This is a genomic window from Acidovorax sp. SUPP950 (genome assembly GCF_030158935.1).
Taxonomy (GTDB): Bacteria; Pseudomonadota; Gammaproteobacteria; order Burkholderiales; family Burkholderiaceae_C; genus Paracidovorax.
The window spans coordinates 56,569-113,560 of the sequence record NZ_BQXE01000002.1 but is presented as its reverse complement, the minus strand read 5'-3'; the positions used below and the strand labels follow the sequence as shown (position 1 = coordinate 113,560).

Annotated in this window: 47 protein-coding genes and 1 other RNA gene (2 of these 48 running past the window's edge); 24 read left to right on the top strand and 24 right to left on the bottom strand. The window is 69.2% G+C overall.

Going from position 1 to position 56,992, the window contains the following annotated elements:
- From AVME950_RS09770 to AVME950_RS09760, 3 genes are all read left to right on the top strand, one after another.
- Positions 1–684, top strand: the 3' portion of a protein-coding gene (locus AVME950_RS09770; protein ID WP_284413923.1) for an RNA pseudouridine synthase. 138 nt of this gene lie to the left of the window's left edge; 684 of the gene's 822 nt are visible here — the last part of the coding sequence; the start codon falls outside the window, past its left edge; it ends in the stop codon at positions 682–684.
- A gap of 159 nt (positions 685–843) precedes the next feature.
- The gene (locus AVME950_RS09765) at positions 844–2,076 is read left to right on the top strand and encodes a YjgN family protein (protein WP_372588280.1); all 1,233 of its coding nucleotides are present in this window, start codon (positions 844–846) and stop codon (positions 2,074–2,076) included.
- Positions 2,077–2,104: 28 nt separating this feature from the next.
- Entirely contained in the window at positions 2,105–3,328 is a 1,224-nt protein-coding gene (locus AVME950_RS09760) for a M48 family metallopeptidase (RefSeq protein WP_284429673.1), read from the top strand.
- A gap of 24 nt (positions 3,329–3,352) precedes the next feature.
- Here AVME950_RS09760 and AVME950_RS09755 read toward each other — a convergent pair whose 3' ends face one another.
- The 10 genes from AVME950_RS09755 to rtcR form a co-directional block, all read right to left on the bottom strand.
- Positions 3,353–5,911 (bottom strand): hypothetical protein, encoded by a 2,559-nt coding sequence (locus AVME950_RS09755; protein WP_284429672.1) that lies wholly within the window; start codon positions 5,909–5,911, stop codon positions 3,353–3,355.
- A gap of 4 nt (positions 5,912–5,915) precedes the next feature.
- The gene (locus AVME950_RS09750; protein ID WP_284429671.1) at positions 5,916–7,808 is read right to left on the bottom strand and encodes a hypothetical protein; all 1,893 of its coding nucleotides are present in this window, start codon (positions 7,806–7,808) and stop codon (positions 5,916–5,918) included.
- A gap of 32 nt (positions 7,809–7,840) precedes the next feature.
- Positions 7,841–8,863, bottom strand: coding sequence for a polyprenyl synthetase family protein (locus AVME950_RS09745; RefSeq protein WP_284429670.1), 1,023 nt, complete (start codon positions 8,861–8,863; stop codon positions 7,841–7,843).
- Positions 8,860–10,260, bottom strand: coding sequence for a hypothetical protein (locus tag AVME950_RS09740; RefSeq protein WP_284429669.1), 1,401 nt, complete (start codon positions 10,258–10,260; stop codon positions 8,860–8,862). The genes AVME950_RS09745 and AVME950_RS09740 overlap by 4 nt, the downstream gene beginning before the upstream one ends.
- Positions 10,261–10,323: 63 nt before the next feature.
- Positions 10,324–10,722, bottom strand: a complete 399-nt coding sequence (locus AVME950_RS09735; protein WP_272565253.1) for a hypothetical protein — start codon at positions 10,720–10,722, stop codon at positions 10,324–10,326.
- Positions 10,723–10,735: 13 nt separating this feature from the next.
- The gene (locus AVME950_RS09730) at positions 10,736–11,659 is read right to left on the bottom strand and encodes a hypothetical protein (protein WP_284429668.1); all 924 of its coding nucleotides are present in this window, start codon (positions 11,657–11,659) and stop codon (positions 10,736–10,738) included.
- A complete protein-coding gene (locus AVME950_RS09725) occupies positions 11,652–12,281 on the bottom strand; it encodes a C39 family peptidase (protein ID WP_284429667.1) in 630 nt (209 codons plus the stop codon). Before AVME950_RS09725 ends, AVME950_RS09730 begins: the two co-directional genes overlap by 8 nt.
- Positions 12,278–12,916, bottom strand: coding sequence for a hypothetical protein (locus AVME950_RS09720; RefSeq protein WP_284429666.1), 639 nt, complete (start codon positions 12,914–12,916; stop codon positions 12,278–12,280). Before AVME950_RS09720 ends, AVME950_RS09725 begins: the two co-directional genes overlap by 4 nt.
- A 560-nt stretch (positions 12,917–13,476) precedes the next feature.
- An RNA gene (gene rnpB, locus AVME950_RS09715) (RNase P RNA component class A) lies at positions 13,477–13,918 on the bottom strand.
- Between the two features lie 13 nt (positions 13,919–13,931).
- On the bottom strand, positions 13,932–15,548 hold the full coding sequence (gene rtcR, locus AVME950_RS09710; protein ID WP_284429665.1) for an RNA repair transcriptional activator RtcR: 1,617 nt from the start codon (positions 15,546–15,548) through the stop codon (positions 13,932–13,934).
- Between the two features lie 218 nt (positions 15,549–15,766).
- Between rtcR and AVME950_RS09705 the strand changes: the two genes are divergently transcribed.
- The 11 genes from AVME950_RS09705 (at position 15,767) to AVME950_RS09655 (ending at position 29,551) form a co-directional block, all read left to right on the top strand.
- Positions 15,767–17,320: a vWA domain-containing protein gene (locus AVME950_RS09705; RefSeq protein WP_284429664.1), complete on the top strand. Its 1,554-nt coding sequence runs from the start codon at positions 15,767–15,769 to the stop codon at positions 17,318–17,320.
- A 568-nt stretch (positions 17,321–17,888) separates the two neighbouring features.
- Positions 17,889–18,698 carry a hypothetical protein gene (locus AVME950_RS09700; protein ID WP_284429663.1) on the top strand — a complete coding sequence of 270 codons (810 nt, stop codon included), beginning with the start codon at positions 17,889–17,891 and terminating at the stop codon, positions 18,696–18,698.
- A gap of 48 nt (positions 18,699–18,746) precedes the next feature.
- A complete protein-coding gene (locus AVME950_RS09695; RefSeq protein ID WP_284429662.1) occupies positions 18,747–19,964 on the top strand; it encodes an RtcB family protein in 1,218 nt (405 codons plus the stop codon).
- 67 nt (positions 19,965–20,031) lie between these two features.
- Positions 20,032–20,895: a nucleotidyltransferase domain-containing protein gene (locus AVME950_RS09690; protein ID WP_284429661.1), complete on the top strand. Its 864-nt coding sequence runs from the start codon at positions 20,032–20,034 to the stop codon at positions 20,893–20,895.
- Positions 20,889–21,944 (top strand): RNA 3'-terminal phosphate cyclase, encoded by a 1,056-nt coding sequence (rtcA, locus tag AVME950_RS09685; RefSeq protein WP_284429660.1) that lies wholly within the window; start codon positions 20,889–20,891, stop codon positions 21,942–21,944. The genes AVME950_RS09690 and rtcA overlap by 7 nt, the downstream gene beginning before the upstream one ends.
- A 77-nt stretch (positions 21,945–22,021) precedes the next feature.
- Positions 22,022–22,939, top strand: coding sequence for a cysteine synthase A (gene cysK / locus AVME950_RS09680; protein WP_272550931.1), 918 nt, complete (start codon positions 22,022–22,024; stop codon positions 22,937–22,939).
- Between the two features lie 270 nt (positions 22,940–23,209).
- Positions 23,210–23,974, top strand: coding sequence for an endonuclease/exonuclease/phosphatase family protein (locus AVME950_RS09675; protein WP_272565266.1), 765 nt, complete (start codon positions 23,210–23,212; stop codon positions 23,972–23,974).
- Entirely contained in the window at positions 23,974–25,206 is a 1,233-nt protein-coding gene (gene clsB, locus AVME950_RS09670; RefSeq protein WP_284429659.1) for a cardiolipin synthase ClsB, read from the top strand. The genes AVME950_RS09675 and clsB overlap by 1 nt, the downstream gene beginning before the upstream one ends.
- A gap of 3 nt (positions 25,207–25,209) precedes the next feature.
- Positions 25,210–26,340 carry a lysylphosphatidylglycerol synthase transmembrane domain-containing protein gene (locus AVME950_RS09665; RefSeq protein ID WP_284429658.1) on the top strand — a complete coding sequence of 377 codons (1,131 nt, stop codon included), beginning with the start codon at positions 25,210–25,212 and terminating at the stop codon, positions 26,338–26,340.
- 274 nt (positions 26,341–26,614) lie between these two features.
- Complete coding sequence (locus AVME950_RS09660; RefSeq protein ID WP_284429657.1) at positions 26,615–27,517, top strand: hypothetical protein; 903 nt, start codon at positions 26,615–26,617, stop codon at positions 27,515–27,517.
- A 318-nt stretch (positions 27,518–27,835) separates the two neighbouring features.
- Entirely contained in the window at positions 27,836–29,551 is a 1,716-nt protein-coding gene (locus AVME950_RS09655; protein ID WP_284429656.1) for an NAD(P)/FAD-dependent oxidoreductase, read from the top strand.
- 53 nt (positions 29,552–29,604) lie between these two features.
- Here the strand turns inward: AVME950_RS09655 and AVME950_RS09650 are convergent, their stop codons facing one another.
- The 9 genes from AVME950_RS09650 to AVME950_RS09610 form a co-directional block, all read right to left on the bottom strand.
- Positions 29,605–30,015 carry a hypothetical protein gene (locus tag AVME950_RS09650; RefSeq protein WP_502869405.1) on the bottom strand — a complete coding sequence of 137 codons (411 nt, stop codon included), beginning with the start codon at positions 30,013–30,015 and terminating at the stop codon, positions 29,605–29,607.
- Positions 30,016–30,158: 143 nt separating this feature from the next.
- Complete coding sequence (locus AVME950_RS09645) at positions 30,159–31,733, bottom strand: methyl-accepting chemotaxis protein (protein ID WP_284429654.1); 1,575 nt, start codon at positions 31,731–31,733, stop codon at positions 30,159–30,161.
- A gap of 202 nt (positions 31,734–31,935) precedes the next feature.
- Positions 31,936–32,808: a protease HtpX gene (gene htpX, locus AVME950_RS09640; RefSeq protein ID WP_272565273.1), complete on the bottom strand. Its 873-nt coding sequence runs from the start codon at positions 32,806–32,808 to the stop codon at positions 31,936–31,938.
- 133 nt (positions 32,809–32,941) lie between these two features.
- Positions 32,942–33,679 (bottom strand): DUF3025 domain-containing protein, encoded by a 738-nt coding sequence (locus AVME950_RS09635; protein WP_502869389.1) that lies wholly within the window; start codon positions 33,677–33,679, stop codon positions 32,942–32,944.
- A 4-nt stretch (positions 33,680–33,683) separates the two neighbouring features.
- Positions 33,684–34,577 (bottom strand): NYN domain-containing protein, encoded by an 894-nt coding sequence (locus AVME950_RS09630; RefSeq protein WP_284429653.1) that lies wholly within the window; start codon positions 34,575–34,577, stop codon positions 33,684–33,686.
- A gap of 70 nt (positions 34,578–34,647) precedes the next feature.
- Complete coding sequence (pyrC, locus tag AVME950_RS09625; RefSeq protein ID WP_284429652.1) at positions 34,648–35,697, bottom strand: dihydroorotase; 1,050 nt, start codon at positions 35,695–35,697, stop codon at positions 34,648–34,650.
- A gap of 112 nt (positions 35,698–35,809) precedes the next feature.
- Positions 35,810–36,310: a hypothetical protein gene (locus AVME950_RS09620; protein ID WP_284397861.1), complete on the bottom strand. Its 501-nt coding sequence runs from the start codon at positions 36,308–36,310 to the stop codon at positions 35,810–35,812.
- 186 nt (positions 36,311–36,496) lie between these two features.
- Positions 36,497–37,666 carry a sensor histidine kinase gene (locus AVME950_RS09615; protein ID WP_284429651.1) on the bottom strand — a complete coding sequence of 390 codons (1,170 nt, stop codon included), beginning with the start codon at positions 37,664–37,666 and terminating at the stop codon, positions 36,497–36,499.
- A 16-nt stretch (positions 37,667–37,682) separates the two neighbouring features.
- A complete protein-coding gene (locus tag AVME950_RS09610; RefSeq protein ID WP_272565278.1) occupies positions 37,683–38,414 on the bottom strand; it encodes a response regulator in 732 nt (243 codons plus the stop codon).
- Positions 38,415–38,627: 213 nt separating this feature from the next.
- Here AVME950_RS09610 and AVME950_RS09605 point away from each other — a divergent pair, with 213 nt between their 5' ends.
- From AVME950_RS09605 to AVME950_RS09565, 9 genes are all read left to right on the top strand, one after another.
- Positions 38,628–40,076 carry an efflux transporter outer membrane subunit gene (locus AVME950_RS09605; RefSeq protein WP_284429650.1) on the top strand — a complete coding sequence of 483 codons (1,449 nt, stop codon included), beginning with the start codon at positions 38,628–38,630 and terminating at the stop codon, positions 40,074–40,076.
- Entirely contained in the window at positions 40,073–41,209 is a 1,137-nt protein-coding gene (locus tag AVME950_RS09600) for an ABC transporter permease (RefSeq protein WP_284429649.1), read from the top strand. The genes AVME950_RS09605 and AVME950_RS09600 overlap by 4 nt, the downstream gene beginning before the upstream one ends.
- Positions 41,206–41,955, top strand: a complete 750-nt coding sequence (locus AVME950_RS09595) for an ABC transporter ATP-binding protein (RefSeq protein WP_272565281.1) — start codon at positions 41,206–41,208, stop codon at positions 41,953–41,955. The genes AVME950_RS09600 and AVME950_RS09595 overlap by 4 nt, the downstream gene beginning before the upstream one ends.
- Positions 41,952–42,875 (top strand): HlyD family secretion protein, encoded by a 924-nt coding sequence (locus tag AVME950_RS09590; protein WP_284429648.1) that lies wholly within the window; start codon positions 41,952–41,954, stop codon positions 42,873–42,875. Before AVME950_RS09595 ends, AVME950_RS09590 begins: the two co-directional genes overlap by 4 nt.
- A 70-nt stretch (positions 42,876–42,945) precedes the next feature.
- Positions 42,946–43,599, top strand: coding sequence for an MtnX-like HAD-IB family phosphatase (locus AVME950_RS09585; protein WP_284430228.1), 654 nt, complete (start codon positions 42,946–42,948; stop codon positions 43,597–43,599).
- An 11-nt stretch (positions 43,600–43,610) separates the two neighbouring features.
- Positions 43,611–44,504, top strand: coding sequence for an alpha/beta hydrolase (locus tag AVME950_RS09580; RefSeq protein ID WP_284430227.1), 894 nt, complete (start codon positions 43,611–43,613; stop codon positions 44,502–44,504).
- Entirely contained in the window at positions 44,501–44,890 is a 390-nt protein-coding gene (locus tag AVME950_RS09575; protein ID WP_284429647.1) for a DMT family transporter, read from the top strand. The genes AVME950_RS09580 and AVME950_RS09575 overlap by 4 nt, the downstream gene beginning before the upstream one ends.
- On the top strand, positions 44,887–45,303 hold the full coding sequence (locus tag AVME950_RS09570; RefSeq protein ID WP_284429646.1) for a DMT family transporter: 417 nt from the start codon (positions 44,887–44,889) through the stop codon (positions 45,301–45,303). Before AVME950_RS09575 ends, AVME950_RS09570 begins: the two co-directional genes overlap by 4 nt.
- The gene (locus AVME950_RS09565; protein WP_284429645.1) at positions 45,293–46,576 is read left to right on the top strand and encodes a DegT/DnrJ/EryC1/StrS family aminotransferase; all 1,284 of its coding nucleotides are present in this window, start codon (positions 45,293–45,295) and stop codon (positions 46,574–46,576) included. The genes AVME950_RS09570 and AVME950_RS09565 overlap by 11 nt, the downstream gene beginning before the upstream one ends.
- On the opposite strand, the gene AVME950_RS09560 is transcribed toward AVME950_RS09565, so the two are convergent.
- The 4 genes from AVME950_RS09560 to AVME950_RS09545 all read right to left on the bottom strand — a co-directional run bounded on the left by AVME950_RS09560 (position 46,533) and on the right by AVME950_RS09545 (position 50,976).
- Positions 46,533–47,444 (bottom strand): arginase family protein, encoded by a 912-nt coding sequence (locus tag AVME950_RS09560; protein WP_284429644.1) that lies wholly within the window; start codon positions 47,442–47,444, stop codon positions 46,533–46,535. The genes AVME950_RS09565 and AVME950_RS09560 overlap by 44 nt on opposite strands.
- Positions 47,441–48,508, bottom strand: coding sequence for a GNAT family N-acetyltransferase (locus tag AVME950_RS09555; protein ID WP_284429643.1), 1,068 nt, complete (start codon positions 48,506–48,508; stop codon positions 47,441–47,443). Before AVME950_RS09555 ends, AVME950_RS09560 begins: the two co-directional genes overlap by 4 nt.
- Complete coding sequence (locus AVME950_RS09550; protein WP_284429642.1) at positions 48,508–49,884, bottom strand: aspartate aminotransferase family protein; 1,377 nt, start codon at positions 49,882–49,884, stop codon at positions 48,508–48,510. The genes AVME950_RS09555 and AVME950_RS09550 overlap by 1 nt, the downstream gene beginning before the upstream one ends.
- Before the next feature lie 111 nt (positions 49,885–49,995).
- Complete coding sequence (locus AVME950_RS09545; protein ID WP_284429641.1) at positions 49,996–50,976, bottom strand: LysR family transcriptional regulator; 981 nt, start codon at positions 50,974–50,976, stop codon at positions 49,996–49,998.
- A 172-nt stretch (positions 50,977–51,148) separates the two neighbouring features.
- Between AVME950_RS09545 and AVME950_RS09540 the strand changes: the two genes are divergently transcribed.
- Complete coding sequence (locus AVME950_RS09540) at positions 51,149–52,327, top strand: MFS transporter (RefSeq protein WP_284429640.1); 1,179 nt, start codon at positions 51,149–51,151, stop codon at positions 52,325–52,327.
- Positions 52,328–52,347: 20 nt separating this feature from the next.
- Here the strand turns inward: AVME950_RS09540 and uvrA are convergent, their stop codons facing one another.
- Positions 52,348–56,992 carry the 3' portion of an excinuclease ABC subunit UvrA gene (gene uvrA, locus AVME950_RS09535; protein ID WP_284429639.1) on the bottom strand. 1,202 nt of this gene lie beyond the right edge of the window, so 4,645 of the gene's 5,847 nt are visible here — the last part of the coding sequence; the start codon falls outside the window, past its right edge; the stop codon is at positions 52,348–52,350.

The window sequence follows — 56,992 nt, the reverse complement described above, 5'->3', positions numbered from 1 at the left end:
GCCCGCGTCTCGCCGCACCAGGCGGTGGCCATGGACCAGGACGCCAACCTGATGGAGCTGACCCCGGTGACCCTGCTGCTGCACAAGCCCGTGGGCTACGAAGCGGGACTGGGCGGCCCGGGCACACCGCAGGGCCCGGTCGGCGCGGCGCCGGCAGGCCCAGGCCGCCATGGAAGCCACGGCAGCCGCAGCCAGGGCGAGCCCTCGGCGCTCACCCTGCTCGGCGCGGCCTCGCACGCGGCCGACGACGCCAGCGGCACGCGCGTGCTGCAGCGGCACTTCCGGGCGCTCGAATGCTTCACCCCGCTGCCCACGCCCGCGAGCGGCCTGGTCGTCTACACGCAGGATGCGCGCATCGCCCGCAAGCTGGCCGAGGACATCGAATCGCTGGAGCAGGAATGCATCGTCGAGGTGCAGGGCACGCTGTCCGACAGCGGCCTGAAAAAGCTCTGCCACGGCCTGAGCTTCAACGGCCGACCGCTGCCGCCCATCAAGGTGAGCTGGCAGAACGAGACGCGCCTGCGCTTTGCGCTCAAGGGCATCCGCCCCGGGCAGATCCCGGCCATGTGCGAGGCCGTGGGCCTGTCGGTCGTGGCCATCAAGCGCATCCGCCTGGGCCGCGTGCCGCTGGCCAAGGTGCCCGAGGGCCAGTGGCGCTACCTGCAGCCGTGGGAAAAGTTCTGACGCCGGCGGGCGCCCCGCCGCGCGCAGCGCCACCGCAAACGCTACAAAATCAGTAGCTGCCACCGCAATTTGGTATTGCGCTACAGGCCGATGGACAGGCCACCGATGCCCCAGGGGCTGCGCTACACTCCGCGGCACCGAGGAGAGCAGCCCATGGACATGACCCCACCACCCGCAGACAGGGTGTCTTCCACCTTCACATCGCACGGCATCGAACCGCATGCCTTGGTCTTCACCGGCAGCGGGGGCGAATACTTCCGGGTGTGGATCGTGAACGTGCTGCTGGGCATCCTCACGCTCGGCCTGTACACGCCCTGGGCCCGCCGGCGCACCGCGCAGTACTTCTACGGCCACACCCTGGTCGCCGGCAGCCCCCTCGAATTCACCGCGCAGCAGCGCCGCATGGTCTTCGGCTTCGTCGTGCTGCTGGGCCTCACCGCCGCCTACCAGATCGCCGTGCGCACGGGGCAGGACGCCACCGTGGGCCTGTTCCTGATCGGCGGCGCCCTCCTCGCCCCGCTGATCTGGGGCAGCGCCATGCGCTTTCGCCTGGCCAACACGCGCTGGAAGGGGCTGCGCCTGCAGTTCAACGCCAACTGGCGCGAGGTCTACCAGGCCAGCTGGCCGGTGTTCGCCATCGCCCTGGTGGGCCTGGCGGTGTTCTTCGGTCTGCAGGCCCTGGCGCCCGAGGCGCAGTTGCCGGCCGGCGGGCGCAAGCTGCCGAAGGTGACGGGGCCCATGTGGGGGCTGCTGGCCGTGGGCCTGGTGCTCATCGTGCTGTGCTTCATCCGCCTCGAATACAACTACCGCAGCCTGCTCGTGCTGCGCTCGCAGATCGGCGCCGAGCCCGGCCGCTGGAAGCCGGAGTACGTGGACTTCGTCAAGGTCTGGGTCGCCACCGTGCTGGTGTTCCTCCTGTCGTCGGCCGTGCTGGGCGCCGTCATCGCCGCGGCGCTGAAGGGCTCGTGGGCGCTGCTGGCCAACTCCACGCAGCGCATGGGGATGTGGCTGTTCGTGTTCATCGTGCTGGGCTTCATTCTGTTCTTCGTGGTGTTCCTGCTCGCATCGGCCCCCGCGCGCGCCTTCCGCGAAGCGCGCATGTTCCAGCTCATGTGGAACAACATCGGCGTGAGCCACATGGCCCGCTTCAAGTGCGACCTGCGCGCGGGCCGCTACGTGGGGCTGCGGCTCAAGAACATCCTGCTCACCGTGGTCACGCTCGGGTTCTACCGCCCGTTTGCCCGCGTGAGCGAATACCGCATGAAGCTCGAATCGGTCACCCTGCACATCAAGGGCGGCGTGGACCAGGTGGCCGGGCAGCTCGTGCGCCAGCAGCAGGGCGGCGTGGGCGATGCGCTGGCCGACGCGGCCGGCCTCGACCTGATCGGCTGACGCTTCGCCGTTGCCGCACCGCGACCGCATGGCCGCCCCTTCCGTGCCCCCGGCCGCTTCGCCCCCCCACCCTGGGGCGCCGGCGCTGGTGCCCGCGCGCTGGTACGACGGGCGCAGCAGCAAGGCGCAGCCAGCGCTCGTGGGCCTGTCGGCCGGCGCGCGCGGGCCCACGCTCACGCTGCACCCCCTCGCCCCCGGCGCCCCGCCCCGCGTGTTCGGCTTTCGCGAGGTCGATTGGCCCGAGGCCTGGAGCGAGAACCGCCCCACACCGCGCATCGTGGTGGACCTGCGCGACCACGGCAGCCTGGAGATCGAGGCGGTCAGCGCCTGGCAGGCCGCCATGCACTCGGCCGGCCACCGCCCCGGCATCGCGCAGCGCATGCAGACCCGATGGACCGTGCTGGCCGCCACCGTGCTGGCCTCGGTGCTCGCGCTGGTGCTGTTCTACCGCTACGGCACGCCCTGGGCCGCCACGCAGCTCACGCGCCACGTGCCGATCGCCTGGGAGGCCGCATTGGCGGACCGCGCCATGCAGCAGATGGACCACGGCACGCTCAAGGCCAGCACCCTGCCCGCGGCGCGCCAGACCCAGTTGCGCGAGCGCTTCGATGCGCTGGCGGCGCAGGCGCGCACCCTGCCGCCGCGCTACGGCGGCTACACCCCGCGCCTGCAGCTGGAGTTCCGCCAGGGCATGGGCGCCAACGCCTTCGCCTTGCCCGGCGGGCGCGTGGTGATGACCGACGGGCTGGCCCAGGCGGCCGCGAAGAACGGCCTGAGCGACGACGCGCTGGTCGGCGTGCTCGCGCACGAAATCGGCCATGTCGTGCACCGCCACACCACGCGCACCGTGGTCGAGCAAGGCGTGCTCAACATCGGCCTGGGACTGGCCTTGGGGGATGTGTCGGGCCTGCTGTCCACCGGCGGCGCGCTGCTCACCGGCCTGGCCTACAGCCGCGACCACGAGCGCGAGGCCGACTGCTACGCCATCGCGCTCATGGGCCAGGCCCGCCTGCCCACCGCGCCCATGGCCGACCTGCTGCTGGCCATTGCGCACGACGAGGAAAAGAAGCACCCCGGCGCCCCGGCGGGCAAGCCCCAGGAAAGCAAGGGCCAGAGCGATCCGCCCAAACAACGCTCACCGGGCGTCGAGCCCGGCGGCGAGGGCCTGCTGTCGCTGCTGAGCAGCCACCCGGGCACCGTGCAGCGCGCGACCGAGCTGCGCGAGGGCCGGGCACCGCACTGCGCCCGCTGAGCCGGGCGGCGGCCTCAGCCGTCCTCAAGGCAGCGCATTGGACCCGTGGCTGATCGGGCAACCGAACAGGTCGCCCAGCCAGTCCGCCACCTTCTCCAGCTCATAGCCCAGCGCGACCATGGCCTGCTGCACTTCGGCCGCCAGGGCGCCGAGGCTTTGCAGCACCGAGGCGAGGTCCTTGCCCAGTTGCTTGAACTGGTCCTGCAGGATCTGGCCGACGAGCTGCAGGCCGTTGACGAAGTTGCGCCACTGGTCCTTGACCCAGGCCACGAAGCTGCTCAGGCCGGACAGCACCGCCTGGATCAGGGCCGAGGCCTCCTGCTTCAACGCGGTGAGCAGGTGGCCCGCCACGTCCTTGAGCTGGGCGATGACGCCGGCCACGTTCACGTTCAGCAGGGTGTAGGGGCTGGCCTCGTCGCCCAGGTGCAGGTCGAGCCCGAACAGGCTGAAGTCGAAATACCCGGTCACCACCAGCGCCTGCATCGAGGCCGAGAAGCCCAGGCCGGCCGCCACGCTGAAATCGGGCAGCTGGATTTTGGGCACCAGCGTCACGCCCCAGAGGGTGATGCCGTCCCACTCGATGTCGTGCCAGCCGAAGTTGAAGCCGAACGAAGCGCTGAGCTGCTTGGCCTTCGGATTGAGCATGAACGTGATGCGGTCGCCGGCCCACGCGCCGCAGCCCCCCGTCGGCTGGCCGTTCTGCACCGCATAGTCCAGCTGGAACTGGTTGTCGGTGGTGGCGAGTGCGTAGAGGTGGTCTTCCACCACGTCCAGGAACTTCAGGTACAGCGACGAATAGAAGCGCACCGGATTGCCGCCATTGATCTGCGGCACCACGATGCCATCCGGCGTGGCGGCGATCGCCAGCATCGGACCCTGGCCGTTCGGCTTGCTGGTGGTGGGGTCCCAGCCGGACAGCGCAAACACACTGCCCCAGGCAATCGCTTTCTGCACCAGGATGTAGCCGGAAAAGCCGGCCTTGGCATCGGCCGACTCAGCCAGCGTGGCCGTCACCTGCACATCGTCCTGGTCCAGCAGGCTGAACTCGGCCTGCAGCCCGAAGCCGGCCGGGAACGGGCCTCGGTCGCCGATCTTCTGCAGCTGCGCCCCTTCCACGAACCAGAAGGTGAACTGCTTGATGCTGATGATCTCGTCGAGAAAGCGCACCACGTCGGCGATCTCGGGCTCGTGGTCGTTGTCCAGCGTCTGCGGGGAGAAGTCGAGCGCGAAGGCGGCGTTGAACACATTGGACAGCTGCATCGGCTGCTGGTCGGCCTGCGTCCAGACCGCGATGCCGTTGGGCACCTCGAAATCCACCACCTCCACTTCGAAACCCACGTCGAACTCGTACTGCGGCGCTTTGGGGTTCTGCAGCTTGAGGTCACCGCCCGCGCTCAGCGTCACGCCGGCGGCCTCGGCACCCACCGTCACCGTGCCCTGCAGCTCGACGATGTCCACGGTCTGCAGGCCAAAGGGCTGATTCCAGTTCTGCAACGTGAGGGTGATGCTCAGATCTCCCTGCGACGGAACGATGCTGCCCGTCAGGCCCAGCGCGATCTCGGTGCTGGCATCGGGCCGGAAGACACCGGACGCACTGGCGCTCGCGCTGCTGCTGCCCTGGCCCGGGTCTTCCCATTCGAGCTTGAAGCCGTCGAACTCGAACACCCCGTTGCCCTGGGCACTGAACGTGTTCTTCAGCACCGCCTTGAGCGTCTTGTCGCCGCCGTCCTTGGCATAGGTGGCGAACAAGGCCAGCTGCGACACGTCGCCCATGAAGTTGGCGATCGCCTTCAGGGAGTCGGTGAGTTGCAACGACGAAAACAGCACGAAGCCGGGGGCGATATCGAAATCGGCCGCGATCGCGGGCACATCGTCCGCGCTCAGCAGGCCGAGCGAGGCCAGGCTGCCGGACTGGCCCGTGATGGTGGACACCACCACCCCGCTGTCGTTAAAGGTCAGTGCCGACAGGGGCGTCCACAGCGACCCCGGCGACCACTGCTGGACCACCGCGCCGAACATGACGCCCGCGCCCTGGTCGGTGCGCTGCACGCTGAGCGCGGCATTCATGAAGGGCTGGTCGGAGTACAGCAGGCTGCCTTGCCCGTTGAACTGGATGGACGGGCCCGTGGCGTAACTCAGCGTCAACTGCCCCTGGGAAAAGGCGATCTGGTTGGCCGGCGTCCAGTCCAGTTCCGCAGGCCACAGGCTTTGCAGCGGCCATTGCAGGCTCGCGCCCATGGTGGCGCTCAGCACCATTTCCACGCCGCTGTCGCCCCGGCTGAACGTCAGCACCACCTGCGCATCGGTGTACTGCTTGCTGGTGAGCGTCAGCGTGGCGCCGCTCGGGGTCGCCTGCAGATCGAGATCGGCGCCGTCGAGCTGCGCCTGCAGCTGCAATTGCTTGCTGGAAGGATCGACCGCCAGGCTGGCGGACGGGCCGAGCTGCAGCGTGATGCCGTTCAGGTAGTAGCCGAGCGCCGTCTGGATCGGGCCGGGAAACTGGGTTTGGGCCAGTTGCAGGACCTTGCTGGCCGCGTCGGTCTTCAGGACGCCCTGGAGGGTGGTGTAGATGTCGTTGCTCATGGCGTCACTGCCCCAGGTTCTTCAAGGCCGAGCGGGCGAACTGGGTCGCCGCGTCGCTGATCTGCTGGAGGTTGTCGGCAATAGCGTCGTTCAGCGCCGACACCACCTGCTCGATCAACTGCGGCTGGCTGAGGAATGCATTGATGAACATCGCATAGGCACTCTCGTCGTCCGGCAGCGAGATGGTGAGCAGCACATCCTGGTCGCCCGCCACCAGCCGGATCTGGCTGTAGGTCAGCTCCAGGTCGTCCGGCGTATCGCCCGACGCGGTCAGCGCAGTCTGGATGCCCAGCGTGTTGCTGTTGTTCTGGAGGCTGAGGTTCAGGGTGCCGCTCAGCGGGATGGGGGCGTTCTGGTTGACCTGCACGTTCAGGGTGAAGGGGGTGCTGGCCGTGGCCGGCGGCGAGGGCACCGTGCGGGGGGCACCCTTCACTTTCACCGTCGGCCCGGGGTTCATGGTGCCCAGCAGCAGCGTGGCGCTGGCCTGCGGATTGGTGGGATCGCCCCCAAAGACGATATTGTTCGGAGGCGCCACCACGTTCGACAGCCCCTGGACCGCCAGGCTCTGGAGCACGATGTCCGACAGCGCGATGTTCTGCCCCATGATCGACGTCTTGAAGGGGCCGGGAATGCTCAGGTTGACGGCGGTGTAGGGCTCCAGTACCGGCGATGTCGATCCCAGCACCAGGGTCGGCAGATAGACGTAGCTGCTCGGGTCGTTGAGCGCGCCGCGCGCCCGGTCGAACAGGTATTTGTCCACCGCGTTCGCATCCGTGTCCACGGTGCTGCCTGCCACTTGGGTACTGCCGAAGATGTCGTCGAAGGCGTTCTTCAGCTGCTGGTTGAGCAGCTTCCCAACCTGGGTCCGGTTGCCCGAGTCCATCAGCGCGTTGTTGACCTGGGTGCTCAGCAGTTGGGCCGCATCCCCGGTGGACAGCACCTGCTTGAAGAACTGGCTCCACGGCGCATAGAAGACGCTGGTGTTGATGTAGGCGGGAAAGGGCACCGGCGAGATGCTCTGGTACTGCAGGTTCTGCAGCGTGAACGTGGGCGTGGTGCCTTGCACCGCGACGAGCTGGACGGTGTTCAGGTCGATCTGCAGCGCCGCGCTGTTGCCGGTGCCGTCCACGGCGACGGTCGTTCCCGAAACCACCTTCGCGTTCGACAGGGTCAGCAGCGCGATGCCCGTGGCCAGGCACTCGAAGCCGTTCGCATGGTCGGACGACAGCGTGAGCCCCAGTGTCGGCGGCGGGGCGACGACGTTCATCTGCTTGTCGACGAAGCACAGGCACTGCTTGAGCGTGAACCCCAGCCCGTCGAAGGCAGTGGGGGGGCTGGTCGTGCTGTCCGTTCCCTTTTCAGGGCCTGCCAGCGCCAGCGGCTGGTTCCAGTCCTGCCCCGTGGAGGCGTAGGCATTGAGGTTCAGCGTGATCTCAGCGGTATAGCCGGCGTTGCTGGTGGTGACCGCCGGGGGCTCTCCACTGACCTGGATGTTCGCCAGCCCCTGGATCTCGATGCTGCTCACGTCCAGATCCGGCCCCACGCCGGGATACGGAATCACGTTCAGGTGCTGCGACATGATGTAGGTCACGGCGGCCTTGGCGTCATCGACCATCTGCTGCGTGACGGGGGGCGTGGGGTTGGTCTGCAGGCTCAGCTGGCCGATCAGCGGAAACAGGGCCTGGAACCAGGACGTGGCCATGTCGGCCGAGATGTCCTGCGCGCCGCCGATGTTGTCCAGGTTCCATTGATTGCCCTTCAGCGGCAGATACTTGTTGCCGCTCCCATCCGTCATGCCGGACAGCGCGACCGGCAGGAAAAGGCTGTTGTCAGGCGCGTTGTCGTTGGCCTTCTGCATCAACGTGTCGTACACGAAATGGAATAGCTGCAAGCCCATGGCGGCGTCCTCTCGAAAATATTGGCGGTCAGTCAGTAGGGTCGGTCCACGACATGCAACGTGATGTCGTGCAATGCCTTCAGGTGCGGGCCGTGGGGCAGGTTCTGCAGGTACTGCACAGCCTGCAGCGCGGTACCCCGCGCCTGGGCGTAGGCCAGCGCGAAGGCGTCGGAGCGGCGGATCTCATCGACCCAGGCGTTGATCTGCTCGGGCGGCGGGGTCTGCGTGTCGCGCAGATAGCGCACCATGGGGTGCGCATCGCCGAACAGCTTCATCGCATGGATGATGGGCAGGGTGATGCGCCGCTGGTGCAGGTCGATGCCCCTGCACTTGCCGGCTTCGGCATCGGAATGCGCGAGGTCGAAGATGTCGTCCATCATCTGGAACGCACGGCCCATGTAGCGCCCGAAGGAGCCGAGGCGGCGCAACTCCGAGGTGCGCGCGCGCATGAGCGCGGCGCCGGCCTCGCAGGCCAGGCCGAACAGCACGGCGGTCTTGCGGTCCACCGTGGTGAGGTAGCGGCTCATCAGCGAGTCCGGATGCCAGTACGGCTGCGTGGTCATCTCGTCGATCTCGCCGCGGCAGATGTCGAAGGCCGAGTCCAGCACCCATTTCACGAGCTGCATGTCGTTCGCGTCCTCGATCGCATCGACGAAGCAGCGCACGGCCTGCAGGAACTGCATGTCGCCGATCATGATCGCCATCTCGGTGCCGCGCGCGGCGTTGACGCTGGCGTGGCCCCGCCGCAGCGAGGCGTGGTCAATGATGTCGTCGTGGATCAGGCTCGCCACATGCAGCATCTCCAGCGACGCGGAGGCGCGCAGCACCTTGTTCGGCAGCTCGCCGTCGGGCTGGAAAAGCCGCGCGGTCAGCAGCAGCATCAGCGGGCGCAGCTTCTTGCCCCCCTGGTAGAGCGACATCTCCGCATCGGTCAGATAGCCCTGCTGCGGCTGCAGCGCCTGGTCCAATTTCCCCTTGAAGCCCTGCATGTCCGCTGCCATCAGCCCCTGCAGGATGGCGTGGACCGGGTCCGGCGCAGCGGCGCCAATCCTCACGGCTGCGAATCCAGCAGGGCCCTGGCGAGCGGCTGGACCAGCGCGCGCTCCAGTGCATCGGCAATGCGGTCGTGCACCAGGCTTTTGATGAAGCGCGCCTCGGACAAGGCATCGCGCGCGGCCTGCGCCGGGCCGTCGCCCAGGGCACCGTTCCACGCGCCATCGTCGAAGTGCAGGTCGAAGCCGTCCAGCTCGACACGCCCGTCAATCAGGGTCGGTACGCCCTGGTCGCCCTGCGCACCGAACTGCAGATACACATGGCATGCAAGGCGCGCGTGCAGCGCCCCCGTCACCAGGGCCACCGGCTTTTGCGCGGCCACCCGCGCGGCATGCTCGGCGATGTCTGCCTGGAGCTTGCGCACGAACGCGCGCTCGTCCTCGCTGAGCGACCACGTCCAGCTGTTGCCCTGCGCATCGCGGCCGCCGATCGGGCTGCCATTCAGGAAGTTATGCACGTCATCCACCGAAGGCATTGGCGCCGGCGTGCCGTTCTGCACCAATTCGTAGACGCCGTCTTTCTGCAATGGGGGCAAGTCTTCGATCTTGGTCACATTGGGGTTCGTCACCTTGACGTTCTGCACGATGCTCGAGCCAAAGCCCATGGTCGCAGCGGCCGCCTGGTTGTAGGGGTTGGTGGGGTCCGTGGGATTGTTGGGGTCTGCGCCCTTGGCCATGGCGGTCAGGGTGGTGAGCAGGCCCAGCTTCTGGTTCTGGGCATGGCCGTTGTAGTTGGTGGTGATTCCCGTGCTCGAGTTGTAGTAGGTCTTGACGGGATCGTTGACCACCCCCCCCTCGGTCAACGCCGTATTGGTGTCGTCGGCCATTTCGGAGACGGCGGAGTTGCCCCAGCCTTGCTGGAACGCGTACGCCTGGAAATTCTGCTCATTGAACACGTCGTTGAAGGCCGCCCGGTGATTGGAGTAGGTGGTCAGCAGCGTCTGTCCATTGCCGCCGGGCACGTTCTGCAGCAACCCGCGCTGGTCGTTCGCGGTCTGGATCCAGGTGGGATGCGCGTTGTCGTCCCCACTGCCGCCGCGCCGCCGGGCCCCGATGGGCATGGCCGTGCCGGCGCCATCCAGTCCGGTCTCCCAGATCTGCGTGCCTTTCAGGGCGTGCGTGCCTTGCAGTTCAATGCCCTGCAGGCGCACGGCGAGCACGCAGCGGCCTTGCGCATCGCTGCTGCATTCGACCGCGAGCGGCCCGTCGCCGGCCAGCACCAGTTGCATGCCCGACAGGTCGATGCCCAGCGAGCCGCGCGCGAACCCGGCCTGCGCGGGCATGTCGAGCGCGCGCGACAGCGGCAGCATTGGGATGTCCCCAAGCCCGATATGGCGGGGCAAGGCGGCGTTCAGGGTGGCAGCTGGCTGATTCATCCAGCCGGCTTGAAAAGCTTGCATTCCAGCGCTCATGAAAATTCTCCTCGTGCGATGTGACCGGGTCCGGTGGGCGGGGACGACAGGTCAGGAAACATTGACGGTGGCCGTGATCAGCAGGTGGTCCGCATCCGCGGCGGAAATGTTCAGATTCGACGCCGTCAGACTCAGACTGATGCCTTCGAACGTGATGGGGATGGGCGGCACCGGGAACGAGGCTTTGTCGTTCAGATAGGCCTGCGCCTTGCTCTGGATGGTGGATGTGATGAAGGGCGTGGCAACGCCGATGATGGTGGTCGCCACGTGCTTGAGCAGCCCCGCGTTGAACTTCTCCCACCCGCTGCCGTCTTCGGCGTAGGTGATCGTGAAGCTCGGCAGCGGCTGCAGCTGCAGCTGGACGGTGTTCGACCCCGACACCACGGGGGCGACGGTGAAAGTCAGCGGCGTGGGGCTGGTGGCGAAATCGGCTTTGGCAAAGTCAACCATGGTGTGGCTCCAATCAGGGCAGCAGGTTCGAGGCGGCTTCCAGGGCGCAGGCGGCTGGCACCAGCCACCATGAAACGCCCACCGAGGCGGTGGCGGCGAAGGTGGCGGTGATGTTGATGTTGGGCAGCGTGGATGCCACCGCGATGGAGGCGTTGCTGATCCCGCCGTCGAGCGAGTAGCTTCCTGTCCAGTTGCTGTCGCTGGCATTGACCTGCGCGGCATCCATCTTCTGCACGATCGCACCGCTGTACTGGGCCACCAGCGCGGTCAGCAGCTTGCGGCCGACGAGCACACCCAGCGCCTGCTGCGGCCACTGCACGCCGCTGATATCCGGCGTGCCGTTGGCCACCAGGTTGCTTGCCAGCACCAGGTGCGATCCGGTGACGGTCATGACCGGCGGGGTGAAGCTCTGCCCTTCCACCGTGATGCTGGGTGGGATCTGGTAGCCCTGCAGCAGGGCCTGGACCTTGGTGTAGACGATCCCGCAGATCACCTGGAGCATGAACTCCGTAGCGCCGGTCGGATTGACCGGCAGCACCGCCACCGATCCCAGCTGGATCTGGTTGCCGGACACGGTCACCTGCGCAAACAGGGTGAACGAGAACGTCAGCGGGGATGGCGGCCCGCTCTGCATGTTGAACGTGGTGGACACCGACGCCAGCTGCACCTGGAACATCTGGTCGGTCGGATCTTTCGGCTTTGTCTGGCCCGACGGCACGAACGTGTTCTTGTCGTTCCACTGCGTGAGGGTCGGTGGCGCCAGCACGAACTGGGGCACCGCATCGATGCTCCAGTTGACGGAGGCGATGCCCATCTGGCCCACGTCCTGAACGCCCTGGAACAGCTTCTGCTTGGCCTGGGCATTGGCATACAGCTGGGTCATGCCCTGGTTGAGGGTGCCGGCATCCAGCACCAGCGCGACGTCGTAGCTACTCATATTCCACCTCTCCTTTGCGTGTCGGGTTGGCCGATCGGGGGTTGTGTGTCCAGTAGGTTTCCATCCACTCGCCGCCATGGCGGTAGTGCAACGGAAAATCATCGAAATCGACCGTGGCGCGGCCGCATTGCGGGTCGGCGACCGAGACCGTGCGCTTCGTTCGGCAGTAGCCGTCCACCAGCACGTAGTGCTGCGGCCCCGCATGCCAGCGGATCGCGACCGCGACCGGCCGGCCATCGTCGAGCTCGCGCATCAGACGGCGAAACGGCGGTCGTCCACTGCTCCATCCGGCCAGGCAGTTCACGTAGCGCAGGGTGCGCTCCATCGCGGCTTGCTGGTCGTAGCGGGGCTCCAGGAGAAGCGCGGGTGGCGGCAGGCAGTTGGGAAGCACGTCGTCCGGCGCGAGAACGCGCCAGGCCAGCGTGTCCTGCCGCCAGGAGGTATCGCCGTAGTGCGCGGCGACCGCACAGGTCACCGCGGCCCAGCACCAGTTGGTGCGCAGCTGCGGCTCCAGCGGCAGGTTCAGCGCCTGCCCCGTGCTCGCCCCGGCCTCCTGCCAGGCGGGAAACATCGGGCCGATGCGCTGCGTCGTGCGGGCCAGCGGCTCGATCCTCACCCTCATGGAAAAGGTACGCACTGGGGCAGCGCCTGGTTCAGTTCCCGACTGACGATGCTGTTGATCTGCGATGAGATGAGCCCGCTGATGGCGCCCTTGGCCGCATCCAGAATCAGGTTCTCCACGGGCTGCAGCAGGTAGTTGAGCGGCCCCAGGCCATCGATCCAGACCGAGGCGTTGCCGTAGTTGAAGTTCGCATTCATGCCCGACAGCTGGTTCAGGCAGAGCTTGCCGCCGGCCGTGCCGGCCTGGAACTGCGCCGTGCCGGAGATGCTGGGGTTGTCGATCCGGATGCTGCCGGAGATGCCCGGATCGACGAACAGCACCTTCACGCTGCCACTGGCCTGCGCGCTCAAGGAACTGTTCAGGACCGCATGGAAATTCACCGTACCGGAAATACTGGCACCGGACGAAGTGACGTTGCCAACCACCATGTCCTGGATCTGCAGGGACGAGATGCCCGTGAGATTGGAGACGGAATAAGAAGCCGTGCCCACTCCGATGCTGGCGGACCCCGAGGCGACGTTGGGATACGGGTCATAACCGGCGCCCCGGATGGCCCCACCGATTTCCCCATTCAACTGCGTGACGAGTCCCTGCAGGATTTCGTTGAGGATCTGGGTGAATGGATCACTGCTCATGTCTATATCCTTTGAGGAAAGAAAAAATCACCATCGGGCAAATCAATTCAAGAGCGGAAGCGGTGCATCCGCGCAATGCTCTCTTGTCAAGGCCACGGCGCAACACGTTCCCGTTTTCGTTCAGGCATGGCGAAAAAGGCATCGACATCAAGGCTTCGATCAGGCCGCGCAAAGGCGCTTTCGACAGCGCCCCTGCCAGAAGTTTCTGAAGAGTGGCTGTGAATATTCTGGTGGGATTGGACGGGTCGCGGCATGAAAGCCGGACCAATCCTGCTGAAGACTTCTGAAGCGTTCTGAAGACCGCCCCAAGGCATGCACCGGGTCGATGAACGACACAGGCGGTGACCGCGTCCTCAGCGACGCCTGGGAAGAAAGACACCGCGGGGTACCCGCATTTTTCAGGAAAGGAATACAGGGCCGATCACCCGCCCGTGCCGAGGCGGCATGCGCCCATGAACCCCTGCTGCAGCGGCATGGCCGATGCATCGCAGGATGCCAGCGCAGTGGCACGCCAGACCATCCTGGCGCGTGCCGGGCCAGATGCCTGCGTGGAAAGAAAAGTGTGAAGCGCGCCGATAAGCCGGATTCTGTGCACCGCAGTTGCCTGCGGCGTGACCGCCATTACTCTGGGCCGGGTGTCGCCACCACGGCTCGATGCTACCTACCCGCCAGCTCTGCGGAACCACATCAACGCTGGCCTACTTGGTATTGCTGCGCGTAGAGATTGCCCGTTTCACCCGAAGCAGGCGCCGCCCGCTTCGGGTGGCTATGGTCTTTGCGGCTTTCGCCACACACCGCCTGGCTTGCGCCAGCCGTACCCGCTTGCGCGGATGACCGATAGAACACCTTCGGTGGCTTGCCGCCTGCTTGCGACTCGTCTCTGTTGCTCTGATCCTCACCTCACGGTGGGCAGCCGTTAGCTGCTACGCTGTCCTGTGCAGTCCGGACGTTCCTCCAGTGCCTGGTTTCCCAGATTGCACCAGCGGCGGTCTGGCGCGCTTCACGGGGGCGATTATCATCCACCGCTGCGCACCCGCTCCCAGTCCAGGCCGAATCGCGACAGGTATTTGCGCAGCCGGTCCGCATCGTTGACCACCGCACGCTGCGCGCGCGAGGCCTGGAACAACTGCCGCCCCGCGTCCGACAGCGTGCGCGCCCCGCGGCACACCTGCAACACGGCCGCCAACTGCAACCGGTCGAAGAGGTCCATGGCCTGCACCTGTGGCTCGCCCAGCAGTGCGGCCAGATCCACCGCATCGCCATCCTGGCTGCGGTCTGACGAACCGAGGGGTTGCCACAGCCACTGCAGGCGCGCGATTTCCGCCTCCACCAGCGGCAGGCCGATGCGCCCGCCCTCGGCCAGCGTGGCCAGGCGGGTGGCGCTGGCCGACAGGTCGCGGAAGTTGCCACTCCACAGCGCCTCGGGGGACTGCGCATAGCGCAGGTACACCGCCCGCGCCTCGGCCGACAGGCGCACCGTGCGGCCCAGTTCCACGCCGCATCGCGCCAGCAGGTGGTCCACATTGGGCTCGATGTCCTCGGGCCGCTGGGCCAGGCCCGGCAACTGATAACTCCACAGGTTGATGCGCGCGTACAGGTCTTCGCGAAACCGCCCGGCCGCCACCTCGGCCCGCAGGTCGCGGTTGGTGCCGGCGATCAGTTCGAAATCGCTGGCCACCTCGCGGTCGCTGCCCATGGGATAAAACCGCTTTTCCTCCACGGCCTTGAGCAGCATGGCCTGCTCGTCCAGGCCCAACTCACCGATCTCGTCGAGAAACAGCACGCCTTTGTGCGCCGTGCGCAGCAGGCCCGCACGGTCGGCCGCCGCACCGGTGAAGGCGCCTTTCTTGTGCCCGAACAGCGTGGACGCGGCGCCGTCGCCCTGCAGCGTGGCGCAGTTCACCTCCACGAATTCGCCCTCCACCTGGTGGCGGGCTTTCTTCAACTCGAACATGCGCCGCGCCAGATGCGACTTGCCCGCACCGGTCGGCCCGGTAAAGAGGATGGGCGCGCGCGATCGCACCGCCACCCGCTCCACCTCTTCGATCAGCGCGTTGAAACGGGCATTGCGCGTGGCGATGCCGCTCTTGAGGAAATCCACCGCATCGCGCTGCTCGGCGCCGAAGCGCTGGGCGATCACGTCGTAGCGCGACAGGTCCAGATCGATCAGCGCGAAGCTGCCGGGATCGCCCGCCTGCTGGCGCTTTGGGGGCGACGTCTGCACGAGCACGCCCGGAATGCGTCGCGACTCCACCAGCAGGAAAAGGCAGATCTGCGCCACGTGCGTGCCGGTGGTGATGTGCGTCCAATACTCCTCGCGCTCGGTGTCGAAAGCGTAGCCCTGCGTCCAGTCGAAGAGCTTGGCGTAGACCTCGCCGAAGTCCCAGGGGTCGGCAATGTCGAGCGGCACCAGCGCTACCGTGGTCTCAGGCGAGGCCGCCTGGATATCAGTGCGCACCCGCTCGGCCAGTTCCTGGTGGGAAGCTGTGTAAAACAACTCCATCCGCGCGATGACCACGTCGTCGTGCTGCACCAGCGAAAGCGTCGGGCGCCACTTCTCCCAACGCCCTGCCCCCTTGCCCGAGTCGAGTTGGGTGCCCAGAAAGCCGATCACCACGTTTTGCTTCTTCATCTTTTGGATAAAAAACTAGCTAATTTTATAAAAATAAAAGCATTCTACGCTCCATCCAGTGCCGCAAAAATGGCGAGAGAATAAAAAAATATCGAATCAAATCATTGACTTAAGAGGTTCCCCATCCATTCAAAACCACAGTTGGCACACCGGTTGCAATGAAAAAGGAAAGTCGAAAAGACAAACCCACCGAGAACCAACGAACGGAGCAAAAGCACATGGCCAACCACCAACTCTTCCAGACGCTGCGCGGCACCCTGCTCCCCGCTGCCACCGTGCGCAACCAGGCCGGTGGTGTGGCTTATGCCCTGTCGCCCAAGCACCAACTGGCGCAGTTGGCCGCCACCGGCTGCCTCCACGGCACCTTCTATGCCCAGGCGCAGGACCAGCTCGACGCCGTCCAAGCCCTGGCCCGCGAAGTCGATCCGGTGTTCTTGGCGAAGACGGCCCTGTATGCGCGCCGTGCCGGCTCCATGAAAGACATGCCGGCCCTGCTGGCGGCCACGCTGGCGGTTCGCGATGTGCCCCTGCTGGCCCAGGTGTTCGGCCGCGTGATCGACAACGGCAAGATGCTGCGCAATTTCGTGCAGATGCTGCGCTCCGGCGCGGTAGGCCGCAAATCGCTCGGCACGCGCCCGAAAAAGCTGGTGCAGCAATGGCTGCTCGACGCCACCGAGGCGCAACTGCTGAACGCCGCCGTGGGCAACACGCCGTCGCTGGCCGACGTGGTGAAGATGGTGCACCCGAAGCCCACGGAAGCCTGGCGGGCCGCGTGGTTCGCCTGGCTGATCGGTCGCCCCTATGCGCAGGAGGCGCTGCCTCCGCTGACGCAGGCCTTCGAACGCTTCAAGCAAGACCGCACGCAGCCCGTGCCCGACGTGCCTTTCCAGCTGCTGACCGCGCTGGAGCTGGACGCATCGGCCTGGGCCACGATTGCACAGCGCGGCTCGTGGCAGATGGTGCGCCAGAACCTGAACACCTTTGCCCGGCATGGCGTGTTCGCGCTGCCAGGCCTGGCCGATGCCGTGGCCGCCAAGCTGCGTGACCCGCAGGCCGTGGCCAAGGCCCGCGTGCTGCCGTACCAGTTGATGGCGGCGTATAACGCCTGCGGCGCCGACGTGCCGACGGTGGTGAAGGAAGCGCTGCAGGATGCGATGGAACTCGCGCTGGCCAATGTGCCGCAGTTCGAAGGCCGCGTGGTGGTGTGCCCCGACGTGTCGGGCTCGATGGGTTCACCGGTGACGGGCCACCGGGGCTCGGCGACCTCCGCGGTGCGGTGCATCGACGTGGCCGCCCTGGTGGCCGCTGCCGTGCTGCGCCGCAATGCGGATGCGCGTGTGCTGCCCTTCGAAACGAAGGTGGTGCCGCTGCCACTGAATCCCCGCGATTCGGTCATGACCAATGCGGCCAAGCTGGCCGCGGTGGGCGGCGGCGGAACGTCGTGCAGCGCACCGCTGGCCCTGCTGAACCGCGAGAAGGCGCAGGCCGAGCTGGTGGTTCTGGTGTCCGACAACGAATCGTGGGCCGACCGTGCACGGGGCCGAGGCACCGCGACCATGCAGGAGTGGGCGGCGTTCAAGCAGCGCAACCCGACGGCCCGGCTGGTGTGCATCGACATCCAGCCTTGCGCGACGACGCAGGCGCAGGAGCAGCCCGATGTGCTGAACATCGGCGGCTTCAGCGACGAAGTGTTCAAGCTGCTGGCGGTGTATGCCGCAGGGGGCATGGGCGCGGCGCATTGGGTCGGAGTGATCGAGGACACCCCGATCTGACGATCGGCGAGAAGGTGCCATGAATGCCAATTCAGGGCACCCGATCGTGGGAATGACGGCTGTCGTTCGGCGAATGCAGGTGTGACTACATCCCGGTCGCACCACCTGTTTGTCGCCGAACGGGAAGGCCATCGATGAATGAATGTGCGAATGCAGGCAGGACTACATCTGGAGGGACCGGGGTTCGAATCCCAGCGCCGCACCGCGGCGTGGTCCATGTCTTGCCACCCTTGTCGCACTGCTTTTTTGCAGCGAATGCTGACGGAACTACAGACTTCTACTCTCGTGGTCGCGGGTTCGAATCCCGCCGGTCGAAAGCCGTAGCTCAGTGGTAGAGCACGACGTTTCGTCGATCCTTGTCGCTGCTTTTTTTGTGTGTTTGCGAGGTGAATGCAGACGGGTTTACAGGTAGAGCGTCGGGGCCCTCGGGCTCTGAAGGTTCCGGGTTCAATCCCCGGTCTGCTTCGGCAGGTAGCTCAATGGCGCAACCCGACACCCCTTGTCACCTCTTTTTTTGAATGCGCCGGAAGGGCTGAGCCCCATGGCGGACCAAACAGGAAAGAAACCGATGAAAACGAACGCCCCCGCGGCGCAGGCCGCCATGCTGCCGCCCGCCCTGCGCGAGGCGGTGGATGCCGTCTATGCCGCCTTCCAGCGCCATGGCGCTCCGACACAGATGCTGGATGTGTGCACGGCCTGCTGCATGGACGAGGCCATGGAACGCGAGATGCGGCGCCTGCCGCTGCGCCGCATAACGACCCGCCACTTCTACGAATACAACAGCTCTGCCAAGGGCAGCGAGCAGCCGGCCGAGGAACTGCTCTACTTCCTGCCCCGCATGCTGGAACTGATGGCCCTGGGCGAGGAGCTGCACCACTCGACCGAGCTGTACCTGGACCGCCTGGGCAACTGCCCGGCCAATGCCCTGTCGCCCCAGGAGCGCGCCGCCGTGGACGCTTACGCCCTGGCCTTCTTCCACGAAGGCCTGGGGCACGCCGGGCGCCAGCCCAGCCCGTTCAACGGCGCGAACGCCTTCGACATCCTGTTGATGTTCCACAAGGGCGGAGTGGACGTGCACCCGCTGCTGGCGCACTGGCTGAACGACGAGCGCCAAAGCGCCGTGCTGCGGTACGCCGAGGCGAGCTACTGGGACTTCTGGGGAAAGAACGAAATCCAGAACGCCTTTGCCGAAGACCAGCCGGAATTCCGCGAGGCGATGAAAGCCTGGATGCTCGACCCCGGTAACCGCCAGCGCTTTGCACAGAAGATCCTGGCGCTGGACACCAGCGCCATGGCACAACCCGCGCACTGCACCTGTGGCAACTGCACGGGCCCGCGACAGATCGTGGAAGCGGTGTTCGACCTGGTCAGTGAATGAGCACCCGAAAATAAGACAGACAGACAAACGACAAGAAAGAAGAACGCAATGAACTACCTGCAACGCAATGTGGAAAACGGCGTCCCCATCAAGATGTGGACCCAGGGCGTACCCGTGGAGGACGAGGCCCAGAAGCAACTGGAGAACGCGGCGCGCCTGCCCATCGTGTTCAAGCACGTGGCCGCCATGCCCGATGTGCACTACGGCATCGGGGCCACGGTGGGATCGGTGATCCCCACCTTCAAGGCCATCATCCCCGCAGCCGTGGGCGTGGACATCGGCTGCGGAATGATGGCGTGCAAGACGACGCTGCACGCCAACGACCTGCCGGACAACCTGGGCCCGCTGCGCTCCGCGATCGAGAAGGCCGTGCCGCACGGCAGCAACCCGCGCCGCATGGGCCGCGACAAGGGCGCGTGGGAAACGCCGCCCGATGAGAGCGATGCGGCCTGGGCCTCGCTGAAGGGCGAGTTCGACGCGATCTGCGAGGACTACCCGCGCTTTACCAGCACCAACCACCACAAGCACCTGGGAACACTGGGCACCGGCAACCACTTCATCGAGGTGTGCCTGGACGAACACGGTGGCGTGTGGTTCATGCTGCATTCGGGCTCGCGCGGAGTGGGCAACGCCATCGGCACGCACTTCATCGAGCTGGCCAAGAAGGATGCCGAGCTGCACCAGCGCAACCTGCCCGACCAGGACCTGGCCTACTTCGAGGAAGGCGCCCGGTATTTCGGCGACTACGTGCGCGCCGTGGGCTGGGCGCAGAAGTTCGCGCGCGCCAACCGCGAGGTGATGATGCAGCGCGTGATCGCGGCCGCCCGCAAGGTGATCGCCAAGCCCTTCGAGGCCCATGTGGAAGCGGTGAACTGCCACCATAACTATGTGAGCCGCGAAACGCACTTCGGCGAAGACGTGTTCGTCACCCGCAAGGGCGCCGTGAGCGCCAAGGCCGGCGAACTGGGCATCATTCCCGGCAGCATGGGCGCCAAGAGCTTCATCGTGCGCGGCAAGGGCAACCCGGAGAGCTTCATGAGCTGCAGCCACGGCGCGGGCCGCAAGATGAGCCGCACCAAGGCCAAGAAGCTCTACACCGTTGCCGACCAGATCGCCGCCACCGAAGGGGTGGAATGCCGCAAGGACGCCGATGTGATCGACGAGATCCCGATGGCCTACAAGGACATCGACGCCGTGATGGCGGCGCAGGAAGACCTGGTGGAAGTGGTGTACACGCTCAAGCAGGTGGTGTGCGTGAAGGGATAGCGAGCGCACCACGGCCCACCATCGGATCAAGACCAACGCACGAGGAGCGTGCGCTGAAAGCATGGACATGCAAAAGACAGAACCCCGAGAACTGCTTCATTCCGCCCATCCGATCGAGCCCGCCATGCGCGGGCAGATCATGGATGCGCTGCGTGACATCGAGGCGCAGCACGCCGTCACCATCCTGTTCGCCTGCGAATCGGGCAGCCGCGGCTGGGGCTTCGCGTCGCCCGACAGCGACTACGACGTGCGCTTTCTCTACGTGCACCGCCTGCCCTGGTACCTCACGGTCTCGCCCGGGCGCGACGTGATCGAGGTGCCGATCAGCGGGGACCTGGACATCAACGGCTGGGACCTGCGCAAGGCGCTCGGGCTGATGCGCGAATCGAACCCCACGCTGCTGGAGTGGCTGCGCTCGCCCGTCGTCTACCGCGAGGCGGCGGACACGATGGCCCAGGTGCGCGCCCTGGCGGCGCAGGTGTTCTCCAACGCCAAGGCCTGGCACCACTACGCCTCCATGGCCAAGAAGAACTTCCGCGAGCACCTGCAGGCCGACGTGGTGCGCTACAAGAAATACCTGTACGTGCTGCGCCCGCTGCTGGCAGCGCGATGGATCCGCACGCGCCCCGGAGTGCCGCCCATGCGCTTCGCCGAACTGGCCCAGCACACGCTGGATGCGCAACGCGATGCGGCGCTCATCGAAGAGATCAACGCCCTGCTGGCGGTGAAGATGCGTGCGAACGAGTCGGCCACCAGCCCACGCTGGCCCGGCATACACGCATTCATCGAGGCCGAGCTGGCCGCCAATGCGGCGCAGCCGGTGCAGCCCCTGCCCATTGCCGGGCATGCCGGGCTGGACGCCCTGCTGCACGACACGGTGCTGCGCTTCGATCCTGCCCATGGCGGCGCCGAAGGGCCCGCGCCATGCTGACCCTCGACGGTTCCCACGGCGAGGGCGGCGGGCAGATCCTGCGCACCGGCCTGGCGCTGTCCATGGTGACCGGCCAGCCGCTGCGCATCGACCGCATCCGCGCGGGCCGGCCCAAGCCAGGACTGATGCGCCAGCACCTGGCCTGCGTGCAGGCCGCAGTGCAAGTCTGCGGCGGGCAGGCGGAAGGGGCGGAGCTGGGATCGCAGGCGCTGCAGTTCACGCCCGGCCCGGTGCAGGCGGGCGACTACGCCTTCGCGATCGCAGGAGCCGGCAGTTGCCTGCTGGTGCTGCAGACCGTGCTGCCCGCGCTGATGCTGGCTGGCGGGCCCAGCCGGGTGCAGCTTTCGGGCGGCACGCACAACCCCATGGCGCCCCCGTTCGACTTCCTGCAGCGGGCCTTTGCGCCGCTGGTGCGGCGCCTGGGCGTGGGGCTGGAGCTCACGCTGCGGCGCCGGGGCTTTTATCCCGCAGGCGGCGGCGAGGTGCATGCGGCCATCGCGCCCGCGGCTGGCCCGCTGGCCCCGTTCGATCTGCTGGACCGCGGCGCGCGCCGCAGCGCCTGGGCCGAGGCCCTGGTGCCGGGCCTGGCCCGCGGCATCGCGGTGCGCGAGCTGGCGGCGCTTCGCCAGCAACTGGACTGGAGCGGAGGCGACGACCCGTGGCGCATCCCGCCCGCACGGCAGAACGAAGGCCCGGGCAACGCCCTGCTGGCGGTGCTGGAGCATGCCGAGGTGACCGAGGTGTTCTGCGCGCTGGGCGAGCGCGGCATGCCGGCCGAACAGGTGGCGCGCCAGCTGGCCGGCGAGGTGCGCTCGTTCGAGCACAGCCGGGGCGCTGTCGGTCCGCACCTGGCGGACCAGTGGATGCTGCCACTGGCCCTCGCCGTCTGGCGCAGCGGCCAGCGGGCGAGCTACACGGCCGAGGCGATCACCCCGCATGCCAGCACGAATGCGCAGGTCATCGCGCAGTGCCTGCCGGTGCGCATCGCCATGGCGCCCTGCGCGGGTGCCACGCGCATCGACATCGAGAAAGCCGCATCGCCGGCATAACCATATGCGCGGAGTGTCGTAGGCATGGGCCAAAATGTTTTTTTGCCTGTCCCGTACCTGTCCAACCTGGAGACGCCATGAAAGTCGAGAACATCCTGCAAACCATCGGCAACACGCCCCATGTGCGCATCAACCGCCTGTTCGGCGCGGGCGCCAACGTGTGGGTGAAGTCCGAGCGCAGCAACCCCGGCGGTTCGATCAAGGACCGCATCGCCCTGTCGATGGTGGAAGACGCGGAACGCACCGGCGCGCTGCAGCCCGGCGGCACGATCATCGAGCCCACGTCGGGCAACACGGGGATCGGCCTGGCCCTGGTGGCGGCGGTGAAGGGCTACCGGCTCATTCTGGTGATGCCCGACAGCATGAGCATCGAGCGCCGCCGCCTCATGCTGGCCTACGGTGCGCAGTTCGACCTCACCCCGCGTGAAAAAGGCATGAAGGGCGCCATCGCCCGCGCCGAGGAACTGCGCGCGCAGACCCCCGGCGCCTGGGTGCCGCAGCAGTTCGAAAACCCCGCCAACATCGACGTGCACGTGCGCACCACGGCGCAGGAAGTGCTGGCGGACTTTCCCGATGGCCTGGACGCGCTGATCACCGGCGTGGGCACGGGCGGCCACCTGACGGGGGTGGGCCGCGTGCTGAAGGCGAAGTTTCCGGCCCTCAAGATCTTCGCAGTGGAGCCCGTGGCCTCGCCCGTGATCTCCGGCGGCCAGCCGGCCCCGCACCCGATCCAGGGCATCGGCGCGGGCTTCGTGCCCAAGAACCTCGACACCAGCCTGCTTGATGGCGTGATCCAGGTCGATGCCGAGCCCGCGCGGGAATACGCCCGCCGTGCCGCGCGCGAGGAAGGCCTGCTGGTGGGCATTTCCTCCGGCGCCACGCTGGCCGCCATCGCACAGAAGCTGCCCGAGCTGCCCGCCGGCGCCAAGGTGCTGGGCTTCAACTACGACACGGGCGAGCGCTACCTGTCGGTCGAGGGCTTCCTGCCCTCCTGAGCGTTTTCTGAATGAAACCGCGCGCTGCCCCGGGCCAGGGCAGCGTGCGCAGTCCACCCACCCGACGCCATGGGTGGGACCTTTTTCGGGCTGGGAGCCGGGCCGCCGGCGGCCCTCAGGCCCGGCCGCCATCGGGTCACAAGCGTTCGGCCAGCCGTCCTACAGCCCAGCCGGACCGCCATCGAAACAATCAAAGCCCATGCGGGGCCCGCCTGAAACCGGGCTTTTCGGCCCGGTTCCCGCCCCTCCCCCGCGCTCACTGATTGCCCCATGGAACCATCCACCGCCTCTCCCGTTGCCTTCAAGGTGCTGACCGTGAACGTGCACAAGGGCTTCACCACCTTCAACCGCCGCTTCATGCTGCACGAGCTGCGCGAAGCCGTGCGTGGCGTGTCGGCCGACCTGGTCTTCCTGCAGGAAGTGCTGGGTACCCACCAGCGTCACGCCGGGCGCGTAGCCAATTTTCCGCAGGAGCCGCACTACGAATTCCTGGCCGACACCATCTGGGGCCAATACGCCTATGGCCGCAATGCGGTGTACGACAACGGCCACCACGGCAACGCGCTGCTGTCCAAGTTCCCCATCGTCCACTACGAAAACCACGACATCTCCGTAAGCGGACCCGAGCGGCGCGGCATGCTGCACTGCGTGCTGCAGCCCCCGGGCCACGCCCGGCAGGTGCATGCCATCTGCGTTCACCTGGGCCTGCAGGAGGCGCACCGCCAGCGCCAGCTCAAGCGCGTGTGCGAGCTGGTGGCCACGTTTCCGCCCGAAGACCCGGTGGTGGTGGCGGGCGACTTCAACGACTGGCGCGGCCGTGCGCACGACGTGCTGCGCGCCGGCGCCGGCCTGCACGAGGTGTTCATGCATGCGCGGGGCAAGGCCGTGCGCACCTTCCCGGCCTCCATGCCGCTGCTGGCGCTGGACCGCATCTACGTGCGCAATGCCTCGGTGCACGCGCCGGTGGTGCTGCCGCGCAAGCCCTGGCACAAGCTGTCGGACCACGCGCCCCTGGCCGCGGAGATTTCGCTGTGATGCACCGCTCCCGCCCCTCGCGCTGGGTGCCCGGCAACCACTTCACGCTGCTGGAGAACGGCGAGGCGTTCTTCCCCCGCGTGTTCGAGGCCATCGCGCAGGCGCGGCGCGAGGTGATCCTGGAAACCTTCATCCTCTTCGACGACAAGATCGGCCGGGGGCTGCACGCGGCGCTGCTGCAGGCCGCGCGCAACGGCGCCGAGGTGCATGTGCTGGTGGACGGCTTCGGCTCGCCCGATCTGCCGGGAGACTTCATCGGCGAACTGGTGAACGCCGGCGTGCGCTTTCGCATCTTCGACCCGGGTCGCCGGCTGTTCGGCCAGCGGCTGAACGTGCTGCGCCGCATGCACCGCAAGATCGTGGTGGTGGACGGGGAGATCGGCTTCATCGGCGGCATCAACTACTCGGCCGACCACGTGGCCGACTACGGCCCCGAGGCCAAGCAGGACTACTCGGTCGAGGTGCGCGGCCCCATCGTCGCCCACATGCTGGGCTTCGCGCGCGATGCCGTCATGCCCCCACGCACACGGCGGCGCCGCCAGGGGGCGAACGCCGTGCCGCCGCTGCCCCATGCGGGCACGGCGGACGCGATCTTCGTCACGCGCGACAACCACAACCACACCAACGACATCGAGCGCCACTACCGCGTGGCCCTGCGCGCCGCGCGCGAGCGCGTGGTGATCGCCAATGCCTACTTCTTTCCCGGCTACCGCTTCATCCGAGAAATGCGCCGCGCGGCGCGGCGCGGGGTGGACGTGCGGCTCATCCTGCAGGGCCAGCCCGACATGCCCATCGTGCGCACGGCGGCCAGCATGCTCTACGACCACCTGCTGCGCGCGGGCGTGCGCATCTACGAATATTGCGACCGGCCGCTGCACGGCAAGGTCGCGCTGGTGGACGGCGAATGGTCCACCGTGGGCTCCAGCAACCTCGACCCCTTGAGCCTGTCGCTCAACCTCGAGGCGAACGTGGTGATCCGCGACAAGGATTTCAACGCGACGCTGCACGAACGGCTGGACCACCTGATGCAGCACAGCTGCCGCCAGGTCGAGGCCACGCCACCCTCGCGCTGGGATGGCCTGCGCCTGCTGCGCAGCTATTTCCTGTTCCATGTCATGCGCTGGTTCCCCTCCTGGGCGGGTTGGCTGCCGCGCCACGAGCCCGAGATCTCGCTGGTCCGCGCCCAGGAGCCCCCGGCCCACGACACCGGTCACCGGCCTTCGGCCACCTGAGCCATGGCGGCAGCGGCGCCCTCCCCGGCCCTGTCCTCCCTGGACCCGGCCAAGCCTGGGCATGACCCCGCCCGGCCCCAGGCCGGGGCCCCCAGGGACCGCGCTGCGCCGCCCACACGCCCCGACAGCCGCTGGAAGCGCCTGACCGCCCACCGCTGGTGGCCCTGGGCCGTGACCTTCGCCAGCGGCGCCTTCGTCCTTTTCGTCGTCTCGCTGCTGGTGCGCCAGGCACGCACGGTGGACTGGGCGGCGGTCTGGGCGTCGTTCCTGGCCTTGCCGGTACCGGTGCTGCTGCTGGGCGGCGCGCTGGCGCTGGCCAGCCACCTGCTGTACAGCACCTTCGACCTGTTCGGGCGCCATTACACGCGGCACGGGCTGTCGGCCGGGCGCACGGTGGGCATCACGCTCATCGCCTATCCGTTCACGCTGAACCTGGGATCGATCATCGGCGGGGTGACGGTGCGCTATCGCCTGTACTCGCAGCAGGGGGTGTCGGTGGCAGCCATCGGGCAGGTGATCGGGATGAGCATCCTGACCAACTGGCTGGGCTATTTCTTCCTGGCGGGCGCGGTATTCTGGCTGTGGTCGCCGCAGCTGCCCGACAACTGGCACGTCGGCCCCCAGCACCTGCGCTGGATGGGTGCCGCCCTGACGGCGGCGAGCCTGCTGTACGTTGCCGCCTGCGCCCTGCGCCATGGCCGGCCCGTGCACCTGCGCGGGCACCGCATCGCCATGCCGCGCTGGCCCGTGGGCATGCTGCAGGTGGCGCTGTCGGCCGCCAACTGGATGGTGATGGGCGCGGCGCTGTGGGTGCTGACCGGGCAGCGCGCACCGTATGCGGCCGCGCTGGCGACGGTGCTGCTGGGCGCCGTGGCCGGGCTCATCTCGCGCATCCCCGCCGGGCTGGGCGTGCTGGAGGCCGTGGGCGTGGCGGTGCTGTCGGCCTACCTGCCCGCACCGCAGGCACTGGCCTCGGTGCTGGCCTACCGCATGCTGTATTTCTTCCTGCCCCTGGGGCTGGCTGCACTGGCATTCGGCGGGGTGGAGTTGCTGGGCCGCCGCCGGCCCGGCATGGCAGGAGAATCCACCGCCCAGGCCGAGCATCAAAAAGCCCACCAGCGCAATCAATACTAGGGCATAGTGCTATTAATTAAATAGCAAACGGGCTGAGAGCCGCAAGACACAAGGCTGCGCCTGGAGGCCCTTTCCGTGGAATGCCGGGACAGGGATGGTGGCAACCCGGTGCGGCCCCGCGCGACCGGACACCCGCGCCCGGTCTGTCAGCCCGTATCCTTCACACGGGTTCCCCCCCTTGAGCTCCTGGCACCGTCCACGAAAGAATCCGGAGCCAGTCGCAGGCCCATGGCAACAGCGCCGATGCGCCGCCCCCACCTCCAACAACCGAACCATGAAACCAGCCGACCCCGTCGATGCCGAACTCATCCGGCGCCTGCAGAAAACCTCGCGGCATTTCCTTTTGCACGCTCTGGAACACGCGCTGGCGGAGGAGCGCAACGAGACCAACGCGCTGCAGACACTCGCCAACATTCAGGCCGCACTCGAACTGCTCACCAAGCTGCGCATCGTCAGGACCGTCGGTTGGCAAGGCATCGCGGTGGCCAGCCTGCACACCAAGACGCAAGCCGAGCTACTGCAGTCCATCCACGACGGACAGTTCAAGTCCATCGCTTTCTGGGAGAGCCGAAAAAAGGCCTCGTCCAGTCTGCTTCTCAACGCCCAGGACCTCCAGCTTCTCGACGATTTTCAGAACCGAAGGAATCAACTGATGCACCTCGGCCTGGACATGGACCCCGAAACGGTATTGGACGAGTCCATCTGGTTGCTGGTGCGGGTCATCACCCAGCTCGACTGGAAGGTCAATCTCCGGGCACAAGACCAATACCTGTCCAACAGCCTGAAGCAGTTCATCGGCCTGGACCTGTATCAGAAGCTCATCGAAAAGACATCCTACGTGGACGAGGCCATTGACCGCGCGTACGACGATTTCGATCGCTTCGGCCCGGTCCGCTGCTGCCTGGCCTGCGGCAGCGATGCGATGGTGGAAAGCGAGCATGGCGATCTACGCTGCCTGGTGTGCCATTTCGAAGCCGGGCCCTTCACCATGGGGTTTCTCGACTGCCCAGCGTGCGGCCGAAAGGAAGGCGTGATCTATGACGTGCTCAACGTGGGCGACAACCTGTCCGTCCCCGGCAAATGCGGCTCCTGCAGGACGATGATGGACGTCTCGCGGTGCACCGCGTGCAAGGGCGACCACCTGACATCGGCGGGTTGCCAGTTCTGCGCGGACTAGCCCTTCTCCGGCATCGGCCCCGCGCCAGGCGCGACCTTGACGTGCGCCCTGCGCCGTCGCGTGTTCGCTGCCATTCGGTCGGTCCGATCTCATGCACTTCGGAGCAGTGCAGGCCCTGCAGGCCGGCAACAAGGAAAAAGGCCTCCAGCGCAATCAGTACCAGGGCATATTGCTATTAATTTAATAGCAATATGCCCTAGTACTGACTGCGCATCGGCTGGGCTTGCCGCACCCGGTCTGCCCGGCATCGCGGGCCTCCTTTATCATGCCGGTCCCCACGACATTGCCCTTCGCCCGATCGACACGGGCCCGCAAGCCATGATCCGCCTGTCCGAAATCAAGCTGCCGCTCAGCGCAGCCGAAGCCCCCGAGCCCGCCCTGCGCGCCGCCGCCTGCCGCATCCTGGCGCTGCCGCCCGAAGGCATCGCCCATGTCCACGTCTTCAAGCGCAGTTTCGATGCGCGCAAGGCCGAACTGCTGGCGGTGTACATCATCGACATCACCCTGGCCGATCCGTCGCAGGAGGCCGCGCTGCTGGCGGGCCACGCCGGGCAGCCCCACATCCAGCCCACGCCCGACATGGTCTGGCGGCCGGTGGGCCGGGCGCCAGAGGGGTTGGCGCACCGGCCCGTGGTGGTGGGCTTCGGGCCCTGCGGCATCTTCGCGGCGCTGGTGCTGGCGCAGATGGGGTTCCGGCCCATCGTGCTGGAACGCGGCCGCGCGGTGCGCGAGCGCACGCAGGACACCTGGGGCCTGTGGCGGCGGCGCGAGCTGCAGGCGGAGTCGAACGTGCAGTTCGGCGAGGGCGGCGCCGGCACGTTCAGCGACGGCAAGCTCTACAGCCAGATCAAGGACCCGCGCCACCTGGGCCGCAAGGTCATGGAGGAATTCGTGCAGGCCGGCGCGCCGCCCGAGATCCTCTCGGTGGCGCACCCGCACATCGGCACGTTCAAGCTCGTCAAGGTGGTGGAGACGCTGCGCGAGCAGATCATCGCGCTGGGCGGCGAGGTGCGGTTCCAGCAGCGCGTGACCGACGTGGTGGTCGAGCAGGACGCCGCCGGCCAGCGCCACCTGCGCGGCCTGCAGGTGCTCGACCAGGCCACGGGCCAGACCCATGCGCTGCGCGCCGACCACGTGGTGATGGCGCTGGGCCACAGCTCGCGCGACACCTTCGCCATGCTGTACGAGCGCGGCGTGCACATGGAAGCCAAGCCCTTCTCGGTGGGCTTTCGCATCGAGCATCCGCAAGGGCTCATCGACCGCGCGCGCTGGGGCCGGCACGCCGGGCACCCGCTGCTGGGCGCGGCCGACTACAAGCTGGTGCACCACGCGGGCAACGGCCGCGCGGTGTACAGCTTCTGCATGTGCCCGGGCGGCACGGTGGTGGCCGCCACCAGCGAGCCGCACCGCGTGGTCACCAACGGCATGAGCCAGTATTCGCGCAACGAGCGCAATGCCAATGCGGGCATGGTGGTCGCCATCGATCCCAACGACTATCCGCACGACCCCGCGGCATTCGAGGCGGCGCTGGGCGGCCCCTATGGCGTGCAGGCGCTGGTGGCCGGCGCGACGCCGCATCCGCTGGCGGGCATCGTGCTGCAGCGCCAGCTGGAGTCGAACGCCTACGTGCTGGGCGGCAGCAACTACAACGCGCCCGCGCAGCTGGTGGGCGATTTCCTCGCACGGCGGGCTTCGCAAGCGCTGGGCTCCGTGGAGCCCTCGTACAAGCCCGGCGTCACGCTGACCGACCTAGACGCCGCCCTGCCCGGCTACGCCACCGAGGCCCTGCGCGAGGCGCTGCCGGCCTTCGGCAGGAAGATCAAGGGATTCGACATGCACGACGCGGTGCTGACCGGGGTGGAGACGCGCACCTCGTCGCCCCTCAAGATCGGGCGCAACGAGGCCTTCCAGAGCCTGAACACCGCCGGCCTGTACCCGGCCGGCGAAGGCGCGAGCTACGCGGGCGGGATTCTTTCGGCCGGGGTGGACGGCATCAAGGTGGGCGAGGCCGTGGCGCGCGCGCTGCTCGCCTGACGCGCATGCCCGGCCCGTCGCCCAGCGCCTTCAGCGCACAGGCGGCACTGGCCTCAGCGGGGCGCCCAGTGCCCGGGCCGCATGTGCCAGCCGCCCGGGCCCGGCTCCCAGTGGTGGGGCACCCACACCGCGCCGGGGCGCGGCGGCGTGGTCCAGTGGCCCGGCCGCCAGACGTAGCGGCCGCCGCCCCACTCCCAGAATCCACCGACCCACACATGCACGGGCGAAGGCGCCACGGTGATCGTCTCCACATAGGGTGCGGGCGGGGCGGTGGGTGCGACGACCACCACGGGGGCGGGCTCGACCATCACGGCACGGGCGGGCGGCGGCTCCACCACCACGGTGCGTGGACGGGGCGGCGGGGCGACGACGCAGCCCGAGAGAACCGTGGCGGCCACCAGGGCCGCCGCCAGGCTGCCGAATGCGGGCCTGGAGGAAGAAGTGACGACAGGGGAAGAAAGCATCATGGGCACCGGTCCGGGAAAGTGACTGATGCGTGCTCAACGCCTGCGCCAGCGGGCCCTGTTGACGCGCTGGCGTAAATCCCCGGTAAAGCGTGGGCCTGCCGCCGAGTCCGCCCCCGCCCGGCGCACCGCGGCTCGGGCGGTCAGCGCACCGCGAGCGCCGAACCCGCTGGCAGCCGGAAGGCCTCCACCAGCTGGGCCAATTGCTCGGCCTGCACGCGCAGCCCCTGGGCGGCGGCGGAGGATTCCTCCACCAGCGCCGCGTTCTGCTGCGTCATCTGGTCGAGCTGGTTCACCGCCTCGCCCACCTGCCCCAGGCCCGTGCTCTGCTCGCGCGTGGCGGTGCCGATCTCGCCGATGATGGTCGCCACCTGCTGCACCGAGTCGACGATCTCGCCCATGGTCCCGCCAGCCGCATGCACCAGCTGCGAGCCTTCCGCCACCTGGCGCACGCTGTCGCCGATGAGCCCGCCGATCTCCTTGGCGGCCGTGGCCGAGCGCTGCGCGAGGCTGCGCACCTCGCTGGCCACCACGGCGAAACCCCGGCCCTGCTCGCCGGCGCGGGCCGCTTCCACGGCGGCGTTCAGCGCCAGGATGTTGGTCTGGAAGGCGATGCCGTCGATCACGCTGGTGATGTCGGCGATGCGGCGCGAGGACTGGGCGATGCCGTCCATGGTGCCCACCACCCGCTCCACCGCGTCGCGCCCGCGCCGTGCCACGTCGCTGGCCGACACCGCCAGGTGGGTGGCCTGCTGGGCCGCATCCGCGCTGTGGCGCACGGTGGACAGCAACTCTTCCATGCTGGCTGCGATTTCCTCCAGGTTGGAGGCCGTCTGCTCGGTGCGCGCCGACAGGTCCGAGTTGCCGGCCGCGATCTCGGCGCTGGCGCCGGCCACCGACGTGCTGGCCTGCCGCATGCCGATCACCAGGCCGGTCAGGCGCGCCTGCATGCCGTCCAGGCGTGCCAGCATGGCCCGCACCTCGTCACGGTTGCCGGCGCCGATGGCCGGCACGGTGGAGGTCAGGTCGCCTTCGGCGATGCGGTCCGCCACCGTGGATGCATGCGACAGCGGCCGCAGGATGGAACGCGACAGCACCACGGCGCACACCAGCGCCAGCAGCAGCCCCAGCACCGAGCCGCCCACCAGCAGCGCGATGCCCTGGCGTTCGCTGGCGGCGGCGGCGGCCCGGTCTTCCTCCACCTGCTTGCGCTGGTAGTCGGCCATGTCGTTCACCGCCGCGGCATAGCGGTCGGCCGCGGGACGCAGCAGTTTGCCCACCGCATCCGGCGGCAGGGTTTCGCCGGCCTTGCGCCGCTTGACCAGATCGTCGCGCGCCCCCCGGAAAGCGTTGCCCGCGGTGTCGATGGCCTCGAAGATGCGCTTGGATTCGCTGTCCGTCGCCAGCTCTTCGAGCCGCTTGCGCACCTCGGTCGATCGGGCGGAGGTGGCCTTGCGGTCCGCATCGATGCGCGCGGCATAGGCGGGGTTGTCGATTTCCAGCAGGGTTTCGGCGCGCGAGGAACTCAGCACCACGATCGCGTGCAGTTCGCGCGCCAGCAAGGCCCGCTCCGCCGCCGGTCCGCCCAGGCCATCGGCGATGTCCTGCAGTTCCATGAGCCGCCAGATGCCCACGGCAGCGGCGAGGGACATGACCAGGCAGATGACCCCGAAAGCCAGGGCAAGGCGCAGGGAAAGGCGGGCGTTGTGCAGGGTCATGTCAGATACCGGTGAGAAAGGCCGCAGGCGGAACAGAGCGGCCGATGGTGCGCCAGGCGCATGGGTTGGGGTCCATGGTAAGTATCGGCACCGGTTCTGACAACTTGATACAAGCGCAAAAAAAGAGCGGCCGGATCGCTCCGGCCGCTCTTTCGCGAGGCAGGCGGCATGGAAGGCCGCCCACCCCATTCATAGGCCCACCTCAGGCGTTCGTCTGCAGCGCGGCGATGCGCTCTTCGATTGGCGGGTGGGTGCTGAACAGCTTGCCGATGCCGCCGGCGATGCCCAGGGCGGCCATGTTCTTGGGCAGTTCGGCCGGGTGGGCGCCGCCCAGGCGGGCCAGCGCGTTGATCATGGGCTGCTTGCGGCCCATCAGCTGCGCCGCGCCAGCGTCGGCACGGAATTCGCGCTGGCGGCTGAACCAGGCCACGATCATCGACGCCAGGAAGCCCAGCAGGATGTCGAGCACGATGGTCGTGGCGTAGTAGCCGATGCCGGGGCCGGAGCTGTTCTCGTCGTTCTTGCGCAGGAAGCTGTCCACCGCATAGCCGATGACGCGGGACAGGAACACCACGAAGGTGTTCATCACGCCCTGGATCAGCGTCATGGTCACCATGTCGCCATTGGCGATGTGGGCCACCTCGTGGCCGATCACCGCCTCGACCTCCTCGCGCGTCATGCCCTGCAGCAGCCCGGTGGACACCGCCACGAGGGCATTGTTCTTGAACGCGCCGGTGGCGAACGCGTTGGGGTCGCCGGGGAAGATGCCGACCTCGGGCATGCCGATGCCGGCCTTGTCGGCGAACTTGCGCACGGTCTCGACGATCCAGGCCTCATCGGCCGACCCGGTGCCGTCGATGATCTGCACGCCCGCGCTCCACTTGGCGACGGGCTTGCTGATCAGCAGCGAGATGATGGCGCCGCCGAAGCCCATGATGAAGGCAAAGCCCAGCAGTGCCCCCAGGTTCAGGCCATTGGCGGTCAGGAAGCGGTTGACGCCCAGCAGGCTGGCGACGATGCCCAGCACCACCACGACGGCGACGTTGGTCAACAAGAAAAGCGCGATTCGTTTCATCGAAGGGTTCTCCACGGAGGGATACGGGGGTGTGACCAGCGGCAGGAACGCGCTGTCACAAACCGGAAAATGGGGATGGTGCGCAGGCGTTCAAGCCGTGTTCGCAGCGTTGCGATGGCCCTGGTGTGGTTTGTTATGCGGGGCGCGCGCTGCGGAATACGAGGGAGTCATCATAGAAGCAAAAGTTCTCGTTCCCGGGCCACCAGCCGGGCACTCCGAGCACCGGCAGCGGCAGAAAAGGCTTGGTGGCCAGGTGTGCCGCATCGAGCGCGCCGGCCAGCCAGGCATCCACATCCGCTACCGAATCCATAGCACCCTGCGCTTGATACACATGCGCCGTGATCGGTTTTCTTGGCGCCTCGAGTTTTTCCAGCAAGGCATGGCCGAACAGCACCAGCTGCGCCTGCCGCCACAGCGGCCGCAGATCGACGAACAACCGCCGCCAGTCGCGCGCCGCCAGCGCCTGCCACAGCGGCGCGGGGGCGAACAGCACGGCGCCGTTTTCATCGAACAGTGTGATCGCATCGCGCAGCGGCCCGCGCACCGCGCCCACCCCGGTCTGGGCGATGGCCTCGGCCTGCAGGGCATTCAGCCGGCGCTTGGCCTGCGGGTACCGCAGCCAGACCAGGCCATTGAAGAAATCGTGCAGGTTGTCGCGGGTGGGGACGGTGCCGGTGTCGAAGATGAACGCCTCGTAGGCCTGGCCCGCCGGCAGCGCCGAGTGCGCCACGAAGCGCACGGCGGCGCCCGGCATCCGGTTCAGGGCGTCCGGCAGGGGCGTGCCGGACTGCCACGCCGCCCGGACCGCGGGGCCCAGGTGTTGGAACGGCTGCAGCCAGGGCGGTACCGCGCCGAGCGCGCCAGGGCCCACGGATTCAGCGCGCCTCAGGGAGGTAGCGGACCGCGTTGGGCTGCGTCTGGGGCTTCAGCTCGAACTGGTCGGGGAATTTCTTGAACAGCTTGGTCGATGCCGTGTTCTTGCCCAGCAGCTTGGCGTCGTGCAGCAGTTTCACGATGTCGCCCAGCGGCTGCCACTGCCCGGCCTTCAGGGCAGGGGCATGGTCCAGGATGTGGCGGACGCTCACGGCCTCGCCCGCACCAGAGGCCGACCGCGCCCGCCGGCCATCCGCCCCAGCGTCATCCGCCGCCTTGGCCGCCGTGGTGGAAGCCACCTTCCTGGCGGCGGCTTTCTTCGCCGGCGCCTTCCTGGACGGTGCGGCCTGCACCGCCGGCTTGGGCGCAGCGGCCTTGCGGGGGGTGGTTTTGCGCGCGGGCGTTTTCTTGGCCGCGGGGCTTCGCGGGGCCGGTGGTGCGGCATCCTGCACCGCGGCGGGGGCCTCGGTCACCGCATCGGCCTCCTGCCCGACCAGGAAGACCTGATCGTAGGCATTGACGGCCTCGGGCGCCATCTTGCCGCGGTCGGAAAGGCACACCATCCGGAACCCGCGCTCGCGCAGCCGCAGCACCAGCGGCACGAAGTCGGCATCGCCCGAACCGATCGCGATGGTGGACGGATGCGACGGCGCATAGGACAGCTCCATCACATCGACCGCCAGGGCCACGTCCGTCGTGTTCTTGGTCAGCGACAGGTTCATGTAGGGCCGGATCATGCGGGTGCGCAGCACCTCCCCGAGCCCCTTGAGCTTGTCGGCACTGCCGTAAGCGCGGCGCAGGGACACGCTGCCCTCGTGCTGCTCCAGGGTGCGAAAGGCCTCCTCCACCCAGGCGGGCGCACACAGGTTGTCGGCGTCGATGAAAAAAGCGGTCATGGGTGGCCTCGCAGGGACTGTCGGAGCACGGCCGCCAAGGCGGGCAGGCACGCTGGGTGCGTGGTGGCGTTCACCCCACGACCCGCCACGGCAGCGCCTCGCCCGAGCGCAGCGGCTTGAGCTCGGCCTCGCCGAAGGCGAAGCTGCCCGGCGGCGTCCAAGATTCGCGGCGCAGGGTGATCGTGCCCTGGTTGCGCGGCAGGCCGTAGAACGCGGGGCCGTGGAAGCTGGCGAAGCCTTCGAGCTGGTGCAGCGCACCGGCATGGTCGAATGCCTCGGCATACATCTCGATCGCTGCATGGGCGGTGTAGCAGCCGGCGCAGCCGCTCGCATGCTCCTTGAGGTGGGCCGGGTGCGGCGCGCTGTCGGTGCCCAGGAAGAATTTGTCGCTGCCACTGGTGGCCGCCTCCACCAGCGCCACGCGGTGCGTTTCACGCTTGAGCACGGGCAGGCAGTAGTAATGGGGGCGGATGCCGCCGGTGAAGATCGCGTTGCGGTTGTAGAGCAGGTGGTGCGCCGTGATGGTGGCCGCGGTGAAACGGTCGGCCTGCTGCACGTACTGCGCCGCATCCCGGGTGGTGATGTGCTCGAAGACGATCTTCAGTTCCGGGAAGTCGCGGCGCAGCGGAATGAGCTGCTGCTCGATGAACACGGCCTCGCGGTCGAACAGGTCGATGTCGCTGCTGGTCACCTCGCCGTGCACGAGCAGCAGCAGGCCGGCCTTCTGCATGGCCTCCAGGGTGCGGTAGGTCTTGCGCAGATCGGTCACGCCGGCATCGCTGTTGGTGGTGGCGCCGGCGGGATAGAGCTTGAGGGCGACCACGCCCGCCGCCTTGGCGCGCACGATTTCCTCGGGCGCCAGGTTGTCGGTGAGGTACAGCGTCATCAGCGGCTCGAAGGCGACGCCAGGCGGCACGGCCGCCTGGATGCGCTCCTGGTACGCCGTGGCCAGGGCCGCCGTGGTCACGGGCGGGCGCAGGTTGGGCATGATGACGGCGCGCCCGAACTGGGCGGCCGTGTGCGGCACGACGGTGAGCAGCGCTTCGCCGTCGCGCACGTGCAGGTGCCAGTCGTCCGGGCGGGTGATCGTGAGGGTGTCGGGGGAGTGGGCAGCGGTCATGGGCGCCATTGTCCCATCGCGCCAGCCCATGAAAAAACCCTGCCCACCCAGAAGGATGGACAGGGTAAACCCCAAATCAATGGGGCGAGGGGGTTGCAGGTTGGTGTTCTGATCAGCAGCCGGAGGGGCGGTTGCCGCGCATGGGAACGATGCCCGAGACGGTGATGCGGTCACCCGAGCCGTCGGTGGCCGTGAGCGTCTTGCTCAGGAGGCGCACCTGGTTGGAATCGCGCGACACGGTGGTGTCGCTCCAGTCGGTGGCGCTGAACTCGCGCTGCGAGAACGTGAGGAAGGCGATGTACAGGTTGCCGGCATTGGGCTGGTAGCGCACGTCGCCGGAGGCCTGGTCGCTGGAGCCGACCTTTTTGGCGCCGTCGAAACGGAAGGTGCAGACTTCGGGAGACGAACCCACCGGGTTCTTCTTTTCCACGTCGGTCAGGTTGATGGTGCCGTCGCCGTACACGCCGTTCAGGCCAGAAACCGTGGCATTGCTCACCGTGAGCACGCCGGGCTGATCGCTCGGGGTGGGATCGTCATCGTTGCCGCCGCCACAGGCGGTGAGCAGCAAGGCGGTGCAGGCGGCAGCGGAAAAGGTCTTGAGAAAAGCGTTCATGGGTCAGTCAGGATCGGTCGGTGGGAAGCCGCAGGATCGGGTGGCTATGCCCCCGTTCTCGCGACAAGTCCCGATCCTAGAAATGGCCCCTCAGCCCCCCTGTGGGCCTTTGGCAGCGGAGCCCGTAGGACAGATTCCCACACCGCCCGTGCCCGCCGGGCGCAGCGCAGGCGGGGAGGCAACCCTTCAGGCCAACGCCTGGGGCGCCACCGCCGGAAACCGCACGGTGAAACAAGAGCCCCCTTCCGGGCGGTTTTCCACCTCGACCGTGCCGCCCTGGCGGACCACCAGGGCATGGACGATCGACAGCCCCAGGCCCGAGCCCTCGCCCCCGTGCCCGGGCGCGTGCGGAAAGCGGCGAAACGGCCGCGACAGCATCTCGGGCGGCAGCCCGGCCCCGGCATCGCTCACGCGCAGCGCCACGCCGGCAGCCGTCGCCTCGACCGCCACGCCCAGCCAGCCGCCGTCGCCCGCGTGGCGCAGCGCGTTTTCGACCAGGTTGAAGAGCACCTGCCGCAGGCGGTCGGGGTCGGCATTCACCAGCGCCGCGCGTGGCGCCTGCGGCACCTGCAAATCAAGCGCCACGCCATGTTCGGCAATGCGGCTGGCATGGCTGGCCAGCGCCTCGCGCACCAGTTCCGCCAGGTCCTGCGGCGCCATCTTGAGCGACAGCTGGCCGGCTTCGGCCATCGACAGGGTGTGCAGATCACCGACCAGGCGCCCGAGGTACTCGACCTGCTCCAGCAGGGCGCGCGACTCGGCGGCGTCGGCCTCGATGACGCCGTCGCAGATCGCGTGCAGGCGGGCGCGCAGCACGGTCAGCGGCGTGCGCAACTCGTGCGAGATGGAGGCGGCGGTGGCGCGGCGCTCGCGCGCCATGTCCTCCAGCGCATCGGTCATCTGGTTGAAGTGGCCCACCATCTCGGCCATCTCGCCCTTGTAGCGGCCCGGCTGCGCCCGCACGGTGAAGTCGCCCATGGCCACGCGCGTGGCGGCCTCGGCCATCGAGGCCACGGGCTGCGTGACCAGGCGCGACACCCAGAAACCCACTGCCAGCCCGAAAGGCAGGCACACCACCAGCCCGACGACCAGCGACCACTTCTCGCCGAACAGCAGGTCGCCGCGCCAGTACTGTCCGTAGATCGCCATCGCCTGGGGGCTGTCCTCCTGGTCGTGGTCGTTGAGCTCGTCCAGTTCGTGCTGCACGGTGGCGGGCAGGCTGCGGTAGAAATCGCGGTACTGCATTTCGGAGAACACGACCACGCTGGCCGCCAGCAGGCCCATGGTGGCGAGCAGCGTCCCGGCGATGTACAGCCCGAAGCGGACCCAGATGCGATCGAGGATGGAGCCTTGCATGGCGCGGCGGCTCGGGTCAGCCCTCGGCGGACTCGCCGGGCCACAGGCGATAGCCGATGCCGCGCACCGTCTCGATCAGCTCGCCCTGCCCGGCCTGCTGCAGCTTGCGCCGCAGCTTGGACAGGTGGGAGTCGATCACCCGGTCGAGCGCGTCGCTCTCGGGCAGGCAATGCTCGATCAGGTGGCCGCGCGAGAAGCAGCGCTTGGGCTGCGCCGCCAGGCAGGCCAGCAGCCGGAACTCGGTCAACGTGAGCGGCAGCGGCACGGCGCGCCCGTCCTCGCCATAGGCCAGGGCGGCATGGGCCTGCTGGTCGATCTCGATCCGGCCCACGCGGATCGGCGTGGTGGCGGGCGCTTCCTGCGACCGCGTGCGGCGCAGCACGGCGCGCACGCGGGCCACCACCTCGGGCGGGCTGAAGGGCTTGACCACGTAGTCGTCGGCCCCCAGGCGCAGGCCGAGCAGCTTGTCGATGTCGTCCGCCAGCGCGGTGACCATGATGACCGGGGTCTGCCCCTCTTCGCGGATGGCGCGCAGCACGTCCAGGCCGTCCATGCCGGGCAGGTGGATGTCCAGCAGCACCATGTCGGGCCGCAGCTGGCGAAACAGCCGCAGGGCGTCCAGGCCGTTGCCGGCCTGCTGCGCCCGCAGTCCGTCGCGCTGCAGGTAGGCCGTGAGGATGCTGGCGATCCCGGGTTCGTCCTCGACCACGAGGACAAGCGGACCAGGCAGGGGGGCAGGACTGTTCATGGCACCAGGGGCTAGGGCGGCGGCCACGGGGCCCGGGGAGGGTCCGAGGGCGGCACACCGCCGGCCGATTATCCATGGGCCGCCCTCCGCACCGGCCCCGGCGCGTCTCCACGTTTTCTCCACACGGTATTCACGGCTGCGCGAATTTTGGCGGGCCCAATGCCCGCTGAAAACCCTCCCCGAATGCCCTTTCCCCCTCCAGGTCCTGTCCGCGTGAACCGATCCCTTCACCTCCTGCCGTGCGCCGCGCTGTCCGTCCTGGTGGCCGGGTGCGCCGCGCTCGGGGGGGCCGATGCCCCCTCGGTGCAGGGCGTGGCCCCGGTGCCAGCGGCCTGGAGCCAGCCGGCGCCCGCCGGTGCGACGGCAGCCGACCTGCGGTCCTGGTGGAAGGCCTTCAACGACCCTGCGCTGGATGCCCTCGTGCAGGAAGCGCTGGCCAGCAACCTCGACCTGGCGCAGGCCGCCAGCCGGCTGCGCGAGGCGCGGCTGCAATCGGGCCGCGCGGCCCTGCAGTTCCGGCCGTCGTTGGGCGCCAGCGCCCGTTCGCTGCAGGACATTTCGGCCACCGACACCTACTTTCACGCCAGCCTGGACATGGTGTGGGAGCTGGGCCTCTTCGGCGCCGGCGAAAGCACGCGCCAGGCCGGCGAAGCCGAACTGGATGCGGCCGGGGCCGATGCCCAGGGCGTTCGGGTGGCGGTCGTGGCCGATGTGGTGCGCAACTACCTCGACCTGCGCGCCGCGCGCCGCCAGGCCCAGCGGCTGGCGCAGATGGCCGTCCTGGACGAACGCAGCGCCGCCTTGGCCGAGGTGCGGCTGCGCACCCGGCTGGGACCGGCGGACGAGATCGTGCAGGCCCGCGTGCGGGCGTCGCAGGCCCGCGCAGCGCAGGCGCCCCTGGCCGAAGCCGGTGCCCGTGCCGCGCAGGCCCTGGCCGTGTTGGTGGGCCGCGCCACCCCCGATCCGGCCTGGAGCGCCGAGGTGCCCGGCAACGCCCCTTCGGCGCTGGCGCCGTTCGCCCTGGTCGAACTGCCCGCCGATCTGCTGCGCACCCGCCCCGATGTGCACGCCGCCGAGGCCGAGGTGAACAAGGCGGCCGCGGCGCTGGGGCTGGCACGCTCCGAGCTGTACCCGCGCATCGCGCTCATGGGTTCGCTGCTCTATTCGTACAACATCACCCAGCATTTCCGCACGCGCAGCGAAAACGCCCCCGCGCTCGGGCCCGTCATCGACGTTCCGCTGTTCGACTGGGGCCGCCGGCAGATGCAGGTGCAGGCCCGGCAGGAAGCGGTGAACGCCGCGCTCCTCGGCTACCGAAAGGCCGTGAACAACGGCGTGGCCGAGGTGGAGGGCGCCCTCGCGGCCCTGGGGGCACAGCAGGCCCGCGCGGACGCGCTCGCCCAGGCCCTGGGCCTGCTGCGCCAGCGGACGGCGGCCGGGCAGGCGCAGATCCGCCTCGGGCTGGCCAGCGAATACGACGGCCTGCCGCAGCGGCGCGCCGAACTGCAGGCCGCCGCGGAATGGGACACCGCGCAGGACGCCCGCGCCCTCGCCTTCGTGGCCCTTTACAAATCCCTGGGCGGCGCGCCGCTGCCGCCGGCCGAGCCCAAAGTGGGAGCGGCCGCGCCCGAGGCCACGCGCATCGCGGGGACCCCGCCATGATTCCACTGGCCCGCAAGACCCTGGTGCACGAATGGCGCCGGTTCGTGCCGGCAGTGTTCGCCGTGGGGTTCTCCGGCCTGCTGCTGATGGTGCAGGCCGCGCTGGTGCTCGGCATCTTCGGCAGCGCCGCCGTCTACGTGCGGGCCTCGACAGCCGATCTCTGGGCCGGCTACCCGGGCACGCAGAGCGTGAACTTCGGCCGCGCCATCGGCCGCGACGTGGAAAGCCGGATGCGCATGGACTCCGCCGTGACCGCCGTCGAGCCCTACCTCTGGGTCGATGGCGACTGGCGCAGCGCCCAGGCGGGCGCGGGCGGCATCTCGGTCTATGTCTCGGGCATCCGCAGCGCGCCCGACGGCATGCTGTTCGCACGCCTCATCGCCCCGTGGCAGCGCGATGCGCTGCGCGAGCCGGGTGCGGTGATCGTGGACCGGGCCGATCTGGACACGCTGGGCGTGCGGGTCGGCCAGACCGCGTGGATCAACAGCCACCCGGTGCGCGTGGCCGCGGCCGTGGACGGCCTGCGCGGCCTGGGTGGGGTGAACGTGCTGGCCTCGCTGGACACCGCGCGCGAGATCGCCGGTGCCGAAGCCGGCTCCGGCAGCACCTATGTGGTGGCACGCACCCGCAGCCCGGCGGACGCCGCGGCCGCCCAGGCCCGGCTGTCGCAGGGCGGCCCGGGCTTCGGCCCGTTCGAGGTGTGGACGGCCCGGCAGTTCTCGCGCCGGTCGCAGCTGTACTGGATGTTCGACACCGGCGCGGGCGTGGCCGTGCTGTTCATGGTGATCGTCGTGTGCCTCGTCGGCACCGTGGTCACCAGCCAGTCGCTCATGGGCGTGGTGGCCGGCACGGCGCGCGAATACGCCGTGCTCAACGCCCTGGGCGCCAGCCGCGGCGCTTTGGGCCGGCTCGTGATCGAGCAGGCCTGCTGGATCGGCGGGCTGGGCCTGCTGGTCGCCGGCGCCACCAGCGCCGCGCTGCTGGGGGTGGCCGCCGCCTATGGCGTGCCGGTCGCCATGACGCCACGGGTGGCGGCCGCCTGCGCCGTGCTGGTCGGGATCGTGGCCCTGTTCTCGGGTTTCTTCGCCATCCGTGGCCTGCTGCGGGCCGACCCGGCCCTGCTCCTGCGATGAACCACGGCACCGCTCCCGAAGCCCCCCGCCTCACGCCCAGCCTGCAGGCGGTGCAGGTGCACAAGTCCTTCGTGTCGGGCGTCGTGCGCGTGCAGGTCATCGAAGGCCTCACGCTGTCCATCTACCCGGCCGAGCTCACGCTCATCTCCGGCCCCTCCGGTTGCGGCAAGAGCACGCTGCTGTCGCTGCTGTCCGGCCTGCAGCGGGCGGACGCGGGCCATTCCATCGCCCTGGGCGAGAACCTGGGCGCGCTCAGCGTGCGCGCGCTCGAGCGCTTTCGGCTGCACCACACGGGGTTCGTGTTCCAGGGCTTCAACCTGTTTCCCGCCCTGACGGCGCTGGAACAGGTGCAGCTGCCGCTGGGCTACCTGGGCCTGAGCGACCGCGAGAGCGAAAAGCGCGCCCGCCGCGCCCTGGACGAGGTGGACCTGTCGCACCGCGCCAGCATGCGGCCCGCGCAGCTGTCCGGCGGAGAAAAGCAGCGCGTGGCCATCGCGCGGGCCATCGCCAAGGAACCGCAACTGCTGTTCGCCGACGAGCCCACCAGCGCGCTGGATGCCGACAGCGGCCAGCGTGTCATCGACATCCTTCACCGCATCGCCCATGCGCACGGCACCACGGTGCTGTGCGTGAGCCACGACCCCCGGCTGGTGCGCCATGCCGACCGGGTGCTGGGCATGGAGGACGGCGCCATCCGCAGCGACTGGCGCCAACCCGACGCGCCCCTGACCACGAACACCCCATGACCCGCCTGCCCCTTACGCCCCCGTCGCTGCTCGGCCTGATCCCGGCGCTCCTCGCCACGGCCGTGCTGCTGGTCGCCTGCAACGAAAAGCCCCTGCCCTCGGCCGTCGCGGCCGAGCCCCCGCCCCCGGCCCAGGTGGCCGTGGCGCGCGGCAAGATCGAAGTGCCGGGCGGCCTGCTCGAACTGTCGCCCGCCCAGGAAGGGCTGGTGCAGGCCGTCGCCGTGCAGGAAGGGCAGACCGTGCAGCGCGGCCAGTTGCTGCTGCGCCTGGCGGGCGATGCCGCGGGCAGCGAAGCCGCGGTCGCCCAGTCCGAGCTGCACCTGGCCCAGGCCCGCCACCAGGCACGCGCCCAGCGCCTGCCATCCCTGCGCCGCACGGCGGCGCGGCTGTCCGAGGCAGTGACCGCGGGCGCCGCCGAACCCCAGCGTGCCGACGAAGCCCTGCAGGCCGTGCGCGATGCCGAAGCCGACCTCGCCGTCTCGCAGGCCGAGGCCGAAGTGGCGCGCAGCCGCCTGGCCCAGGTGCAGGCGCAGCGCGCACGGCTGGAGCTGCATGCGCCAGAAGACGGCACCGTGGTCCGCGTGGGCACGCAGGCCGGCCAGCGTGCGCCGGCGTCCGGCGGCGCAGCGGCCATCACGCTGCTGCCGCGCCGCCCGCTCGTGGTGCGGGCCGAGCTGAACGAAAGCTACGCGGCCCAGGTGCACGTGGGCCAGCGCGCCACCGTCACCACCGATGGCGACACCGCCGCTGCGGCGATGCCGCCGGCGCATGTGGTGCGCATCAGCCCCGTGCTCGGCACCGGGCGGCTGCAGGACGACGTCCAGCGCGGCCCCGTGCGCATCGTCGAATGTGTGTTGGAGTTCGATCAGGCGCCCACCGCGCGGGTCGGACAGAACGTGAGAGTGAGCTTCCATGATTGACGCCAGAACCCACCGCATCGCCCTGGTCGATGCACGCCATGTCTCCCAGCCCGCGACCGGCTCGGGCTGGATGGTGCAATGCGACTTCGACGGCACCATCAGCACCGAAGACGTGACCGACTCGCTGCTGCAGCGCTTCGGCCGCGACGGCTGGGAGGCGCTGGAGGCCGCCTGGGAGCGCGGCGAGATCGGCTCGCGCGAATGCATGAAGGGCCAGGTGGCCCTGCTCGACATGGACCGCGCCGAGCTGGACGCGCACCTGGCCACCATCGCGGTGGACCCGCACTTCGGCGCCTTCGTGCGCGCAGCCCGCGAGCGGGGCATGCCGGTGCAGGTGGTGAGCGACGGCATCGACTACGCCATCCATGCCGTGCTGGAACGCCATGGCATGGGCGACCTGCCGGTGATCGCCAACCGGCTGGTGCAGACCGGCCCGCGCAGCTGGCAGCTGCAGTCGCCCTGGGCCAGCGCCGCCTGCGCGCGCGCCAGCGGCAACTGCAAATGCGAGCGCCTGGCCGAGCAGCGCGAGCGGCATGGCCGCGTGCTGTACGTGGGCGACAGCACCTCGGACTTCTGCGTGTCCGGCCGAGCCGACTTCGTGCTGGCCAAGTACAAGCTCATCCAGCACTGCGTGGACCACGGCATCGCCCATGCGGCATTCACCGATTTCTCGCAGGCGCTCGCCCTGCTGCCGCAACCCGTGGCAATGGAACTGGCGGCATGAACGCCGCCGTGATGTCCCGCGAAACCGCCCTTCCCCTGGGCGACGCGGCGGCCCGCCCCGGCGATGCCGGCACGCAGCACGAGTACCTGTTGCGCGGGCACGGCCCGAACGCCGGCACCGGCGTGCTGCTGATCCACGGGCTGACGGGCACGCCCAACGAAATGCGCCTGCTGGCCAAGGGCCTGCACCGCGCCGGCTTCACCGTGCTGGCCGTGCAGCTGGCCGGCCACTGCGGCACGCAGGACGATCTGGTGGCCACGCGCTGGCAGGACTGGCACGCCAGCGTGCAGCGCGGCGCCGACCGGCTGGCGATGGTGACCGGCGGCCGGCTCGTGGCGTGCGGCCTCTCGATGGGCGCCGTGCTGGCGCTGGCGCTGGCCGCCGATCGCCCGGCCCAGGTGGCCGGCGTGGTGGCGCTGTCGCCCACCTTCCGCTACGACGGCTGGAGCATGCCAGCGTACACGCGGCTGTCGTTTTTGCTGCCGCTGTTTCGCATGCTCGGCATCGGGCGCCGCCGCGTCTTCATGGAGCAGCCGCCCTACGGCATCAAGGACGCGGCGCTGCGCGAGCGCGTGGTGGCGCAGATGCAATCGGGCGACAGCTCGGCGGCCGGCCTGCCGGGCAACCCGTGGTGGTCGGTGATCGAGATGCGTGCGCTGGCGGCCCACGTGCGCCGGCGCCTGGACGCCGTGCGCTCGCCCTGCCTCGTGCTGCATGCGCGCCACGACGACATCGCCTCGGCCGCCAACGCCCAGGCCATCGTGCAGGGCGTGCGGTACGCGCCGGTGGAACTGGTGCTGCTGGACGACAGCTACCACATGATCACCATCGACCGGGAGCGCCGCGCCGTCGTGGCGCGCACCGTCGCGTTCGCGGAGCACGTCGCCCGCGGGGGCACGCCGTGAACCCGGCCGGTGCCGAGGGCGGCATCACGCCGCTGGTGGCAGCGCTCTGGGCGCTGAACCTGCTGGTGGACACGGGCGGGCAGCTGGCGTTCAAGGCGGCGGCCACGGCCGACCCGCGCGCCGGCAGCGGCCTGGCCCGCTGGGCCTTCATGGCGCGCCGGCCGTGGCTGTGGATCGGCGTGGGCTGCTACGTCGCCGAGTTTCTGGTGTGGCTGGCGTTCCTCTCGCTCGTGCCGCTGTCCGACGGCGTGCTGCTGGGCTCCATCAACATCGTGGCCGTCATGGTGGCCGGCCGGTTCCTGTTCCGCGAGAAGCTGTCGCGCATGCGCGTGGCCGGCATCCTCCTGGTGTCGGCCGGCGTGGCCGTCGTGGGGCTGCACGGATGAAGCGCTTCTATGCCCTCGGGTTCCTCGCGCTGGTGGCGTTCGACACACTGGCGCAGATCAGCTTCAAGCTCGCGGGCGAGCACGCGCTGCCGCTGGAGCTGTCCGCCGACTGGCTGGTGCGGGTCTTCGGGCACCCGTGGATCTACGGGGCCTTCATCGGCTACCTGGGCGCGTTCTTCACCTGGATGACGCTGCTGGAGCACGCCCCGATCGGCCCGGCGTTCGCCGCTTCGCACCTGGAAGTCGTCTCGGTGCTGGCCATCTCGGCCGTGTGGTTCAACGAGTCCATCGGCTGGCCGCAGTTGGCGGGCGCGGTGCTCATCCTGGGCGGCATCGCCTGCCTGGCGCGCAGCGAGGCCGATGCCGATGCCGAGCCCGGGTCCGGGCACGCCCCATCGCACCATGGCGCGTGAAGCCCCGCCCACCGCGAGCCTGCCGCTGCGGATGGCCGACCTGCTGCCCGGTGGCGATGCCGACCTGGGCGGCGCGCTCGCGCGCTTCCTGGGCGTGCCTGCCGTGCAGGTGGAGTGCTCCGGCACCGCCGCGCTGGTGGTCGCCCTCACGGCACTGCGCACGCTGGCGCCCGATCGCGACGAAGTCGTGGTGCCGGCCTATACCTGCCCGCTGGTGGCCATGGCGGTGGCGCACTGCGGCCTGAAGCTGCGGCTGTGCGACCTCGGCCCCGGCACGCTCGACCTGGACCTGGCGGAGCTCGATCCGCTGTGCGGCCACCGCACGCTGGCGGTGCTGCCCACGCACCTGGCCGGCCGCGTGGTGGACACGGCCAACGTGCGCAGCCTGGCGCGGGCCGCGGGCGCCTGGGTCATCGAGGACGCGGCGCAGGCCCTGGGTGCGCGCGTGGCCGGCGCGAGCGTAGGGGCCGGCAGCGACCTCGCTTTCTTCAGCCTGGCGGTGGGCAAGGGACTGACCCTTTTCGAAGGCGGCGCGCTCATCGCGGCCGACCCGCAGCTGCGCACCGCATGCCTGCACGCCAGCCGCAGCACCGTGCCGCGCCGCATCTTCTGGGAACTGCGCCGCAGCGCCGAACTGCTGGCCTACGCCGCGCTCTACCGCCCGGCCACGCTGCCGATGGCCTACGGCGCGCCGCTGCGCCGGGCGCTCGCCCGGGGCGACCGCGTGGGCGCCGCAGGGGACGATTTCTCGCCGCGCATTCCGCTGCACCGCGTGGGCCGCTGGCGGCAGGCGGTGGGCGTGCGGGCGCTCGCGCGGCTGCCCGACTGGCTGGCCGCGGCGCAGGCGCGCGCCGCACCGCGGGTCGCACGGCTGCGCGGCATCGCCGGGCTGCAGGTGCTGGAGGACAGCGTGGCCGCCGGCGGTGCGCAGGGCACCTGGCCCACCCTGCTGGTGCTGCTGCCCCACGCCGCGGCCCGCGAGGCCGCGCTAAAGTCCCTGTGGGGTGCCGGCCTGGGCGTGGGCGTGCCTTTCGTGCACGTGCTGCCCGACTACGGGCGCTACGCCCACCTCGTTTCGGCGGAAGACCGCGCGGCAGGGCTGCCCCAGGCCCGGCGATTCGCCACGCAGGTGCTGTCCATCAGCAACAGCCCCTGGCTGGACGACGCGGGCTTCGAGCGGGTCTGCGCCACGCTGGCGCAGGCGGTGCGGACTCAGCCCCGCGCGCCGTTCAATCCGCCGCCATCGCCAGCTGCCCCAGCAGCACCCGATTGAACGCCGCCTGCTGCGCCTGCCACTGCGGCAGCGCCGCGTCGGCCTGGGCCGTGTCCTGCCCGTCGCCCGCGCTGAGCCACCGCTTCCACGCCGTGCGGTAGCGGTGCACGGACACCTCGCCCGTCACGTCGCTGCCCACGAGCTGCCCGCGCAGCGCGGAGATCAGGGCGGCGCCGTGGTGCGCGCCCAGGACGCCCTGGTCCCAGTTGGTGCGCACGACCGAGGGCGAGAACGCGTCCTTGTCGATGCTGAGGTAGGAGGGCTGGCGGTGGGCCGAGAGCACGCGGTACAGCGTGGCGGCGAGCGCGTCGGCATCGGGCAGGCTGCGAAACCGCGCCTGCAGGCCCAGCCAGCGCGCCCAGCGCGTATCCACCCCCACGCTCCAGTAGGTGAGCCGGCCGGCCCGCAACGGCGCGAGGTAGTTCTCCCAAGCGTGGCGCAGGCCGATGTCGCCCGAGGTGATGCCGACCACGTGCACGTGCGACACCTGCGGCAGCATCGCCACGCGGCGCACCCACGAGCCGCAGTGCACGCCGAACGGAAAGCGCATGTTGTCCGGGTGGTTGTCCAGCACCACCACGCGCAGGGGCCGCGCGGCGGTGTGCCCGCGCGCGGCGATGCAGCGGGCGATCAGCGGCCAGCTCAGGTGGTGGAAATCGCCACTGCCCATGAAGACCGGGCCGTGGCGGTCGAAGGCCGGCAGCCGGGCGTCGAGCAGGCCGCCGAAGGCCCGGATGCGGGCCAGGCCGCAGCCGAACCGCAGCGCCTCGTGCCAGTCCTGCGCCAGATCGATGCGCCGCTCGTCCGGCAGCGCCCCGACGGCGCCGTCGAGGTCGAGCACGACCGGTGGCCAGTCGGCCGGCCTCATGCGGCCTCCGCGCGGTCGCGCCACTGCCGGTCGCTCTCGAAGCGCCCGGCGAACCGCCGCGCCAGGGCGCGCAGCACGGGCTGGCGCACGTACACCGCGTGGCGCGTGAAGGTGAAGCGCGCGCCCAGGCTGCGCTTGACCTCCGGGTCCGTCCAGCCGGCGACATAGTGCGTGAGGCCGTGCGCCAGCGCGTATTCGAGGTTTTCCATCCAGCTCACGAAGTACAGGTTGGCCTCGCGCGCGGCCGGGTAGGCCAGCCCGATGTACTTGTCCACCAGGCGGCCGCCATGCACGTAGCACAGGTTCCAGCCCAGCAGCTCGCCCGTGGCGGCGTGGCGGTATTCGAAGGCGATGCCGCCGCTGGACGCATCGCGCAGCACGGCGGCGAAGAAACCGCGCGTGAGCCGGTCGAAGTGCACCTCGCTCTGCGCGTACACGGCATCGTACAGCGCGTAGTAGGCATCCACCACGGCGTCATCGGCAAAGGCCTCGCCCGTGGCGATGTGGCGCACCGCCAGCCCCGCGCGGCTGCGCAGCTTGCGGCGCAGGTTCTGGCGCCGGCTGGCGGACAGGCGGCCCAGGTAGTCGGCGATGCTCGCGAAGTCGATGGGCACATAGGCCAGCGCCTGCCCTTCGACCAGCACGAAGCCCTGGCGCTCGCAGGCGTGCGCCAGGGCGGCCGCGTAGGCGTTGTCGGCTTCGGACAGCAGGGGCGACTGTTGCGGCAGGTCCTTGATGATGGCCAGCGCGAAGCGCCGCCCCGGCCCCGCGCGCACGGCCTGCGCCAGGGCCTCGGGCGCGGTGCCATCCGCGGGCAGCGGCGCGTATTCGGTCACCGTGGTGCCCACAAACCCCGTGGCCACCCGCAGCCAGCGGGACCAGCGCGCGAACAGCGGCAGCGCCCGCACCCGGGCCTTGAGGGCATCGTCCGCCGTGGTGAGCAGGTCCAGCGGCGCCGCGAAGGCCGGCGCCGGCAGGCCCTGCAGCACCGTGAAGCCTTGCGGCGGGTGCGCCGCGAAGTGCCCGGCCAGCGCCTGCGGCTCGAGCGCGTTGCGCCAGGGCATCAGCTGCGCTTGGCGCGCGTCAGGAGCTGCTCCAGCAGCACCAGGGCCTCGTCGATCTCGGGGCGCGTGATCATGAGCGACGGCGCCAGCGTGATGACGTTCTTGTAGTAGCCGCCCACGTCCAGCACCAGGCCGCGCTTCTGGCCTTGGTATTCGAGATTGCCTTCCAGGCCGATGTCCACCATCTTGTCCAGCAGCGCGCGGTTGGGCGTGAAGCCGTCCTCGGTGCAGATCTCGGCCCGCAGCGCCAGCCCCAGGCCGTCCACGTCGCCGATCTCCTTGTGGCGCTTTTGCAGGTCCTTGAGTCCTTCCAGGAAGTAGGCGCCGCTGTCGCGCACCTGGGCGCCGAAGTCCATCTCGTGCGTCATCTTCATCACCTCCAGGCCGAGCGCCGTGCCCAGCGGGTTGGAGGCGAAGGTGGAGTGCGTCGAGCCCGGCGGGAAGATCGTGGGGTTGATCAGTTCCTCGCGCGCCCACAGGCCGGACAGCGCGTTCAGGCCGTTGGTCAGCGCCTTGGCGAACACCAGCACGTCGGGCTTCACGCCGAAGTTCTCGACCGACCACAGCGTGCCGGTGCGCCAGAAACCCATCTGGATCTCGTCCACCACCAGCAGCACGCCATGCTCGTCCAGCACCTTCTTGAGGCCCTTGAAGAAATTGGCCGGGGGCACCACGTAGCCGCCCGTGCCCTGGATGGGCTCGACGTAGAAGGCCGCGTATTCGCACTGGCGCGTCTTGGGGTCCCACACGGCGTGGTATTCGTTCTCGAACTTGCGCGCGAACTCCTGCACCAGCGATTCGGAGTATTCCTCGGCCGTCATGCCCTTGGGGCGGCGGAAGGGATAGGGAAACGGCAGGAACTGCGCGCGGTCGCCGAAGTGGCCGAAGCGGCGGCGGTAGCGGTAGCTGGAGGTGATGCTGGAGGCGCCCAGCGTGCGGCCGTGGTAGCCCCCCTCGAAGGCGAACATCAGGCTCTTGCCGCCGCTGGCGTTGCGCACCACCTTGAGCGAATCCTCGATGGCCTGCGCGCCGCCCACGTTGAAGTGCACGCGGCCCGCGTTGCCCCACTTGGCTTCGGCGTCCTGGGCGATGAACTTCGCCAGCTCGATCTTCGTGGGGTGCAGGTACTGGCTGGCCACCTGCGGCAAGGTCTGCAGCTGGCGGATCATGACCTCTTCCAGCCGCTTGTTCTTGTAGCCGAAGTTCACGGCCGAGTACCACATCTGCAGGTCGAGGTAGGGCGTTCCCTCGGCGTCGTACATGTAGCTGCCGTCGCAGCCGTCGAAGATCTTGGGCGGGTTGACGTAGTGAACGGTGTCGCCGAAGGAGCAGTACTTGGCTTCGTCCGCGAGGAGCTGGGCAGCGTCGATGGTCATGAAAGAAAGACTCCGGAAAAAAGATTTCGGCGAAGTCTGCGCAGCCAACCTTGATCGACTATCGAGCTTTTGTGCGCACTTTGTGCAGACGGCAGGAAAACGCCGCCACGCTCAGGCCGTGCCGCCCGGCGGCAGCGCCGCCTCGGCGTGCCGCAGGTCCACGTTCGCCTGCAGGAAATCCAGCACGGCGCGCGTGCGCGGGGGCAGCCGGTCGGGACGGCCGATGTAGACGGCGTGGATGGGCTCCAGGTCGCCGGCATTGAACGCCTCCAGCACCGGCACCAGGCGCCCGCTCGCCACATCGTCCCAGGCGTGGTAGAGCGACAGCCGGGCCAGCCCCGCGCCCTCCAGTGCCAGTCGGCGCATCACGTCGCCGTCGTTGACGCGGATCGCATGGCCGATGTCCACGGCCACGCGCTGGCCGTCCACCATGAAGGGCCAGTGCGGAATGGCGCGCGGGTAGTTCCAGCCCAGGCGCACGTGCCGATGCAGGTCGTCAGGATGGCGGGGCTCGCCGTGGCGCGCGAGGTACTGCGGCGCGGCCACGACGATCTGGCGCGTGTGGCCCAGCAGGCGCGCCACCATGTCCGAGGCGGGCAGCGCGCCCCAGCGGATCGCGATGTCGATGCCCGCGTCCGCCAGGTCCACCACGTGGTCGGTGAAGTACAGGTCCAGGCTGAGACCGGGGTGCAGCGCCCGCAGGCGCGGCACCAGCGGCAGCAGCAGCACGGCGCCCGTGGACGTGCTGGCGCCGATGCGCACCGTGCCCCGCGGCGCGCTGCGGGCCGCCACGTCGGCCTCCAGATCGTTGAGGTCGGCCAGCAGGCGCTTGGCCCCCTGGTACAGCTGCGTGCCCTCCGGCGTGAGCAGCACGCGCCGCGTGCTGCGCTGGAGCAATTGCACGCCCAGCCGCGCTTCCAGCCGCGACATCGCCTTGCTGATGGCCGAGGGCGACACGCCCAGTTGCCGCGCCGCGGCGGACAGGCTGCCGCGCTCGGCCACCAGCACCAGCACCTCCAGTTCGCCGGACCGGTGGGTTTCGGCCGTGGTGCTGTCGGGCTGGGGCTGGGGCTGGGGCTGGGATCGAGGCATCGGAGGCACTGGACGATGGGGTTCGGGAGGTGGGAAAAAGAAAAGCCGAGAGGCCGCCGATTTGTGCCCGTGAGGCACAAAGGCCTTTCCATTATTCCCGCTACACAAAAGCCCTTGGGGCCGTCACATTCCAGGCATCGACCCATCTTCGTCCCTGCGGACGCTTTTTTCCATGCCTCTCTCCCTCCTCGCCCTGGCGGCCGGTGCCTTCGGCATCGGCACCACGGAATTCATCATCATGGGCTTGCTCACGCAGGTGAGCCAAGACCTGCACATCTCCATTCCCACCGCCGGCACGCTGATCTCGGGCTACGCCATCGGCGTGGCCGTGGGCGCGCCGGTGCTGACGCTGCTCACGCGGCAGTGGCCGCGCAAGCGCCTGCTGCTGGCCCTGATGCTGATCTTCATCGCCGGCAACGCGGCGGCCGTGGTGGCCCCCGGCTATGGCTGGCTGCTGGCGGCACGCGTGCTGACGGCGCTCACGCACGGCACCTTCTTCGGCGTCGGAGCGGTGGTCGCCACCGGGCTGGTGCCGCAGGAGAAGAAAGCCTCGGCCATCGCGCTCATGTTCTCGGGACTCACCCTGGCCACCCTGCTGGGCGTGCCGGCGGGCGCCTGGATCGGCCAGCACTTCGGCTGGCGCATGGCCTTCGCCGCCGTGGCGGTCGTGGGGGTGGCGGCCCTCGCGATCCTGGCGGCCTTCGTGCCGCGCGATGCGGGCCGGCCGGCCGCCACGCCCCTGCGGCAGGAGCTGGCCGTGCTCGCCCGCGCCCAGGTGTGGCTGGGCCTGGGCATCACGGTGTTCGGCTTCGCCGGCGTGTTCGCGCTCTACACCTATGTGGAGCCGCTGCTCACCCAGGTGACGCACATGGACGGCGCGTGGGTGGCCCTCACGCTGCTGCTGTTCGGCGCGGGCCTGGCGGCCGGCAACCTGCTGGGCGGCAAGCTGGCCGACCGGGGCGTGATGCGGGCGCTGGCGATGTCCATCGGCGCCCTGATGCTGGTGCTGGTGGCCGGCCGCTGGGCGTTCGGCCATGCCGGCCTCGCCATGGCCTACGTGGTGGTGCTGGGCACCGCCGCCTTCGCCACCGTGGCGCCCATGCAGATGCGCGTGCTGCAGCAGGCGGGGCCCGAAGGCGCCACGCTGGCCTCCAGCCTCAACATCTCGGCCTTCAACCTGGGCAACGCCATCGGCGCGTGGCTGGGCGGGCTGGCGATCGCCCAGGGCCTGGGCCTGCTCTCGGTGACCTGGGTGGCCGCCGCCCTCGCGGCGCTGGGGCTGGCGCTGGTGGGCGCGAGCACCCGCCGCGACGGACGCGCCGCGTCGAGGGACGCCCCGGCCCGCGCCTGAGAGCGCTCCCGGCGTTACCACTACCGCGCCAGCACCGGCCCCAGGGCCTTGCCCGTGTGCGTGCCCAGCCGCACCACCTCTTCCGGCGCGGCGGCTGCGACGATGCGCCCCCCCTCCCGGCCGCCTTCCGGCCCCAGGTCGAGGATCCAGTCGGCCTCGGCGATCACGTCCAGATCGTGCTCGATGACCACCACGCTGTGCCCGCCGTCCACCAGCCGGTGCAGCACCTGGATGAGCTTGTGCACGTCGGCCATGTGCAGGCCCACCGTGGGCTCGTCCAGCACGTAGAGCGTGTGCGGCGCCTTCTGGCCGCGGCGGCCGACCTCGTCGCGCACCTTGGTCAGCTCGGTCACCAGCTTGATGCGCTGCGCCTCGCCGCCCGACAGCGTGGGGCTGGGCTGGCCCAGCGTGAGGTAGCCCAGGCCCACGTCCTTGAGCAGCTGCAGCGGGTGCGCGATGCCGGGCATGCTGGCGAAGAACTCCACCGCCTCGTCCACTTCCATCTGCAGCACGTCGCCGATGCTCTTGCCGCGCCAGGTGACGGCCAGCGTCTCGGGGTTGAAGCGCGCGCCGTGGCAGGTCTCGCAGGGCACCTTCACGTCGGGCAGGAAGCTCATGGCGATGGTGCGGATGCCCTGGCCTTCGCAGCTGGGGCAGCGCCCTTCGCCGGTGTTGAAGCTGAACCGGCCGGCCGCATAGCCGCGCGCCTTGGCCTCCAGCGTTTCGGCGAACAGCTTGCGGATGGTGTCCCAGAAGCCGATGTACGTGGCGGGGCAGCTGCGCGGCGTCTTGCCGATGGGGGTCTGGTCCACCTCCAGCACGCGGTCCACCGTCTCGAAGCCCGACAGGCCGCTGCAGCCCACGAGGGGCGGCGCCTTGCCGGCGTCCATCGCATCGCGCCCGGCCTTGGTGGAGCGCTGCTGCACCCAGGCCTGCACGTTGGCCAGCAGCACGTCGCGCGCCAGGGTCGATTTGCCCGAGCCGCTCACGCCGGTCACGGCCACCAGGCGGTTCAGCGGCACGCTGGCCGTCACGCGCTGCAGGTTGTGCAGGTGCGCGCCGCGCACGGTCAGCCAGTGCTCCGGCTCGGCAGTTTCGGCCTCTTTTTGGCCGGATGCCCTGGTACTTTCTGCCTTGTTAGCTATCAAAATAGTAGCATCCGAGCGGGCAATGTGCACGGGCGGCACCACCGGGCGACGGGCTTTGAGCGGGTGCCGCATGGCATGCAGCAGGTAGCGGCCGGTCTGCGAATCCTCGGCGGCCTGCACGTCGGCCACGCTGCCCTGCGCCACCAGGCGCCCGCCGCGCTTGCCGGCGCTCGGGCCGATGTCGATGATGTGGTCGGCGCGGCGGATGGTGTCCTCGTCGTGCTCCACCACCACCAGCGTGTTGCCCTTGTCGCCCAGCTTGTGCAGTGCGTTCAGCAGGATCTGGTTGTCTCGCGCGTGCAGCCCGATGGTGGGCTCGTCCAGCACGTAGCACACGCCCTGCAGGTTGCTGCCCAGCTGCGCCGCCAGGCGGATGCGCTGCGCCTCGCCGCCCGAGAGCGTGGGCGCGCCCCGGTCCAGCGTGAGGTAGCCCAGGCCCACCTCTTCCAGGAATTCGAGCCGGCTCTGGATCTCGGGGATCAGGTCGCGCGCGATGTCGGCCTCGCGCTGGCTCAAGGCCGCGCCCTGCTGCAGCGCCTCGATCCACTGCCGGATGTCGGTGACCGACAGCGCGGCGATGTCGGCGATGCCCACGCCCGCACGGCCGGCGGCGGCGTTCTCGCCGAAGCGCACGGCGCGGGCCGTGGCGTTCAGCCGCGTGCCCTGGCAGGTGGGGCAGGCCACGTCGGCCACGTCCTCGGCTTCGGGCTCGGCGAAGGTCTGCTCGCGGCCCTTTTCCTTGTCGTCCTGCACCGAGTCGTCGAACACCTTGCGCTGCTCGCGGGTGAGCTTGACGCCCGTGCCCACGCAGTCCGGGCACCAGCCGTGCTTGCTGTTGTAGGAGAACAGGCGCGGGTCCAGCTCGGCATAGCTGGTGGCGCACACGGGGCAGGCGCGCTTGGTGGAGAACGCCTGCAGCGCCCCGATGTGCGCGGTGGCGGTGCCGGCCACCATGGCGTCCTTCAGGCCATCGAGCTGGCTCAGCACGTGGACCACGCCCTTGCCCAGTTCCAGCGCGCGCGCCAGCGACGAGCGCAGCAACCCCTCGTTCTCGGGCGACACGTCCAGGCTGGCCACGGGCAGCTCGATGGTGTGCTCCTTGAAGCGGTCGATGCGCGGAAAGCCCGTGGTGGGCAGGAAGTGCCCGTCCACGCGCAGGTGGGTATAGCCTCGCGGGCGCGCCCAGTCGGCCAGCTCGGTATAGACGCCCTTGCGGTTCATCACCAGCGGCGCCAGCAGGCCGATGTGCTGGCCCTTGAAGTGGCGCAGCAGCTGCGCGGCGATGCTGTCGGGCGTCTGCGGCTGCACGGCGGCGCCGTCGTGCACGCAGTGCTGCACGCCCAGCTTGACGTACAGCAGGCGCAGGAAATGCCACACCTCGGTGGTGGTGCCCACCGTGCTCTTGCGCCCGCCGCGCGACAGGCGCTGCTCGATCGCCACCGTGGGCGGAATGCCGTACACCGCATCCACCTCGGGCCGGCCCGCCGGCTGCACGATGGAGCGCGCATAGGCGTTCAGCGATTCGAGGTAGCGGCGCTGCCCTTCGTTGAACAAAATGTCGAACGCCAGCGTCGACTTGCCCGAGCCCGACACGCCGGTGATCACGTTGAACTGGCCGCGTGGAATGTCCACGCTCAGGTTCTTGAGGTTGTGCTCCTTGGCGTTGACGATTTCGATGGCGTTTTTGGCCGCCGGCGCATGTTCCGCTAGGGCACGCTGCTTCTCTTTTCGTAGCACCGCAGCCTTCTCGTGCACCGAGTGGCCGCCCGCGCCCAGGGCCTGCTCGTACTCGCGCAGCGCGGCGCCCGTGTGCGAGGTGGGGTGCTGGCGCACGTCCTCGGGCGTGCCCTCGGCCACCAGCAGGCCGCCGCCGTCGCCGCCCTCGGGGCCGAGGTCGATGAGCCAGTCGCTGGCTCGGATCACGTCCAGGTTGTGCTCGATCACCACCAGCGAATGCCCGGCGTCCAGCAGCTTGCGCAGCGCCCGCATGAGCTTGGCGATGTCGTCGAAATGCAGGCCCGTGGTGGGCTCGTCGAACAGGAACAGCGTGCCCTTGCGCGCCAGCGGCTGGCGCGATTTGCTTTCCACGCGTGCCGCTTCCGCGAGGAAACCGGCCAGCTTCAGGCGCTGGGCCTCGCCGCCCGACAGCGTGGGCACGGGCTGGCCCAGCTTCACGTATTCCAGCCCCACGTCCACGATGGGCTGCAGGGCGCGGATCACGTCGCGGTCGGCAGCGAACAGGGCGGCCGCCTCGCTCACCGTGAGGTCGAGCACGTCGGCCACGTTGAAGGAGCGGCCACCGCGCTCGATGGTCACCTCCAGGATCTCCGGTCGGTAGCGCTTGCCGTCGCAGTCGGGGCAGCGCAGGTACACGTCCGACAGGAACTGCATCTCCACGTGCTCGAACCCCGAGCCGCCGCAGGTCGGGCAGCGCCCGTCGCCCGAATTGAAGCTGAACTTGGCCGCGGTGTAGCTGCGCTGGCGCGACAGCGGCGCCACGGCGAACAGCTCGCGGATCGCGTCCCACGCGCCCACGTAGCTCACCGGGTTGGAGCGCGCGGTCTTGCCGATGGGCGACTGGTCCACGAACACGACCTCGCCCAGGTGGTCCGCGCCCAGCAGGCGGTCGTGCGCGCCGGGCGTCTCCGTCGCCTTGCCGAAGTGGCGCAGCAGCGCGGGGGCCAGCACGTCCTGGATCAGGCTCGACTTGCCCGAGCCGCTCACGCCGGTCACGGTGACCAGGCGCTGCAGCGGGAACTCTACCGACACGTTCTGCAGGTTGTGCTCGCGCGCACCTTCCAGGATCAGGCGCGGCGTGGCCTCCGTCACGCGGCGCTGGTAGCCCATGCCGATCTGCTTGGTGCCGGCCAGGTACTGGCCGGTGAGCGTGTCGGCGCGGCGCAGCTCGCCCGTGGTGCCGTCGAACACGATGGAGCCGCCGCGCTCGCCCGGGCCGGGGCCCATGTCGATCACGCGGTCGGCCGCCAGCATGACGGCCGGGTCGTGCTCCACCACCACCAGCGTATTGCCCGCATCGCGCAGGCGCAGCATGGCCTCGGTGATGCGGTGCATGTCGCGCGGGTGCAGGCCGATGCTGGGCTCGTCCAGCACGAACAGCGTGTTCACCAGCGAGGTGCCCAGCGCCGTGGTCAGGTTGATGCGCTGCACCTCGCCGCCGCTGAGCGTGCGGCTTTGCCGGTCCAGCGTGAGGTAGCCGATGCCCACGTCGCACAGGTATTTGAGGCGCGTGGTGATCTCTTCATGCAGCAGCTTGAGCGCCTGCGCGTCGCCCCCGGCCGCAGCATCGCCCTCGGGCAGTTCCATGCGGTCGAAGAAGCGCCGCAGCCGGTCGATGGGCAGCAGCATCAGGTCGTGCAGGCACAGGCCGGGCAGCGCTTCGAGCTGCGCGCGGCTCCACTGCACGCCCTGGGGCATGAAGCGGCGGGCCGGGTCGATCGCGATGTCGGCGTCCTCCTTGCTGCCCACGCGCCACAGCAGGCTCTCGGTCTTCAAGCGC

Bases quoted from the DNA above. Each gene is read 5' to 3' on its own strand.
- AVME950_RS09720 (WP_284429666.1), bottom strand. From the start codon at position 12,916: ATGAGCAGTGATCCATTCACCCAGATCCTCAACGAAATCCTGCAGGGA.
- AVME950_RS09555 (WP_284429643.1), bottom strand. From the start codon at position 48,508: ATGCCCTGGCGCAACGCGCTCGAGCCGCAGGCGCTGGCCGGGCACTTC.
- AVME950_RS09760 (WP_284429673.1), top strand. From the start codon at position 2,105: ATGGCCGCCCCTTCCGTGCCCCCGGCCGCTTCGCCCCCCCACCCTGGG.
- rtcA (WP_284429660.1), top strand. From the start codon at position 20,889: ATGCTGACCCTCGACGGTTCCCACGGCGAGGGCGGCGGGCAGATCCTG.
- AVME950_RS09735 (WP_272565253.1), bottom strand. From the start codon at position 10,722: ATGGTTGACTTTGCCAAAGCCGATTTCGCCACCAGCCCCACGCCGCTG.
- AVME950_RS09620 (WP_284397861.1), bottom strand. From the start codon at position 36,310: ATGAACGCTTTTCTCAAGACCTTTTCCGCTGCCGCCTGCACCGCCTTG.
- AVME950_RS09570 (WP_284429646.1), top strand. From the start codon at position 44,887: ATGAAGCGCTTCTATGCCCTCGGGTTCCTCGCGCTGGTGGCGTTCGAC.
- AVME950_RS09695 (WP_284429662.1), top strand. From the start codon at position 18,747: ATGAACTACCTGCAACGCAATGTGGAAAACGGCGTCCCCATCAAGATG.
- AVME950_RS09725 (WP_284429667.1), bottom strand. From the start codon at position 12,281: ATGAGGGTGAGGATCGAGCCGCTGGCCCGCACGACGCAGCGCATCGGC.
- AVME950_RS09730 (WP_284429668.1), bottom strand. From the start codon at position 11,659: ATGAGTAGCTACGACGTCGCGCTGGTGCTGGATGCCGGCACCCTCAAC.
- AVME950_RS09690 (WP_284429661.1), top strand. From the start codon at position 20,032: ATGCAAAAGACAGAACCCCGAGAACTGCTTCATTCCGCCCATCCGATC.
- AVME950_RS09585 (WP_284430228.1), top strand. From the start codon at position 42,946: ATGGTGCAATGCGACTTCGACGGCACCATCAGCACCGAAGACGTGACC.
- AVME950_RS09740 (WP_284429669.1), bottom strand. From the start codon at position 10,260: ATGCAAGCTTTTCAAGCCGGCTGGATGAATCAGCCAGCTGCCACCCTG.
- AVME950_RS09675 (WP_272565266.1), top strand. From the start codon at position 23,210: ATGGAACCATCCACCGCCTCTCCCGTTGCCTTCAAGGTGCTGACCGTG.
- AVME950_RS09650 (WP_502869405.1), bottom strand. From the start codon at position 30,015: ATGCTTTCTTCCCCTGTCGTCACTTCTTCCTCCAGGCCCGCATTCGGC.
- rtcR (WP_284429665.1), bottom strand. From the start codon at position 15,548: ATGAAGAAGCAAAACGTGGTGATCGGCTTTCTGGGCACCCAACTCGAC.
- AVME950_RS09705 (WP_284429664.1), top strand. From the start codon at position 15,767: ATGGCCAACCACCAACTCTTCCAGACGCTGCGCGGCACCCTGCTCCCC.
- pyrC (WP_284429652.1), bottom strand. From the start codon at position 35,697: ATGACCGCTGCCCACTCCCCCGACACCCTCACGATCACCCGCCCGGAC.
- AVME950_RS09615 (WP_284429651.1), bottom strand. From the start codon at position 37,666: ATGCAAGGCTCCATCCTCGATCGCATCTGGGTCCGCTTCGGGCTGTAC.
- AVME950_RS09580 (WP_284430227.1), top strand. From the start codon at position 43,611: ATGTCCCGCGAAACCGCCCTTCCCCTGGGCGACGCGGCGGCCCGCCCC.
- AVME950_RS09565 (WP_284429645.1), top strand. From the start codon at position 45,293: ATGGCGCGTGAAGCCCCGCCCACCGCGAGCCTGCCGCTGCGGATGGCC.
- AVME950_RS09700 (WP_284429663.1), top strand. From the start codon at position 17,889: ATGAAAACGAACGCCCCCGCGGCGCAGGCCGCCATGCTGCCGCCCGCC.
- AVME950_RS09755 (WP_284429672.1), bottom strand. From the start codon at position 5,911: ATGAGCAACGACATCTACACCACCCTCCAGGGCGTCCTGAAGACCGAC.
- AVME950_RS09765 (WP_372588280.1), top strand. From the start codon at position 844: ATGACCCCACCACCCGCAGACAGGGTGTCTTCCACCTTCACATCGCAC.
- AVME950_RS09660 (WP_284429657.1), top strand. From the start codon at position 26,615: ATGAAACCAGCCGACCCCGTCGATGCCGAACTCATCCGGCGCCTGCAG.
- AVME950_RS09560 (WP_284429644.1), bottom strand. From the start codon at position 47,444: ATGAGGCCGGCCGACTGGCCACCGGTCGTGCTCGACCTCGACGGCGCC.
- AVME950_RS09590 (WP_284429648.1), top strand. From the start codon at position 41,952: ATGACCCGCCTGCCCCTTACGCCCCCGTCGCTGCTCGGCCTGATCCCG.
- AVME950_RS09600 (WP_284429649.1), top strand. From the start codon at position 40,073: ATGATTCCACTGGCCCGCAAGACCCTGGTGCACGAATGGCGCCGGTTC.
- AVME950_RS09550 (WP_284429642.1), bottom strand. From the start codon at position 49,884: ATGACCATCGACGCTGCCCAGCTCCTCGCGGACGAAGCCAAGTACTGC.
- AVME950_RS09595 (WP_272565281.1), top strand. From the start codon at position 41,206: ATGAACCACGGCACCGCTCCCGAAGCCCCCCGCCTCACGCCCAGCCTG.
- AVME950_RS09630 (WP_284429653.1), bottom strand. From the start codon at position 34,577: ATGACCGCTTTTTTCATCGACGCCGACAACCTGTGTGCGCCCGCCTGG.
- htpX (WP_272565273.1), bottom strand. From the start codon at position 32,808: ATGAAACGAATCGCGCTTTTCTTGTTGACCAACGTCGCCGTCGTGGTG.
- AVME950_RS09540 (WP_284429640.1), top strand. From the start codon at position 51,149: ATGCCTCTCTCCCTCCTCGCCCTGGCGGCCGGTGCCTTCGGCATCGGC.
- AVME950_RS09545 (WP_284429641.1), bottom strand. From the start codon at position 50,976: ATGCCTCGATCCCAGCCCCAGCCCCAGCCCCAGCCCGACAGCACCACG.
- clsB (WP_284429659.1), top strand. From the start codon at position 23,974: ATGCACCGCTCCCGCCCCTCGCGCTGGGTGCCCGGCAACCACTTCACG.
- AVME950_RS09750 (WP_284429671.1), bottom strand. From the start codon at position 7,808: ATGGGCTTGCAGCTATTCCATTTCGTGTACGACACGTTGATGCAGAAG.
- AVME950_RS09655 (WP_284429656.1), top strand. From the start codon at position 27,836: ATGATCCGCCTGTCCGAAATCAAGCTGCCGCTCAGCGCAGCCGAAGCC.
- AVME950_RS09665 (WP_284429658.1), top strand. From the start codon at position 25,210: ATGGCGGCAGCGGCGCCCTCCCCGGCCCTGTCCTCCCTGGACCCGGCC.
- AVME950_RS09645 (WP_284429654.1), bottom strand. From the start codon at position 31,733: ATGACCCTGCACAACGCCCGCCTTTCCCTGCGCCTTGCCCTGGCTTTC.
- cysK (WP_272550931.1), top strand. From the start codon at position 22,022: ATGAAAGTCGAGAACATCCTGCAAACCATCGGCAACACGCCCCATGTG.
- AVME950_RS09610 (WP_272565278.1), bottom strand. From the start codon at position 38,414: ATGAACAGTCCTGCCCCCCTGCCTGGTCCGCTTGTCCTCGTGGTCGAG.